Genomic DNA, 57,040 nt, shown 5'->3' on the forward strand with positions numbered 1-57,040 from the left:
GAGCAGTCCCCGACGCCACGGTCCCCCCGCCGGGCGACGGCGGCCGCGGGCCCGTCCGGGCCCCGGTCACCGCGCCCTGACGGCGCTGCTCGCCGCCGGCTGCGTGGGCGTGGCGGGCTGGCTGCACCCCCACTGGGCCCCCGCGCTGGGCCTGGGCGGGGACGACCTCCCGGCGGCCCGCGTCCTCCCCGCGGAGGCGCCCGCCCCCGCCGGGGCCGTTCCCCCCGACCCGGCCGCCCCCGTGCCCGGCGCCGCCGAGGTGGCCGCGGCGGTGGAGCCCGTGCTCGCCGGCACCGCCGGACGGCGCTCCGTCCTCGTGGCCGACGCCCTCACCGGGGAGCCGCTGCTCGAGCGGGACGCGGACGCGCCCCTGGTCCCGGCCTCCAACCAGAAGCTCGTCACGGCGCTGTCCCTGCTCACCCACGCCGACCCCGGCCGGCGCCTGCGCACCACGGTGGTCGAGGGGCCGGAGCCGGGCACGGTGGTGCTGGTGGCCGGCGGGGACACCCTGCTGAGCCCGGGCGGCTCCGACCCGGACGCCGTGCTGGGCCGGGCCGGGATCCGGACCCTGGCGCAGGAGACGGCCGAGGCGCTCGCCGAGCGCGGGGCGGCCGGGCCCACCGCCGTGCGGTGGGACGCGAGCCTGTTCGCCGGACCGGACGTCAACGAGGACTGGGCCTCGGGGGACGTCGCGGCGGGGCAGATCGGGCCGGTGGCGCCCATGGCGTTCTGGTCCCACCGCGTGCCCGCGGGGGAGGGCCCGTCGGCGGAGCGGCCCGTGGACGCGGCGCAGGACGTCGCCGAGGTCTTCGCGGCCGAGCTCGCGGCCCGGCTCCCCGGGGGCGGGGCGCCCTCCGTCCCCGCGGTCGCGCCCGGCCGGGCGCCCGAGGGTGCGGCCGAGCTGGCCGCCGTCGAGTCCGCGACCCTCGCCGAGCAGGCCGAGCTCATGCTGCAGGACTCCGACAACCACCTCGCCGAGGTCCTCTCGCGGCTCGCGGCCCGGGCCGCGGACCGGCCCGCGAGCATCGCCGGCGGCCGTGCCGCCGCGGCCGCGGCGCTCGAGGCGCACGGCGTCCCGGCGCCGGGCGCCGTGCTCTCCGACGCGTCCGGGATGTCCCTGCGCAACCGCATCCCCGCCCGCGCGCTCGAGCAGGTCGTGCGGGCCATGGTCACCGACCCCACGGGGGCGCTGACCCCCGGCGCCCGGGCGCTCCCGGTGGCCGGCGGCAGCGGGACCCTCGCCGGCCGGTTCGACGACGACGCCGAGCGCCCCGGGCGAGGCCTGGCGCGGGCGAAGACGGGCACGCTGAACTCCGTGGTCGCCCTCAGCGGGCACGTCAGCACGGACGGGGGGCGGCTGCTGACGTTCTCCGTGGTGCTCAACGAGGTCGCCGACCCCGCCGCCGCCCGGGACGCCGTGGACCGCGCGGTGGCGGCCCTGGCCCTCCTGTGACGGCCCGCGCCGGGCGCTCCCAGGCGCGTGTGGTTGCATGAGGCCATGAGCGCAGCACAACGACCGCCGGAGACGGACGCGCCCGGGATCGTCCGGTGGGACCTCGCGGCCTCAGCCGCCGCTCGGCTCACGCCGCCGGGGCCGAGGATGTCCGCCCGGGCCATGCAGGCGGCGGTGGCCTCCATGCGCCGCCACGCCGAGGCGTCCGTGGACCACGTCCACCGGATCACCGGGCTCGAGGCGGCGCGGGACCTGCGGGACTCCACCGTGCTGGTCGTGGACCGCGCCGGGTGGTCGAAGGCCAACGCCCAGGCCTTCGAGGTGCTCATGGAGCCGGCGGTCGAGGCCCTGCGCCGGCGCCGCCCGGAGCAGTTCGGCGCGGCCGCCACCGCCCTCGGCGGCACGGCCACCGCCATGGAGATGGCGGCGGTGCTCGGGTTCCTCTCCGCGAAGGTCCTGGGCCAGTACGACCCGTACGCCGGGCTGGTCTCCGCCGTGGCCGCGCAGCGGCACCCCGGCGGGCGGCTGATGCTCGTCGCGCCCAACATCCTCACGGTCGAGCGGGAGCTCAACGTCGAGCCGGAGGACTTCCGGCTGTGGGTCTGCCTGCACGAACAGACCCACCGCGTCCAGTTCGCCGCGGCCCCGTGGCTGCGCGAGCACATGATCGAGCAGATCAACGAGCTCGCCGACTCCCTCATGGGGCACGCCGAGACCCTCGGGGCGCGGCTCACGGAAGCGGTCCGCTCCCTGCCCGGGCGCGGCGCGGGGGCGGAGGAGCCCCGGGCCTCCCTCGGCGTGGTGGGCCTGCTCATGGGGCGGCGGGAGCGGGAGGTGCTCTCCCACCTCACCGCCGTGATGAGCCTGCTCGAGGGGCACGCGAACTTCGTGATGGACGGGGTGGACGCCTCCGTGGTGCCCTCCGTGAAGACGATCCGGCGGCGCTTCGAGCGGCGCTCCGAGCTCCAGGGCAGCCTCGACCGCTTCGTCCGGCGCCTGCTCGGGATGGACGCGAAGATGCGCCAGTACAGCGACGGCCAGCGGTTCGTCACGACCGTGGTGGGGACCGTGGGGCTGGAGTCGTTCAACCGGATCTGGGAGGCCCCGGAGCACCTTCCCACGGAGGCCGAGATCCACGCCCCGGAGCGCTGGATCGAGCGCGTGCTGGGCCCGGGCGCACCGCCGCGCCGGCTCCTCCCCGCCCCGGAGCCGCCGGGAATGTGGTAGACACCACGCACCCCCGTTTGACATGCAGATTCATACACATTAGGGGTGGGGCGCCCCGCCTCGGAGACCTCGGTCACGGCGCGACACGCGGTAGGCCGGATCACCTTTGTGTGACAAAATCTTTACGTGAGCACAGAGAATATCGAACAGCAGGTCAAGCTGTACGGCCAGCCCCTGTCGGAGCGCTTCGGCACGGTCGTCCAGGCCTACGGCATCACGCAGCGGCGACTGGCCGAGGTCCTCGGCCTCTCCGCCCCCATGCTGTCGCAGCTCAACAGCGGCCGCCGGATCAAGATCGGCAACCCAGCGGTCTACGAGCGCCTGGTGATGCTGGAGCAGCGCATCGGCACCCCGGACATCGAGGAGGTCCTCGCCGCGGTCGAGGCCTCGCAGCCCGTGCTGTCGACCACGCAGATCCAGGCCGGCATCCACAGCGAGACCAACGCCGTCGCGGCCCTCGCGCACGTGGTCCCGCGGCACGAGCTCGAGGCCGCCCTGGACCTGCTCGGCGAGACCGCCCCGACCCTCGCCAAGGTCGTGCGCCTGGCCGTGCGGGAGTCGCAGAACCAGCAGGCCGCGAGCGACCGCGAGGACGCCCGCCGGTGACCCAGTTCGCCCGCCGCGGCCGACTGTCCCCGGACGTCGCCGCGGGGCGGCGCCGTGTGCTCGACTCCGTCCGGCAGCACGTCCCCCGGACCTCCGCGGAGCCCCCGCTCGTGCTGGTGGCCTGCAGCGGCGGCCCCGACTCCCTCGCGCTGGCCGCCGCCGCGGCCCACTTCGCCCGGCGCGGCACGCTGCGCGTGGGCGCCGTGGTGGTCGACCACGGCCTCCAGGAGGACTCCGCGGCGGTCGCGGCCCGCGCCGCCCGCACGCTCGAGCAGACCGGGCTGGCGCCCGTCGTCGTCACGGCCGTGACCGTGCGCCGGGACGCGGGCGGCCCCGAGATGGCGGCCCGCACCGCCCGCTACGCGGGCATCGCGGAGGTCGTGGGGCGCACGGGCGCCGACGCCGTGCTGCTCGGGCACACCCTGGACGACCAGGCGGAGTCCGTCCTGCTGGGCCTCGCCCGCGGCTCCGGCACCCGCTCGCTGGCCGGGATGCCCCCCGTGCGCGAGCTCGACGGCGTCACCTACCTCCGCCCGTTCCTCGACCTCTCCCGCGCGCAGACCCTGGAGATCTGCGCCGCCGAGCAGCTCGAGCCCTGGCACGACCCCACGAACCGGGACACCACCCTGATGCGCTCCCGGGTCCGCCACCGCGTGCTCCCGCTGCTGGAGGACGAGCTCGGCCCCGGTCTGGCCCGTGCCCTGGCCCGGTCCGCCGCGATCCTCGGCCCCGACGCGGACTACCTCGACGGCGCCGCGGGGGAGCTGCTCGAGCGCGCCCGCGCCGCCGCCCCGGAGCTGCCCGGCTCCCTGGCCCTGGACCTCGCCACGGTGCGGGCCGCGCACCCCGCGCTGCGCCGCCGCGCCCTGTCGGCGGCCGTGGTCGCCGCCGGCGGGCAGACCCCGGCCTACGAGCGGCTCGGCGCGCTGGACGAGTTCGCCGCGGGACACGGGGCCGCGGGGCCCGTGCAGATGGCGGGTAAGGTGTCGGTGTGGCGCCGCCGCCCGACGGCGGGCACCCGTGGCCCGGGGCACCTGGAGCTCGTCCGCCCGCGGCCCGCGAGCGCCACCCGACCCGCATCCGCATCACCCGAGGAGCGCCGTGAAGGCTGAGGACGTCCAGGGGGATCTCACCGAGGTCCTGTACAGCAAGGAAGACATCGACACGAGGATCGCCGAGCTGGCGGCCGCCGTGGACGCCGACTACCGGGGCCGGGACGTCCTGCTCGTGGGCGTGCTCAAGGGTGCGGTGATGGTCATGGCCGACCTGTGCCGGGCGCTCCAGGGCCAGTACCCCATGGACTGGATGGCCGTGTCCTCCTACGGCTCCGGGACCAAGTCCTCGGGCGTGGTCCGCATCCTGAAGGACCTGGACACGGACCTCACGGGGCGGGACGTGCTCATCGTCGAGGACATCATCGACTCGGGCCTGACCCTGTCCTGGCTGCGCGCCAACCTCGAGTCCCGCGGCACGGCCTCGGTGGAGATCTGCGCCCTGCTGCGCAAGCCCGAGGCCGCGAAGACCTCCATCGACGTCAAGTACGTGGGCTGGGACATCCCCAACGAGTTCGTGGTGGGCTACGGGCTCGACTACGCCGAGAAGTACCGCAACCTCGACTGCATCGCGACCCTGGCGCCGCACGTCTACGAGTGAGCCGGCGCCCCGGGCGGGCGTGCGCCGCGGCGGTTCCCGGGCCGGGTGTCCGCTGACAGGGAACTCCCGGCCCGTCCGGGGCCCGACCCCGAGTCCGGGCTGTACATTGTAGGTCTGCGTCCCCTGGACCTCCGGCCCTGGGCGGGCACGGGCTCGAGGGGGCCCGGACAACCATCCACGGGAGGATCAGCGGCTTGGCCACGGCGAAAAAACCCAACAACTTCTTCAGAGGACCCTGGTTCTGGGTCCTGCTGGCCGCTCTGATCCTCTTCCCCCTGGTGGGCACGCTCACCACGGGCTCCTCCGGGCGCGTGGACACCAACGTCGGCCTGCAGCTGCTCCGCGAGGGCCAGGTCGCCGAGGCGAAGATCTACGACGGCCAGCAGAAGGTCGAGCTCCAGCTGGAGGAGGACCTCTCCCTCGACGGCCGCGACCTCGGGCGCAGCGTCGAGTTCTACTACGTCACCCCGCGCGGGGAAGAGGTCGTCGACGCGATGAACGCGGCGGACCTTCAGGGGTTCACGGACCAGCCCGTCGAGTCGAACTGGTTCACCAGCCTCCTCGGCTTCATGCTGCCGTTCCTGATCATCCTCGCCATCTTCTGGTTCGTGTTCTCCCGGATGCAGGGGGGCGGGTCCCAGGTCATGCGCTTCGGCCGCTCGCGGGCCAAGATGTTCGACAAGGACAACCCCACGGTGACCTTCGCCGACGTCGCCGGCGCGGACGAGGCCGTGCAGGAGCTCGACGAGATCAAGCAGTTCCTGGTGGAGCGGGAGCGCTTCACCGCCCTCGGCGCGAAGGTGCCCAAGGGCGTGCTGCTCTACGGCCCTCCCGGCACCGGCAAGACCCTGCTCGCGCGGGCGGTGGCCGGCGAGGCCGGCGTGCCCTTCTTCTCGATCTCCGGCTCCGACTTCGTCGAGATGTTCGTGGGCGTGGGCGCCTCCCGGGTCCGCGACCTGTTCCAGCAGGCCAAGGAGAACGCGCCGGCCATCATCTTCGTGGACGAGATCGACGCCGTGGGCCGCCAGCGCGGCGCGGGCATGGGCGGCGGCAACGACGAGCGCGAGCAGACCCTCAACCAGCTGCTCGTCGAGATGGACGGCTTCGACGCCACCACCAACGTCATCCTGATCGCCGCGACCAACCGCCCCGACGTCCTGGACCCGGCGCTGCTGCGCCCGGGCCGCTTCGACCGCCAGATCGGCGTGGAGGCCCCCGACATGAAGGGCCGCCTGCAGATCCTCCGGGTGCACTCGCAGGGCAAGCCGCTCGCGGACAACGTGGACCTCGCCGCCGTGGCCAAGCGCACCCCCGGCTTCACGGGCGCCGAGCTCGCCAACGTGATGAACGAGGCCGCGCTGCTGACGGCCCGCTCCCACGCCCAGCTCATCGACGACCGCGCCGTGGACGAGGCGATCGACCGGGTCATCGCCGGTCCGCAGAAGCGCAGCCGGATCATGAAGGAGCTCGAGCGCAAGGTCACCGCCTACCACGAGGGCGGGCACGCGCTCGTGGCCGCGGCCCTGCGCAACACGGACCCGGTCACGAAGATCACCATCCTGCCCCGCGGCCGGGCCCTGGGCTACACCATGGTCATGCCCATGGACGACAAGTACTCGACCACCCGCAACGAGCTGCTCGACCAGATGGCCTACGCCATGGGCGGGCGCGCGGCGGAGGAGATCGTGTTCCGGGACCCGTCCACCGGCGCGTCCAACGACATCCAGAAGGCCACCGACACGGCCCGCAAGATGGTCACCCAGTACGGCATGAGCGCCCGCGTGGGCTCGATCAAGCTGGGCGGGGACAGCTCCGAGCCGTTCCTCGGCCGGGACGCCGCCGGCTCGGGCCGGGAGTACTCCGAGCGCACCGCCGCGATCGTCGACGAGGAGGTGCGGGCCCTGCTGGACCAGGCCCACGACGAGGCGCACGCGATCCTCATGGACAACCGTCCCGTCCTCGACCGGCTCGCCCTCGAGCTGCTCGAGAAGGAGACGCTCAACGAGGCGCAGATCGCGGACCTCTTCCACGACATCCGCAAGCGGGACCTGCGGCCCGTGTGGCTGTCCAAGGACACCCGGCCGCTCTCCGAGGACCCGCCCGTGGTCACGCAGGCCGAGCGCGAGGAGGCCCGGCGGCTGCACGCCCAGGACCCCGCGACCCTGGCCCCGCAGGACCAGGCGGCCGCCGCGAAGCCGGAGCACCCCCTCGAGGTCCCGGAGCGCGGGCACTCGGTGCCCCCGGGGGAGGGGGCGGGCTCCTCGAGCACCACCGGACCCTCCGCGGAGCGCGCCCCGGGGGCCGGCACGGACTGAGCCGGGCCTAGGATGGAGCGACAGCCGGTCGCGTCCGCCGACTCCCGTCCCGTCCGGCAGACCCCGCCGCACCGGCAGATCCCGAAGGAGGGCGCGTTGCCCCACGAGGCCCGCACGAAGCAGACGAGCGCGCACGACCTGCGCGCGGAGGCGTTCGACCCGCCGTACCCCGACCCCGCCCCCGCGCTGGAGGCCGGCGCCGGGGCGGTCGACCAGCCGCGCGTCGCGGCGGCCGTGCGCGAGCTGCTGCTGGCGATCGGCGAGGACCCGGACCGGGACGGCCTGCAGGGCACCCCGGGGCGCGTGGCGCGGGCGTACGCGGAGATGTTCGCGGGCCTGCACCAGGACCCCGCCGAGATCCTCGGGACGACCTTCGACATCGGCCACTCCGAGATGGTCCTCGTCAAGGACATCCCCTTCTACTCGACCTGCGAGCACCACCTCGTCCCGTTCCACGGGCACGCCCACGTGGGCTACATCCCCGGCCACGACGGGATGGTCACCGGCCTGAGCAAGCTCGCCCGCCTCGTGGACCTCTTTGCCCGCCGGCCCCAGGTCCAGGAGCGGCTGACCACCCAGGTGGTGGAGGCGATCGTGGAGCACCTCCAGCCGGCCGGGGTGATCGTGGTGGTCGAGTGCGAGCACCTGTGCATGTCCATGCGCGGGGTGCGCAAGCCGGGCGCCAAGACCGTCACCTCGGCCGTGCGCGGACAGCTGCGCGAGCCCGCCACCCGCGCCGAGGCGATGAGCCTCATCCTGGGGCGCTGAGCACATGACGACCCCCCTCCGCACCGACCCCGCGCACCGGCCCTCCGGCTGGGGCTCCTTCGAGAACCTGCCCACCGGGCGCACGCTGGTCATGGGCATCCTCAACGTCACCCCCGACTCCTTCAGCGACGGCGGCGAGCACGCCGGGCACGAGGCCGCGATCGCGCACGGGCTGCGCATGCTCGCCGAGGGCGCCGACATCGTCGACGTCGGGGGCGAGTCCACCCGGCCCGGCTCCGAGCGGATCGACCCCGCCGAGGAGCGGCGCCGGATCCTGCCCGTGGTCGAGGCCCTCGCCGCCGCGGGCGCGGTGCTCAGCGTCGACACCCTCCACGCCGGGACCGCCGAGGCCGTCCTGGACGCCGGGGCGCACATCGTCAACGACGTCTCGGGGCTGCGCGCGAGCCAGGACATGATCGACCTGGTCGCCGAGCGGCAGGCCCCCTACGTCCTCATGCACGCCCGCGGCCTGCCCGACGTGCAGGACTCCCGGGCCGTCTACCACGACGTGGCCGGGGAGGTGCTCGGGGAGCTCGAGGCGCTGACGGAGCGCTGCCTGGCCGCCGGCCTGGCCCCCGAGAAGCTGGTCCTGGACCCCGGGCTGGGCTTCGACAAGCGCGGGGCGCAGAACTGGGAGCTGCTCCGGGCGCTGCCACGCTTCACGGCCACCGGCCACAAGGTGCTCGTCGCGGCGTCCCGCAAGCGCTTCCTCGGCACCCTGCTCGAGCAGGACGGCGCACCGCGCCCCGCGGCCGGGCGGGACGCGGCGACGGCCGCGATCAGCGCGCTGTCCGCCCACGCGGGCGCTTGGTGCGTGCGCGTCCACGCCGTGCGCCCGAGCGCCGACGCCGTGGCCGCCGCGCACGCCTGGCGCGGCGTGGAGCCGGCCCTGCTGCGCCCCGCCGCCGACGCCGGCGTGCTGCCGGCGTCCTCCGGAGCGGACCGGTGAACCGCGTGCCGCGCGAGGACGCGGACGCCGCCCGGATGCGCGCCGGGGACCGGGCCGGCCGCCAGCACGTCCCGGTGTCCACCACCAGGGCCCCCGACCGCCGGGACCGGATCAACCTCCTGGGCATCGGCGCGGTGGGCTACCACGGGGTCTTCGACCAGGAGAAGCGCAGCGGCCAGCCCTTCTTCGTGGACCTCGTCATGTACCTGGACCTGGCCGCGGCGGGGGCCTCGGACGACGTTGCCCTGACCGCCCACTACGGCGAGGTCGCCGAGGAGGTGCGGGACATCGTCATCGGCCCCAGCGTCAACCTGCTCGAGACCCTCGCCGACCAGGTCGCCCGGCGGCTGCTCGCCCGCTTCCCGCTCGACGCGGTGGAGGTCACCGTGCACAAGCCCAAGGCGCCCATCGAGGTGACGTTCTCCGACGTCTCCGTCACGATCTACCGGGAGCGCTGAGGTGGGCACCCGGGCCGTCCTCGCCCTCGGCGCCAACCTCGGCGACCGGGAGGCCACCCTCCGCGGCGCCGCCCTCGAGCTGGCCGCCCACCCGCGGATCACGCTGGTCCGCGCCTCGCCCATCGTGCGCTCCCGGCCGGTCGGCGGACCGGCCGGCCAGGGGGACTACCTGAACGCGGTCGTCGAGGTGGAGACCGAGCTGAGCCCCTTCGGGCTGCTGCGGGCGTGCCAGGAGGTGGAGGAGCGCCACCACCGGACCCGGACGCAGCGCTGGGGCCCGCGCACCCTCGACGTCGACATCGTGGTCTACGGGGACCTGCGCCTGGACGAGCCGGACCTCACCGTGCCCCACCTGCGCGCCGGCACCCGCGCGTTCGTGCTCGTGCCCTGGGCCCTCATGGACCCCGGCGCGACGCTCGAGGGGCGCAGCGTCGCCGAGCTGGCCCGCCGGGCGGAGGACCTCGGCGGACTGGGGCCGGACACGATCCCCCTGCTGCCCGAGGACCCCGCTCCCGGCGGGGACGGGGACTGAGGGGGAGCCGCCGTGCACGTGCTCACGGTCCCGGCGCTGCTGATGTGCGCCGCCGCCGCCGGCGCCGTCGGCTGGACCGCCAACCGGCTGTCCACGGGCGCGGGCGGGCCGCTGCTGATCCTGCCGTGGGCCTCGCTCGCGGCCCTCGCCGCCGTGGCCGCGGCCCTGCTGGTGCTGGGCGTGCGGGTCAAGCGGCACCAGGACGGAGCGCGCCCGGAGCGTTTCGACCCGCTCGTGGCCGCCCGCACCGCGGCCGGCGCGCAGGCGGTGGCCTGGGCGGGGGCGATGCTGACCGGCTGGCACGCCGCCGTGGCCGTCGAGCAGCTCGCGCTGGTCTCCGTGCGCTCCGAGCAGGGCCCGCTGTGGGCCAGCCTGGTGCACGCCGGGGCCGGGCTCGTGCTCGTGGTGGTGGGCTGGATCGTGGAGGGCTTCTGCAAGCTGCCGCCGGACGATCCCGACGCGGAGGAGGGCGCCGAGTACCGTAGGGGGCGGCAGAAGGAGCTTCCCGAGGGAGAAGGTGGTTATGCCCGAGAGATCCGCCCACGAGCCCGTCGGCGGCCCCGTGGCGGGGACGCCCGGTGACCGGGTGCCCCTGAGCAACCCCGCGATCGACCCCGAGGGCCTGGCCTGGACCCGGGTCTCGCCCAAGCACCTCTCCGTGGTGGTGCTCTCCACCCTCCTCAGCACCCTCTTCTGGCTCGCCGCCCTCGGCTGGCCGGCGGTGCTGGCGGCCACGGGCGTCTGGTCCGGCGCCCCCCTGGGCCTGCTGCTGCTGCCGCCCGCGGCCGTCCTGGCGGCCGGGCTGCTCTCCGTGCTCCTGGCCCCGCGGCGGGTCCGGGCGATCGGCTACGCCGAGCGCGGCGAGGACCTGCTCGTGCGGCGCGGCCTGCTCTACCAGCGGGTCACGGTGATCCCCTACGGCCGGATGCAGTACGTGGACGTGTCGGTCTCCCCGCTGCAGCGCAGCTTCGGCCTGGCCACCGTGAAGCTGCACACCGCCGCCGTGGGCAGCCACGCCGAGATCCCGGGGGTGGAGCACGCCGAGGCGTCCCGGCTGCGCGAGCGGCTCACCGCGCGCGGCGAGGCCCTCCTGGCGGGCCTGTGAGCGCTGCCCCCGCCCCCGCGCCGGCCCCGCAGTGGCACCGTGTCCACCCGCTGACCCCGGTGGTCAAGGGGTGGCTCGCGATGGTCGTGATCGCGGGCGCCTTCGTCAACATCCTCCTCGACGACTTCCTCAACGCCTTCCTCGGCCGCGGGGACGCCGTGCCGCCCCAGGACTTCGACCCGGCCCGGATGGGCGCCGTCTTCTGGTGGGTGCTGGCCGGGCTCGTGGCGGTCGTGCTCCTCGTGTTCGCCGCGGCCGTGCTGGTCTCCTGGTGGTTCACCCGCTACCAGGTGACCCCGGAGCACGTGCGGATCCGCTCCGGGGTGCTCTTCCGGCAGGAGCGCCAGGCGCGGCTGGACCGGGTGCAGGCCATCGACATCCACCGCCCGTTCCTGCCCCGGCTGCTGGGGCTGGCGGAGCTGAAGTTCGAGGTGGCCGACGCCGGGCAGTCCGCGGTGTCCCTGTCCTACCTCACCCACCCCCAGGCGCGCGTGCTGCGCGGGGAGCTGCTGGGCCGGCTCGGCCTGGCCGCCCCGGGCCAGGACCCCGCCGCCCCGGCACCCGGTGCGGCGCCCGGCCTGCCCGTGCGGCGACCGGCCCCCTGGGCGGTCACCGGGGACCAGGAGCGCCCGGTGCTCGGCGTGCCGGTGCCGCGGCTGATCGGCTCCGTGCTCGCCTCGGGCTCGTCGGTCGCCCTGGCCGTGCTGCTGGCCGCCGCACCGGCCGCCCTGCTGGTGGACGCCCGTGCCGCCCCGGCGATGCTCGCCGCCTGGCTGCCCGGGCTGATCAGCTTCGGTGCGGTCTCCTACCGCCGGGTCGAGCAGGGCTACCACTTCCGGCTGCTGCGCGTCCCCGAGGGCATGCGCGTGCGCTACGGCCTGTTCAGCGTCCGCTCCCAGACCGTCCCGGCGGGGCGGATCCAGGCGGTGGGCGTGGACCAGCCGCTGCTCTGGCGGCCCTTCGGCTGGTACCGGGTGCGGGTCAACGTGGCCGGCTACGGGCCCGCGGCGGGGGAGGGCGACGCCATGCGCTCGACCCTGCTGCCCGTCGGAACCCTGCCCCAGGTGCACCAGGTCCTGCACCTCGCGCTGCCCGGCGCCCGGGACGGTGACCTCGCCGCGCTGCTGCGGGAGGGCCTGCACGGCCTGGGCGCGCAGGGCCGGTTCACCACCTCTCCGCGCCGGGCCCGGTGGCTCGACCCCCTCGTGCACCGCCGGACGGGCTTCGCCGCGACCGAGGACGTCCTCGCGGTCCGGTCCGGGCGGCTGAGCCGGCGCACCGCCGTGCTGCCGCACGAGAAGACCCAGTCGGTGGCCGTGAGCCAGGGCCCGCTCGAGCGGGCCCTGGGGCTCGCCGACGTCCAGCTGCACTCCACGCCGGGGCCCGTGAGCGTCATGGTCCCGCATCTCGACGCCGGGGACGCCCGGGCGCTCGCCGCGGCCCAGGCGGTGCACGCGGCCGGGGCCCGTAGACTGGCCGACGGCCCGAGCCACCCCCACACCCCCCGCCAGGAGAGACCATGAGCCACCCGTCCGACCGCCCGGGACGCCTCGGGGTCGGGGTCGTCAGCGCCGGGAAGGTGGGCGCCGTCCTGGGCGCCGCGCTGCGCGCCGCCGGCCACGCCGTCGTCGGCGTCAACGCCGTCTCCGAGGCCAGCCGGGACCGGGCCGAGGCCCTCCTGCCCGGCGTGCCCGTCCTCGAGGTCCCGTCCGTGCTCGAGCGCGCCGAGCTCGTGCTGCTCGCCGTGCCCGACGACGAGCTGCCCGGGCTCGTGCAGGGCCTCGCCGACGCCGGGCTGTGGCAGGCCGGGCAGCTCGTGGTGCACACCGCGGGCCGCTGGGGCACCCGCGTCCTGGACCCGGCCCGCCGGCTCGGGGCGATCCCGCTCGCGATCCACCCGGCCATGACCTTCACGGGCATGAGCCTGGACCTTGCCCGGCTGAGCGACTGTTCGTTCGGGATCACGGCCCCGGGACCGGTGCTGCCCATCGCCCAGGCGCTGGTGGTCGAGATGGGCGCCGAGCCGGTGGTCGTCGCGGAGGCCGACCGCCCGCTCTACCACGCGGCCCTCGCCCACGGCGCCAACCACCTGATGACCGTCGCCGGACAGTCCATGCAGGTGCTCCGCGACATCGGCGTCGAGCGCCCCGACCGGATGGTGGGGCCCCTGCTGCGCGCGACCTTGGACAACGCCCTGGCCGCGGGGGAGTCCGCGCTCACAGGACCCGTGGCCCGCGGCGACGCCGGGACCGTGGCCGCCCACCGGGACGCCCTCGACGAGTACGCCCACGGCCACGGGAGCGACGACGTCCTGCTCGCCTACCTGGACCTCGCCCGCGTCACCGCCCGCCGCGCCCTGGACCGCGGCCTGCTCGACCGCCCGCGCTACGACGCCGTGCTCGCCGCCCTCGAGCTCACCCGGGACACCGACGGCACCGACGGCACCCGCGGCACCGACGGAGAGGACACCCTGTGAGCGACCCCACCGGCGCCCCCACCGGCGTCCCCCGCGTCTGCCGGGGCATCGAGGAGTTCCGGGCCGCGCTGGCCGACCGGCTCGGCGCGGCCCGGGACGGGGCGCCCGGTGAGCGGGCGTCCCTGGGCCTCGTGCCCACCATGGGCGCCCTGCACGAGGGGCACGGCCACCTGGTGCGCCTCGCCCGGCAGGAGAACACCGTGGTCGCGGTCTCGGTCTTCGTGAACCCGCTGCAGTTCGGCCCCGACGAGGACTTCGAGCGCTATCCGCGCACCCTCGAGGCCGACGTCGAGCTGCTCCGCCGGTTCGGCGCCGACCTCGTCTTCGCCCCGTCGACGGCGGAGATGTACCCGGACGGGGAGCCCCTCGTGCGCGTCACCTCCGGCCGGCTCGGCGCCGTGCTCGACGGCGCGAGCCGCCCCGGCCACTTCGACGGCGCCCTGACCGTGGTCAACAAGCTGCTCAACATCACCGCCCCGCCCGGGCCGGCCGCGTTCCGGGCGTACTTCGGGGAGAAGGACGCCCAGCAGCTGCTCCTCGTGCGCCGGATGGTCGCCGACTTCGACCTGCCCGTCACCGTCCGGCCCGTGCCCATCGTGCGCGACGACGACGGGCTGGCCCTGTCCTCCCGCAACCGCTACCTCGACGCCGCTCAGCGCCGCTCCGCGCTCGTGCTCCCGCGCACCCTGCGGGCGCTCGCCGCCGGGGAGCTGGAGCTCGAGGCCGCCCGGCGGCGGATCGACACCGAGGACGGGGTCCGGCTCGACTACCTCGTCGTCGTCGACCCCCGCACCCTGGCGCCGGTCGAGCCGGCGCCCGGCGCCCTCGCCCTCGTGGCCGCCCACGTGGGCGGCACCCGGCTGATCGACAACCTCGTGCTGTGAGGGCCCCGGCCGGGATTTGACCCTCCCCGTTATCCTGGACAACTGTGACCAACGCGCAGAACACCTCCCCGACCGCCCAGGCAGAGGCCGAGCAGGCCGAGCTCTCGGACCAGATGCAGTTCCGCCTCGCCAAGCGCGCCCGGCTCCTCGAGTCGGGCCGGGAGGCCTACCCCGTGGGCGTGGAGCGCACGCACACCCTCGCCGAGGTGCGGGAGGCCCACGGCCACCTCGAGCCCGGCGAGGAGACCGGGCAGTTCGTCGGCGTGGCCGGGCGCGTGGTCTTCGTGCGCAACACCGGCAAGCTGTGCTTCGCCACCCTCCAGGAGGGGGACGGCACCCGCCTGCAGGTGATGCTCTCCCTGGCGAAGGTGGGGGAGGAGTCCCTGGGCGAGTGGAAGTCCCTCGTGGACCTCGGCGACTTCGTCGCCGTGCACGGCGAGGTGATCGCCTCCCGCCGCGGCGAGCTCTCCGTGATGGCCGACGCCTGGACCATGGCGTCCAAGGCGCTCCGGCCCCTGCCCACGCTGCACAACGAGCTCAGCGAGGAGACCCGGGTGCGCCGGCGCTACCTCGACCTCATCGTCCGGCCCGAGGCCCGCGACGTCGTCGTGCAGCGGGCGCGGATCATCCAGACGGTGCGCAACGTCCTGGTGGAGCGCGGCTACGTGGAGATCGAGACGCCGATCCTGCAGCTCGTGCACGGCGGGGCCACGGCCCGGCCGTTCGAGACGCACCTCAACGCGTTCGACCAGGACATGACCCTGCGCATCGCCACGGAGCTCTACCTCAAGCGCGCCGTGGTCGGCGGGATCGAGCGGGTCTTCGAGATCGGGCGGGTCTTCCGCAACGAGGGCGTCGACTCCTCGCACAGCCCCGAGTTCACCACCCTGGAGGCCTACGAGGCCTACGCCGACCAGTTCACGATGGCCGAGCGGATCAAGGAGATCATCCTCGCGTGCGCCGACGCCCTGGGCGTCGACACCATCGAGACGGACAAGGGCACGATCGACCTGCGCGGGGAGTGGCGCTGGCTGTCCGTCTACCCCGCCCTCTCCGAGGCCGTGGGGCAGCGGATCACCCCGGAGACCCCCGTGGAGACCCTGCACCGGATCGCCGAGGAGCACGAGGTCCCCGTCGGCCCGATGTGGGACGCGGAGAAGTACGTGCTCGAGCTGTTCGGCGAGATCGTGGAGCCCACCCTGGTCCAGCCGACCTTCGTGTGCGACTACCCGCCCTCGGCGCAGCCGCTCGCCCGCCAGCACCGCTCCGAGCACGGCCTGATCGAGGCGTGGGACCTGATCATCGGGGGGATGGAGCGCGGCACGGCGTTCTCCGAGCTGATCGACCCCGTGGTCCAGCGCGAGCGGCTCACCGAGCAGTCCCACCGGGCCGCGGCCGGCGACGACGAGGCCATGCGGCTGGACGAGGACTTCCTGCGCGCCCTCGAGCACGGCGCCCCGCCCATGGGCGGCCTGGGCCTGGGCCTGGACCGGCTCATCATGCTCTTCACCGACCTGGGGATCCGGGAGACCATCCTGTTCCCCCTCATGAAGCCCGAGCAGGACTGAGCCCGGGCCGCGGCCGTGCCGCGGCCCCTCGCCGTCCCCAGCCTCCGCCCAGATCTCCCCGGGAGAATCGCACCCATGGAATACATCGCTGTCCTGCTGCCCTCGATCAGCATCGGCATCATCTTCTGGTTCATCCTCCGCTGGATCTTCCGCGGCGACCGCACGGAGCGCGCCGTCGAGTCCCGCTCGCAGGAGGACGCCGAGCGCTGGTACGAGGAGCTCAAGCAGCGCGACGGCGAGGACCTGCCGTTCGGCCACTCCCCGCGCCGCGGCCGCCGGACGGAGCGCTGAGCTCCCAGCCCCCGCCGCACCGTCTTTCGAATGAATTCGAATTGGCGCCCTGTTTGTCCGCCTTTTCGTGCTGTTGAATTCCGCCCGGTAATTGTAGGATAAACTCGACGACGCCGGGTGTTCGGGTCCGTCGGAGTTCTCCGGAATTCACGATCAGGATCATCCGGTATCACACGGGGGAATCAGCACCGCCTCAGGAAGCGCCGCTCTCGGCGCGGCCGGGCAGAGACGAGCGCCGAAAGGCGGAGGAGAGTTCCAGTTATGGCACAGACCGTGCAGATCATTCTCGAGGACGACCTCGACGGCGGGCCCGCGGAGGAGACCGTGCGCTTCGGCCTCGACGGCGCGCAGTACGAGATCGACCTCTCCGAGGAGAACGCCGCCAAGCTGCGCGACGCCGTGCGGCCCTTCATCGCCAAGGCCCGGCGCGCCCAGCAGGGCAAGCAGACGTCCAAGCAGGCCCGGCCCACCGGCAAGTCCAATCCGGACACCGCCGCCATCCGGCAGTGGGCCCGAGAGAACGGCCACCCGGTCTCCGACCGCGGCCGTATTCACCAGGACGTGCAGAAGGCGTACTACGACGCCCACAAATAAGAGCGCGCGTTCCGCGTCCGGCGGAATAGAGGAGGGGCCGGTCCGCCGGTCCCTCCTTTCCCTTTTCCTTCCGCCGGGCCCGTGCCCCTATCGGCCGCCGCGGGGCCCGGGCACGAAATGCCCCGGCATTCTTTTGATGACCTGCGCCTTTGCCGGTGCGGACGCGAACACCGGCATTTCCCCCGAGCTGTTCCGGGGACGGCCCGCGCCCCGGCCGTCCGGTCTTCTCGCCGGTGGCGAACAGCCCCCCCGATCACCCCCTCGGGTGCGTAGCATCGGGTGCAGACATCGACTGAGGAGTATCCATGTTCGAACGCTTCACCGACCGCGCCCGCCGGGTCGTGGTGCTGGCCCAGGAAGAGGCCAGGATGCTCAACCACAACTACATCGGCACCGAGCACCTGCTGCTCGGGCTGATCCACGAGGGCGAGGGAGTGGCCGCCAAGGCGCTCGACTCGATGGGCATCACCCTCACCGGCGCCCGCGAGCAGGTCCAGGACATCATCGGACCGGGCCAGCAGGCCCCGTCCGGGCACATCCCCTTCACCCCCCGGGCCAAGAAGGTCCTCGAGCTCTCGCTGCGCGAGGCCCTCCAGCTCGGCCACAACTACATCGGTACCGAGCACATCCTGCTGGGCATCATCCGCGCGGGCGAGGGCGTGGCGGCGCAGGTGCTGACCAAGCTCGGCGCGGAGCCCCAGAAGGTGCGCTCCACCGTGCTGGAGCTGATCTCCGGCTACCAGGGCGGGGGCACCCCCGAGAAGGAGGGCGCCGGCGTGCGCTCGGCCGGCCAGTCCGAGGGCACGCCCGCGGGCTCGGCCGTGCTGGACCAGTTCGGCCGCAACCTCACCGCGGCCGCCCGCGAGGGCAAGCTGGACCCCGTCATCGGGCGGTTCCGCGAGATGGAGCGGGTCATGCAGATCCTCTCCCGGCGCACCAAGAACAACCCGGTGCTGATCGGCGAGCCCGGCGTGGGCAAGACCGCGGTGGTCGAGGGCCTGGCCCAGGCCATCGTGCGCGGCGACGTCCCGGAGACGCTCAAGGACAAGCACCTCTACACCCTGGACCTCGGGTCCCTGGTGGCGGGCTCCCGCTACCGCGGCGACTTCGAGGAGCGGCTCAAGAAGGTGCTCAAGGAGATCCGCACCCGCGGGGACATCATCCTGTTCATCGACGAGATCCACACCCTCGTGGGCGCCGGCGCGGCCGAGGGCGCGATCGACGCCGCCTCGATCCTCAAGCCCATGCTGGCCCGGGGCGAGCTGCAGACGATCGGCGCCACGACCCTCGACGAGTACCGCAAGCACATCGAGAAGGACGCGGCTCTCGAGCGCCGCTTCCAGCCGATCCAGGTGGACGAGCCCTCCGAGGCGCACGCCGTGGAGATCCTCAAGGGCCTGCGCGACAAGTACGAGGCGCACCACCGCGTCTCGATCTCAGACGACGCCCTCGAGGCGGCGGTGCACCTGGCCGCCCGGTACGTCTCCGACCGGTTCCTGCCGGACAAGGCGATCGACCTGATCGACGAGGCCGGTGCGCGCCTGCGCATCAAGCGGATGACCGCCCCGCCGGAGATCAAGGAGCTCGACGACCGCATCGTCGAGGTCAAGCGGCTCAAGGAGGCCGCGATCGACGGTCAGGACTACGAGAAGGCCGCCTCGCTGCGCGACACGGAGCAGAAGCTCATCGCGGAGCGGGACGACAAGGACCGTGCCTGGCGCGAGGGCGGCGACGAGCTCGCCGAGGTGACCCCCGAGGTCATCTCCGACGTCCTCTCCGCCTCCACGGGAGTGCCCGTCTACAAGCTCACCGAGGAGGAGACGGGCCGTCTCCTGCACATGGAGGACGAGCTGCACAAGCGCATCATCGGCCAGGACGACGCCATCAAGGCGCTCTCCCGGTCGATGCGCCGCACCCGGGCGGGCCTGAAGGACCCCAAGCGCCCGGGCGGGTCGTTCATCTTCGCCGGGCCCACGGGCGTCGGCAAGACCGAGCTCGCGAAGGCGCTGGCGGAGTTCCTGTTCGGGGACGAGGACGCCCTCATCACCCTGGACATGTCCGAGTACCAGGAGAAGCACACCGTCTCCCGGCTCTTCGGCGCCCCTCCGGGCTACGTGGGCTACGAGGAGGGCGGCCAGCTCACCGAGAAGGTGCGCCGCAAGCCGTTCTCGGTGGTGCTCTTCGACGAGGTCGAGAAGGCGCACCAGGACCTGTTCAACTCGCTGCTGCAGATCCTCGAGGACGGTCGCCTGACCGACTCGCAGGGCCGGGTGGTGGACTTCAAGAACACCGTGATCATCATGACCACGAACCTGGGCACCAAGGACATCTCCCGTGCCGTCCCGGTCGGCTTCCAGACCGGCGTGGACCCCGCGTCCAACTACGAGCGCATGCAGGCGAAGGTGCAGGACGAGCTCAAGGAGCACTTCCGGCCCGAGTTCCTCAACCGCGTGGACGAGATCATCGTCTTCCCGCAGCTCACCGAGAACGAGATCGTGCAGATCGTGGACCTGTTCGTGGCCCGGCTGCAGGAGCGGCTGCGCGACCAGGGCATGTCGATCGAGCTCTCCGACGCCGCGAAGCGGTGGGTCAGCCGCAAGGGCTACGACCCGTCCATGGGCGCCCGCCCGCTGCGCCGCACCATGCAGCGGGAGATCGAGGACCAGCTGTCCGAGAAGATCCTCTTCGGGGAGATCAGCACCGGGGAGAAGATCTTCGTGGACACCGAGGGCGAGGGGGACGCGGAGAAGCTGACCTTCTCCTCCACCCCGATGTCCGACCTCACCGGCGACGGCATGGTCGACCCGATGGGCGGCCTCGAGGACGTCGACGTCGCCCGCGGCGACGGTGAGAACCGCTCCGAGGGCTGAGCCGGCCCGGTGCCCGCCGAGGGGCCCGTCGCGCAACCGCACGGCGGGCCCCTCGGCGTCCGCCCAAGTGGGGACGGTCACGCAGGCCGGCTCCGGCGGGCCGGCGGAGTTCGCAAGCGTACACTGGGGGTCGTGACCGACCTGCGCCTCCGACCCGCCCGCACCTCCGACGTCCCCGCCATCAAGGACCTCGTGGCCCCCCTGGCGCGCGCCGGGGTGCTGATCAACAAGGACACGGTCGCCTACTACGAGGGCATCCAGGAGTTCCTGGTGGTGGAGGCGGTCGGCGACGAGCAGGCCGGTCTCGTCGGCTGCGGCGCCCTGCACGTGATGTGGGAGGACCTGGGCGAGGTCCGCACCCTGGCCACCTCCGACGAGTGGCGGGGCCGCGGGGTGGGACGCACCCTGCTGGCCGGGCTGATCGAGCGGGCCCGCGCCGTGGGGGTCTCGCGCGTGTTCTGCCTGACCTTCGAGGTCGACTTCTTCAGCCGGCACGGCTTCGAGGTCATGCCCAACCAGAACCAGGTGCACCCCGACGTGTTCGCCGAGCTGCTGCGCTCGCACGACGAGGGCGTCGCCGAGTACCTGGACCTCGCCCGGGTGAAGCCCAATACCCTCGGCAACACCCGGATGCTGCTCCAGCTCAGCCCGGAAGACTGACCCCGGACGGTCCCGCGGCGGCCAGCCCGTCCCGCAGCAGCCCGTCCAGGGCGCGCCGGCGCTGCTCCTCCGGGGCGCCCAGCCCGTGCAGGGCGTCCAGGGCCCGCAGGGCCTCCGGCGCCAGACCCGCGCCCGTGGCGACGTCCACGGGGCCCGTGAGGGAGGGCGCCGGCACCGGCGCGGACCCGGCCCGCAGCACGGCCATGATCGCCCCGCGGACCTGGCGGTCCGTGCCGTGCCAGGCCTGGCCGCGGGGCGCCTCGACGGGCTCGGGCCGGCCCGCGGCGACCCACGCGCACGCGTCCCGCACCGGGCACTGCTCGCAGCGGGGGGAGCGGGCCGTGCAGACGAGGGCGCCGAGCTCCATCACGGCCTGGTTCCAGCGCACGGCCAGGGCGTCGTCGGCGGGCATCAGCTCCTCCGCGAGGCGCAGCTCCGCGGCGGTCAGCGACCGCGAGGGCAGGGCCCGCCCCGTGACCACCCGGGCGTGCACGCGGCGGATGTTCGTGTCCACCACGGTCTGCCGGTCGCCGAAGGCGAAGACCGCGATCGCGGCGGCCGTGTAGGCGCCCACCCCGGGCAGGGCCAGCAGCAGCTCGTGCGCGGCCGGCACCCGGCCCCCGTGGTGCTCGGTGATCTCGACGGCGGCCGCGTGCAGCCGCAGGGCCCGCCGCGGATAGCCGAGCCGGCCCCAGGCGCGCACGGCCTCCCCGGTGCTCTCCGCCGCGAGGTCCGCGGGCCGCGGCCAGCGCTGCATCCACGCCCGCCACACGGGCAGCACGCGCACCACGGGCGTCTGCTGGAGCATGAACTCGCTGACCATGACCCCCCACGGGGAGTAGGACGGGTCCCGCCACGGCAGGTCCCGGGCGGCGTCGTCGAACCAGTCGGTCACGGCCCGGTGCAGGCCCGGCGGAGCGGGCTCCGCGGCGGCGGTCGGGGCAGTGTGCGGGGAGCTCATCGCAGTCCACTGTAGCCTGGGAGCATGGCGCAGAAGGGTTCCGGGAGCACCCCCCACGGACGGTCGGGGAACGGTCACGACGACGACGGACGAGCTCCCCGCGACCCCGGATCCCGGCGCTTGAGCCCCGAGGTGTACCGGCGCCGCCGGCTCGTGGCGGCCCTCGCGGCGGGCGTGCTGCTGGTGCTCGTGGCGGTGGGACTGGTCTCCGCGGTCGCGGGCATGCTCGGCTCCGGGGAGACGGAGGACGTCCCGGCGCCGGAGGCCGCCACTGCCTCGGCCGCCGCGGCCTCGGAGGAGCCCTTCGCGGACTTCACCCCGCGGCCGGACGAGAGCGCGTCGGCGTCCGGGTCCGCGTCCGGGTCCGCGTCCGCGCCCGCCACGGAGGGGCCGGTCGAGGAGTGCGGCCCCGACCTCGCCGTGCGGGCGTCGACGGACCGGGAGAGCTACCCGGAGGACGTCGAGCCGGTCCTCGAGCTGACCCTGGAGAACACCGGGGAGGACCCCTGCCGCGTCAACGCGGGCACGTCCCAGATGATCTACGAGGTGACCTCGGGGGCGGACACCGTCTTCGACAGCAGGCACTGCCAGGCCGGCTCCGAGGACGCGGAGGTGACGGTCGAGCCCGGACAGGAGAAGGTTGCCCGGCTGACGTGGAACCGCCTGCGCACCGCCGAGGGCTGCGCGGAGGCGGGGGGCGAGGCCCAGGCCGGGTACTACCGTCTCGTGACGTCCCTCGGGGAGCGCACCGCGGAGCCCGTGCCGTTCGTCCTGGAGTGAGCGCGCCGCGCGCGGCTCACATGAAGCGTTCGAGCAGGCTGGTCTCGGCCATCCGGGAGAGGGACTCGCGCACCGTGCGGGCCCGCTGCTCGCCGATGCCCTCGACCGCCTTGAGGTCCTCCAGGTTGGCGGCCATCAGGGACTGCAGGCCGTCGAACTGGCGCACCAGCCGGTTGGCGACCGCCCGCGGCATCGACTTGATGCCCTCCAGCAGCCGGTAGCCGTGCGGGTGCAGGTCCGTCTCGAGGCTGCCCTGCGGCTCGACGAGACCCACCGACACCGCGATCCGCTGCAGGTCGATGAGCTCCGTGGGCGTGAGCTCGGCCAGCCGCCCCAGCCCCTCCTCGATGCCCTCCGCGGGGGTGCCGTCGGGCAGGTAGTCGCGCAGCACCACGTCCGGCCCCGGGCCGGTGCCCGCGGTGAGCTCCTCGAGCTGCAGCGCGATGAGCCGCCCGTCCACGCCGAGCTCGAGCACGTACCAGCCGATCTCGGAGGAGATCCGCCGGACCATCTCCATGCGCTGGAGGGTCAGGGCCACGTCCCGCACCGTCACGGACGCCTCGATCTCGAGCGAGGAGAGGTTGCCGAGCACCTGCTCCATCCGGTGGCTGTAGTGCTCGAGGGTCTGCAGGGCCTGGTTGGCGCGGGCCATGATCGACTGGGAGCCCTCGATGGCGTACCGGGTCTCGCCCACGTAGATCGTGATGACGCTCATGGACTGGCTCACGGAGATCACCGGCACCCCGGTCTCCTTGGCGGTGCGCTCCGCGGAGCGGTGCCGGGTGCCGGACTCCGTGGTGCCGATCGAGGCGTCGGGGACCAGCTGCACCCCGGCCTTCAGGATGCGGGTGGCGTCCCGGTCGCAGATGATGGCGCCGTCCATCTTGGCCAGCTCCCGCAGCCTGGGCGCGGTGAAGTCGGTGTCGATGTCGAAGCCGCCGGAGCAGATGGCCTCGACGGAGCGGTCGAAGCCGAGCACGAGCAGCCCGCCCGTGCGCCCGCGCAGGATCCGCTCGAGACCGGTGCGCAGTTCCGTGCCGGGTGCGATGCGGGCCAGCGTCTTGCGCAGTGCGTTCTCAGGGGTCTTCGCCACGGTCACATCATACGGCCGCGGCGGTCTGCCGGTTCCGGGCGGGCGCGGCGGCGGACCGGGGGAAGAGCAGCTCCATGGCGTCGCTGATCGTGGTCACCTCCCGGACAGTGAACCCCGCCGGGACGGGGCCCGGGCCGGTGGGGCTCGCGGGCACGACCGCGTGGGTGAAGCCCAGCCGGGCGACCTCCTGGATGCGACGCCCGATGCCGGGGACGGGCCGCACCTCGCCGGCCAGGCCCACCTCCCCGAAGCACACCAGGCGCTGCGGCAGGGGCCGGTCCTGCGCGGCCGAAGCCAGCGCCATGGCCACGGCGAGGTCGGTGGACGGCTCCGTGAGCTTCACCCCGCCGACCGTGGAGACGTAGCAGTCCAGCCCGGCCAGGTTCACGCCGGCCCGCCGCTGCAGCACGGCGAGCAGCATGGCAACCCGCTGGGAGTCCAGGCCGGCGGTGGCCCGCCGGGGCTGGGCGGTGGAGGAGCGGTCCAGCAGCGCCTGCACCTCGGCGAGCAGGGGCCTGCGGCCCTCCAGGGTCACCGTGAGGCATGTGCCGGAGACGGGCAGGGCCGTCCGGGAGACGAACAGGCCCGAGGGGTCCTCCACGCTCGTGATCCCGGTCTCGGTGAGGTCGAAGCAGCCGACCTCGTCCGTGGGGCCGTAGCGGTTCTTGACCGCCCGCAGCAGCCGGATCCGGGAGTGCTTCTCGCCCTCGAACTGGCACACGACGTCCACCAGGTGCTCGAGCAGCCGCGGCCCGGCGATGGAGCCGTCCTTGGTCACGTGCCCCACGAGCAGCGTGGTCATGTTCCGCTTCTTGGCCGCGGCGATCAGGGAGGCGGCGACCTCCCGGACCTGCGTCACCCCGCCCGCGGAGCCCTCGACCTCGGCGCTGGCCAGCGTCTGCACGGAGTCGACCACGAGCAGGCGGGGGGAGATCTTCTCGATGTGGCCCAGCGCCGTGGCCAGGTCCGTCTCGGCGGTGAGGTACAGGGTGGGCGCCACGGCGTCGATCCGGTCCGCGCGCAGCTTCACCTGCGCCGCGGACTCCTCGCCCGTGACGTAGAGGACGTCGCGGGTGCCCTCGCCCGCGCCCTCCGCGAAGCGTGCGGCGACGTCGAGCAGCAGCGTCGACTTCCCGACCCCGGGCTCGCCCGCCATCAGCACGACCGCGCCGGGGACCAGTCCGCCGCCGAGGACCCGGTCCAGCTCGGGCACCCCGGTGGGCGCGGAGGCCGCCACCGTGGCGTCCACCTGGGCGATGGGACGGGCGGGCTCGGCGATCGACCGGGCGGCCGTGGTGCGGGCCTTGTGCTCGCCGATCTCCTCGACCGTGCCCCACGCCTGGCACTCCCCGCAGCGGCCCACCCACTTGGCGGTGCTCCAGCCGCACTCGGTGCAGCGGTAGGCGGGGGAGTTGCGGCGGGTGCGGGTGCTCATGGCGTCCAGGCTAGCCGCCGCCTCGGACGGCCCAAGCGCCGCGGCCGGCTCAGCGCAGGTCGAGGAAGGCGCGCAGCTCCGCGAACGCCCCGGGCACCACGGAGTAGTGCGCCCACTTGCCGCGCTGCTCGCGGGTGAGCAGCCCGGCCTCGACCAGCTTCTTCATGTGGTGGCTGACCGTGGGCTGGCTGATGCCGAGGTCGTCCGTGAGGCTGCAGACGCACACGGTGTCGCAGCCCTGGGCGGCCACGTGGGAGAGCAGGCGCAGCCGGGTGGGGTCGGCCAGGGCCTTGAGCAGGCCCGCCACGCGCCGGGCGTCGTCGTGACCCATGGGCCCGCCCGAGAGCGAGCAGCACTCCGTGGCCGGCGCGCCGGGGGCGCACCGGTCGGCGGTCCCGGCGTCGGCCGTGCTGTCGAGGTCCGGAGCGGGAGTCATCCCCCCATCCTACATTGACGGGCGTCGATGTGACCCGTACTGTGCGGGATAGATGCCCGTCGATGTGAAGAGGTTCGCCCGCCCATGAGCACCACCACCGCCTCCGCTGCCTCCCACGGGGTGATGAAGGACCTGTCCTTCCTCGACCGCTGGCTGCCCGCCTGGATCATCGCGGCCATGGTCGCCGGCCTGCTGCTCGGTCGCTTCGTCCCGGGCTTGAACACCGCCCTGGAGGCCGTGCGGATCGGCGAGGTGTCGCTGCCCATCGCGATCGGGCTGCTGGTGATGATGTACCCGGTGCTGGCCAAGGTCCGCTACGACGAGACCCACCGCGTGGCCGGCGACAAGCGCCTGATGGGGGCGTCCCTGGTGCTGAACTGGATCGTCGGGCCGGCGCTGATGTTCGCCCTGGCCTGGATCTTCCTGCCCGACCTGCCCGAGTACCGCACGGGGCTGATCATCGTGGGCCTGGCCCGCTGCATCGCGATGGTGCTGATCTGGAACGACCTCGCCTGCGGGGACCGGGAGGCCGCCGCCGTGCTGGTGGCGGTCAACTCCGTGTTCCAGGTCATCGCCTTCGGCGCCCTGGGCTGGTTCTACCTCCAGGTCCTCCCGGCCTGGCTGGGCCTGCCCACCACCTCGGCCGAGTTCTCGGTGTGGTCGATCGTGCTGAGCGTCCTGGTGTTCCTCGGGATCCCGCTGGTCGCCGGGTTCCTCACCCGCACCCTGGGCGAGAAGGCCAGGGGCCGGGAGTGGTACGAGACCACGTTCCTGCCCAAGCTCGGTCCCTGGGCCCTGTACGGGCTGCTGTTCACCATCGTGCTGCTCTTCGCCCTGCAGGGTGACGCCATCACCTCCAACCCCTGGGACGTGGCCCGGATCGCCCTGCCCCTGGTCGTCTACTTCTTCCTCATGTTCGGGGTGGCCCTGCTGGCCTCCCGGGCGCTGGGACTGAACTACGCGAAGTCCACCACCGTGGCGTTCACCGCCGCCGGCAACAACTTCGAGCTCGCCATCGCCGTGGCCATCGGCACCTTCGGAGTCACCTCCGGACAGGCCCTGGCGGGCGTGGTCGGCCCCCTCATCGAGGTGCCCGTGCTCGTCGCGCTGGTCTACGTGTCCCTGTGGGTGGGCCGGAAGCTCTTCCCCGGCGATGCCACCGTCCCCACCCGCTGACCCCCATATCCAGGAGCAACCGTTGAGCGAGACGACCCAGCCCTCCGTCCTGTTCGTGTGCGCCAAGAACGGCGGCAAGTCCCAGATGGCCGCCGCCCTCATGGAACACCACGCCCGTGGGGCGGTAGAGGTCCACTCCGCCGGCACGAAGCCCGGCAGCAAGATCAACGCCCTGTCCGCCGAGGTGGTCGCCGAGGTCGGTGCGGACATGTCCTCCGGAACGCCGAAGCTCATCGACCCCGAGCTGCTGCGCCGGGTCGACCGGGTGGTCGTACTGGGCGATGAGGCGAGGGTCGAGCCGGTCGAGGGGATGACCGGAACGATCGAGACCTGGCACACCGACGAGCCCTCCGTCCGCGGCATCGAGGGCGCGGAGCGGATGCGCCTGGTCCGCGACGACATCGACACCCGGGTCCGGCGGCTGCTGGACGAGCTGACCGCGGAGCGCACGGACCGGCCCAGCGTCCTGTTCGTGTGCGTGCACAACGCCGGGCGCTCGCAGATGGCCGCCGCCTACCTCAGCCACCTCTCCCGGGGGCGCATCGAGGTGCGCTCGGCCGGCTCCGCGCCGGCGGACTCCGTGAACCCGGCCGCCGTGGCGGCGATGGCCGAGGAGGGCATCGACATGAGCGCCGAGACCCCCAAGGTCCTCACCGACGAGGCCGTGCAGGACTCCGACGTGGTCATCACCATGGGCTGCGGGGACGCGTGCCCGTTCTACCCGGGCAAGCGGTACGAGGACTGGGCGCTGGCGGACCCGGCGGGGAAGGGCGTGGAGTCCGTGCGCCCCATCCGGGACGAGATCAGGGCCCGGATCCAGCAGCTGATCGCGGAGCTCCTGCCCGGCGAGACCGCCGGCTGAGGGGCCTCGGGGCCGAGACCGTCCCGGCTCAGGCGCGGTCCCAGCCCTCGAGCCGGGGGAGCTGGTCCCGCGCCTCGTCGTGCGTCATCCCGGCCGCCTCCAGCAGGTCCACGACCATCGGGCGCATGTCCAGCACCAGGGTCTCACCCTCCATGGTGCGCACCCCCATCTGCCCGGGGTGCAGGCGCCCGGCCACGTTCGCCAGCTCGTTGCGTGCCTGGCGAAGGTAGCTCTCCCGGGAGCCGGGGGAGGCCACCGCGAGCGCGTTGCCCAGGGTGACGACGGCGTCCGCGAGGTCCTCGAGGGCGGCGCTCATGGCGGCCACGGCCTCGTCGGAGAGCGTCACGTGGTTGAGCACGGAGGCGAGGCGGCGGGTGAGCACCCGGGCGTTGCGCACGGCGAGGTCCAGGTAGCGGATGGAGTGGGCGATCCCCTCGACCTCCGCGCGGCGGCCGCGGTAGAGCGGCGAGGCCGTGGCGATCTCGAGGGCCGACTTCAGTCCGGACGTCACCGAGTCCACCAGCGGCTGGGTCTGCCGGGCACGCACGAGGGCGTGCCAGGCGGCGGTGGCGTCGTAGTCCTCCATGGCCCGGCTCGCCTCCCGGAGCACCCCGGAGAACTCGTCGACGAGCGCCCGCAGGCCTTGGCGCGGCTGGCTCCGCGGGTCCGTGGGCACGAAGTAGGCCATGGCCAGGGCGCACAGCCCGCCCACGACCGCGTCCGTGGACCGCGCGAAGACCCCGTCCTGGGACGGCGGCAGCAGGACCACGAGCACCGACTGCAGCCCCATCTGGGTGGTGAACAGCGTGCCGTTGTCCAGGAAGCGGGCGAGCAGGATCGAGGTCATCAGGACCACGCCGGCCTGCCAGACGCCCGTGCCCAGGACGTGGATCAGCGTGTCCCCCACGGCGATGCCGAGGGTGCAGCCGATCGAGACCTCGAGGACCCGCCGGTAGCGCAGCCCGTCCTTCGCGAAGCCCAGGGCCACGAGGGCCGCGGTGGCCGCGAAGATGGGCCCGGAGTGGCCCAGCAGCTGCTCCGCGATCACGTAGGCGCCGACGCTGGCGACCGTGATCTGGAAGCTCTGGAGCAGCCCCGTCCGGACCCGCGTCACACCGATCCGGGTGCGGCTGCGCACCGCGCGGGCCGCGGCTCGCGCACGGTTGCCTGGCTGCATGGGGCCATCCTAGGCGAGCAGCACGGGACCGCCGGTGCGGGGGGCCGGAGCCCCCGCACCGGGCCGGGATCGGGTGGGCGCGGTGTGAGATGTGCAACGACGGCACGGCTGCGGGGGGCGGTGTTCACCCTCCGTTCACCTTCACGGGCCAATCTGGCCACCTGCGCTCCCTAGCGTCTCTCGGTGAGAGGTCCGCGGCCCGCCCGCAGATCCACCTCTCGCACCGGCCCGGAACTCTGCCGGCGCCACATCGAACGACGGCCCCTCGACGGGGCACCACTGTGATCTGAAGGGGCTACTCAAGTGAAGGTTTCCCACCTCGGCCGTTCCGCAGCCGTTCTCGCCATCGGCTCGCTCGCGCTCACCGCGTGCGGTTCGGACAACGCCACGGGCGAAGGCTCCGGCTCCACCGAGACCTCGGCCGCCGGCGCCGGCGTCTCCGGCACGCTGACGGGTATCGGCGCGTCCTCGCAGCAGGCCGCCATGACCGCGTGGCAGAACGGTTTCCAGGAGGCCAACCCCGAGGCCACGGTGCAGTACTCCCCGGACGGCTCGGGTGCCGGCCGCGAGGCCTTCACCGCCGGCGGGGCGGACTTCGCGGGCTCCGACGCCTACCTCGACGACGAGGAGTACGAGGCGTCGAAGGAGGTCTGCGGCCCCGACGGCGGCTTCCACGTCCCGGCCTACATCTCCCCGATCGCGGTGGCCTTCAACCTGCCCGGCGTCGACACCGTGAACATGGACGGCGAGACCATCGCCCAGGTCTTCACCGGCGAGATCACCGAGTGGAACGACCCCGCGATCGCCGAGCAGAACCCCGACGCGGAGCTGCCGGAGACCCCGATCACCGTGGTGCACCGCAACGACGAGTCCGGCACCACCGAGAACTTCCAGGAGTACCTGGCCGCGGCCGCCCCCGGGGTGTGGACCGAGGAGGTCTCCGGCAACTGGCCGTCCCAGTGGGCCGCGGAGAACAACAAGGGCACCGCCGGAGTGGTCCAGTCCACCACCGCCACCGAGGGCGCCATCACCTACGCGGACGCCTCCGCCGTGGGCGACCTCGGCACCGTGGCCGTGGGCGTCGGCGAGGAGTATGTGAACTACTCCCCGGAGGCCGCCTCCGCCGCCGTCGAGAACTCCTCCCCGGTCGAGGGCCGCGCCGAGTACGACATGGCGATGGACCTGGAGCGCGACACCACCGAGTCCGGGACCTACCCGATCGTGCTCGTGTCCTACGAGATCTTCTGCCCGCAGTACGATTCCCAGGAGACCGCTGACCTCGCGAAGGCGTTCGGCGAGTACGTCATCAGCGAGGAGGGGCAGCAGGCGGCGTCCGAGGCCGCCGGTTCCGCTCCCATGTCCGAGAGCCTGCGCACCGCCGCGCAGGAGGCGATCGACCAGATCACGGTCGCCGGCTGATCCAGTTCTGCTGGTCCCGTTCGGTGCGGGCCCGGGCCCTTCCGCCCGTGCCCGCGCCGAACGGGACATTCGTGTGTGAGGCGCCTTCCCCGTGAGGCGCGTCACCGGACCCACGCGCCGGGGCACCACCCCGTCCCGGCGCCATCCGTGTCAGGCAATCGAAGGGGCACCCGACATGTCCACCACCGTCACCACCAGGAAGACCGCCGCCGGCGGCAAGGCGGGCGACTCGATCTTCTCCGGGCTCAGCCTCGGGGCCGGCGTGCTGATCCTCGCCGTCCTGGCGGCCGTGGCGCTGTTCCTGTTCCTGCAGGCGCTGCCCACCTTCCAGGCCCCGGCCGAGGAGATCTCCGGCGGGGCCGGCTTCTGGTCCTACATCTGGCCGATGGTCATCGGCACGGTGATCGCGGCCGTGATCGCCCTGGTGATCGCCACCCCGATCGGCGTGCTGGTGGCCCTGTACATCTCGCACTACGCGCCGGCACGGATCGCCAAGCCCGTGGGCTACGTCATCGACCTGCTGGCGGCGATCCCGTCGGTGATCTACGGAGCCTGGGGCACCACGGTCCTGGCCTCCTCGGTGGTGCCCTTCTACGACTGGCTCTCGACCAACCTCGGATTCGTCCCGATCTTCGGCGGCCCCGCGTCCCAGACCGGCAAGACCATGCTCACGGCCGGGATCGTGCTGGCCATCATGATCCTGCCGATCATCACGGCGATGTCCCGGGAGCTGTTCGTGCAGACCCCGAAGCTCCACGAGGAGGCGGCGCTGGCCCTCGGCGCCACCCGGTGGGAGATGATCCGGATGACGGTGCTGCCCTTCGCCCGCCCCGGCATCATCTCCGCGGTGATGCTCGCCCTGGGGCGCGCGCTGGGTGAGACCATGGCGGTGGCCCTGGTGCTCTCGAGCGGACCGCTCACCGCGTCCCTCGTTCAGTCCGGCAACCAGACCATCGCGGCGGAGATCGCCCTCAACTTCCCGGAGGCCTACGGCCTGCGGCTGTCCGAGCTCATCGCCGCCGGACTGATCCTCTTCGTGATCACCCTGGTCGTGAACATGATCGCCCGCGCCATCGTCGCCCGCTACAAGGAATTCTCGGGAGCCAACTGATGTCCTCCACCGCCTTCCGCAGTCCCACGCCCGTGCGCCCGTCCTCGCCCCGCCGGTCGATGCTCACCCGCAACCAGAAGCCGAAGTGGCTGGTGCCCGTGATCGGTGCCGGCGCCGTGGTGGTGGGCGCCGCCCTCGCGGCGCTCCTGGGCTTCTCCACGGCCCTCTGGGCCGTTCTCGCCGCCGCGGTCTTCCTGGTCGCCGCGCCGATCGTCGTCTCGATGATCGAGGGCGGGCGCAAGGGCGCGGACTCCCTGATGACCTACCTCGTCTACACGGCCTTCGTCCTCGCGGTGATCCCGCTGATCTCCGTGATCTGGACGGTGCTCGCCAACGGGCTCCCCGGGCTGACCTCCAACCTGCTGCTGACGTCCATGAACGGTGTCACCGGCGCTACGGACAACGCCGCGGCCGCCGGGGACGGCCCGGTGCTGGGCGGTGCGTACCACGCGATCGTGGGCACCGTGTCCATCACCTTCTGGGCCACCCTGCTGTCGGTCCCGATCGGCCTGCTGACGGCCATCTACCTCGTGGAGTACTCGCGGGGCGGCTGGCTGGGGCGGGGCATCACGTTCTTCGTGGACGTCATGACGGGCATCCCCTCCATCGTGGCCGGCCTGTTCGCCGCGGCCCTCTTCGGCCTCCTGTTCGGCCCGTCCACCCGCTTCGGCTTCGTCGCGGCGGTCGCGCTGACCGTGCTGATGATCCCCACGGTCGTGAAGAACACCGAGGAGATGCTGAAGATCGTCCCCAACGAGCTCCGCGAGGCCGCCTACGCCCTGGGCGTGCGCAAGTGGCGGACGATCCTCAAGGTGGTCATCCCCACGGCGATCTCCGGGATCGCCTCCGGCGTGACCCTGGCGATCGCCCGGGTCATCGGGGAGACCGCTCCGCTGCTCGTCACCGCCGGCTTCGCGACCGCCATCAACTGGAACTCGTTCTCCGGGTGGATGACCACGCTGCCCACGTTCATCTACTACCAGATCATGACGCCCACGTCCCCGACGAGCCCGGACCCCTCGCAGCAGCGGGCGTGGGCCGCGGCGCTGCTGCTGATCCTGATCGTGATGCTGCTCAACCTCGTCGCCCGACTGGTCGCGAGGGCGTTCGCTCCCAAGGTCGCCGGCCGCTGACGCGCCCCGCACCCCGATCCCGCACGCACCCCTGCGAGAAAGAAGCAAGGAACACACATGTCCAAGCGAATCGACGTCGACCACCTCAATGTCTACTACGGCGACTTCCTGGCCGTCGAGGACGTCGGCATGGGGATCGACGCCCGGTCGGTGACCGCGTTCATCGGCCCGTCCGGCTGCGGCAAGTCGACCTTCCTACGCACCCTCAACCGCATGCACGAGGTCATTCCCGGCGCCCGCGCCGAGGGCCAGGTGCTCCTCGACGGGGAGGACCTCTACGGCCCCGGCGTGGACCCCGTGGTGGTGCGCTCCATGATCGGGATGGTCTTCCAGCGCCCCAATCCGTTCCCCACCATGTCCATCCGCGACAACGTGCTCGCGGGCGTGAAGCTCAACAGCAAGCGGATCTCGCGCGGTGACGCCGACGCGCTCGTGGAGAGCTCCCTGCAGGGCGCCAACCTGTGGAACGAGGTCAAGGACCGCCTCGACAAGCCCGGCTCGAGCCTCTCCGGCGGCCAGCAGCAGCGCCTGTGCATCGCCCGGGCGATCGCGGTCAAGCCGGACGTGATCCTCATGGACGAGCCGGCCTCCGCCCTGGACCCGATCTCCACGCTCGCGATCGAGGACCTGATCAACGAGCTCAAGCAGGACTACACCGTGGTGATCGTGACCCACAACATGCAGCAGGCCGCGCGGATCTCGGACCGGACCGCGTTCTTCAACATCCAGGGCACCGGCAAGCCGGGCAAGCTCATCGAGTACGGCCCCACCTCCGAGATCTTCAGCAACCCCCGGGAGAAGCAGACGGAGGACTACGTCTCCGGCCGCTTCGGCTGAGCCGCCCCGGCACCGACGACGACGGGCGCCGGTCACCTCCGCGGAGGCGACCGGCGCCCGTCGTCGTCGGTGCGCCCGCCCCGGCAGGCAATGCTCCGGGGCCGGCGGCCCGGGGCCCGCGGCGGCGCCGCTGCGGCGTCTAGAGCAGCGGTGAGAGGGCGAGCAGGAGCGTCCCGGAGAGCACGCCGCAGGCCGGGACGGTGAGGACCCACACCAGCAGGACCCGCCGCACCACCCGGACGTTGACCGTGTGGAAGCGCTGCTGCCGTCCCGCGCCCAGGATCGCGGCGGCCGTGGTCTGGGACGTGGACATCGGCACGGGGATCAGCGTCCCGCCCAGGAACAGCAGGGACCCGGCCACGCCCTGGGCCACCGCGCCGCGGAACGGGTCGATCGTGATCATCCGGGAGGACAGGGTGTAGGCGATCCGCCAGGCCCCGAACAGGGTGCCCACGGCCAGTCCGGTCGCCACGAGCAGGAACAGCCAGGGGCCGGCCCCGCCCGCCAGCGGGTCCTGGAGGCCGGCGCACAGCAGCAGCGTGGCGAGGACCCAGACGGCTCGGCGGCCGTGGTGGATGCCGTGCCCGAAGGAGACGGCCGCCGCCCCGATGGCCAGGACGAGCCGGGAGCGGAACGTGGTGGCGTCCGGCTCCGAGTGCCGCAGCAGGTGCAGCAGGGGGACCACGAGCACCCAGGCCCCGGCGTAGGCGACCAGCGGCGCCAGCACCAGGGGCACGACGACCTGGTAGAAGGCCGTGGCCGTGAGCGGGTCCACCGCCGGGAGCCCCACGGCGCGGGCGCCCAGCAGGGCGCCGAGCAGCCCGCCGGCCAGTGCCGTGGTCGAGGAGCTGGGCATGCCCCACCGCCACGTGAGCAGGTTCCAGCCGATCGTGGTCACCAGGGCGCAGACGATCGTCGCGGAGCCCACCACGCTGTGCGGCACGGGGACGCCCGTGATGACCCAGTCCGCGAGCAGGTACGCGGCGGCCCACACGCCGGCGACGTTGACGAGGGCGGTGAACACCAGGCCCACCCGGGGCGTGAGCGCGCGGAAGCGCACCGGCAGGGCGAGGGCGTTGGGGGCGTCGTGGAAACCGTTGACGACGGTGTGGGTCACGGCCAGGGCGATCCCGAGGACGGTCAGGGCCGTCAGCACGGGCTCAGGACTCCGCCACGACGATGCGGCCCACCTCGGTCGAGACCCGCACCAGGGCCCGGGCGGCCCCGGCGAAGCGCCGGACGGCGCGCTCGCGCCGCATCGCGGGGATCGCCTTGTGGTTCTCGAGCAGGTGGCCCATGTGCAGCTGGTAGATGCGCTCGGACTGCTTGCCCAGCCGGAGCATCTCGTACCAGTAGTCGTCCAGGCCCTGGAGGCTGCCGAGGTCGCGCATCGCCCGGGTGGTCAGCTCGGACATCCGCTCGATCACCCCGAGCTGGTCCGTGGCGTAGGAGGGCGGCCGGCTGAGGGCGTAGGCGACGTGCGCCTCCGCGACCGCCAGCAGCTCCTCCGCGGCCTTGTTGAGCCAGTGGCCCAGGATGTAGACGTCCTGCCGGGGGATGGGGATCACGAACGTGGAGCGCACCGTGGTCATCACGGAGAAGTACAGGTCGGTGGAGCGGGCCTCGCACTCGCGGATCGCGTCGAGGGTCGCGGTGTCCGTCTCGGGGGAGCCCATCAGCTCGGACAGGAGCCGCACGGTCTCCGTCACCTGTCCCGACATGTCGGCCAGCAGGTCCAGGACCAGCTCGTCCTCCGGGAAGATGCGAAGCGCCATGTGTTGACCGTCCTGGGCGTCGTGACCTGCGCCGCGGAGCACGGCGGATCCCACTGTACATGGGGCCGCCGGGCGGCCCGGGGGCGGCCCGTGGTCCCGGAAGGAGGAGGGGGCGGTGCCGGACCGGGAGCGCCTCTCGGCGGAAGGCCGCTCGTGGCGGCTATGTGATGGAGCCCGGGGCTGCCGCGGCCCGGCACCTGGGTTCCATGGTAGTCGACGTGCTCGTGGGGCCAAGTCCTGCGGCTGTGGGCTCCCGCACGGCGGGACCTCCGCACGCCCGGACGGCGGGGCTCAGTCGAGGTGGCCGCGGCGCCACTGGTGCGCCGCGGCCTCGAGCTCCTCCGCGGTCCGCTCGAGCCGCTGGGTGAGGGCCACGGTGCTCGGCGCCCGGGCCGCGTCCGGGTCCACGACCGGCATCTGCCCGGTGTCCGCCAGCCGGATCCGGCCGAGGGCGATCACGCGGCAGAAGGCCGCGAACCGGTCCAGGGCGACGTCGAACTCCCCGTTGAACGCGCCGGAGAGGATCGCGTCCGCCATCGAGGTGATCTCGTCCGCCCCGGGGGGCTCCGCGACGCCGGCCACCACGTGCGAGACCTGCGCGGTGCCCCGTCCCGCCGTGAAGTAGCGGCCCATCCGCACCGGGTCCTTGCGCACCCCCGCCCGCAGGGCGTAGAGCCGCCAGAGGGCCCCGGGCAGGGACACCGCCGGGGCCTCGGCCCACATCTCGGCGATCCCCTCCAGGCCCTGCTCGTCGGTCAGCTCGATGAGCCGCCGGCTGATCTCGGGATCGTCGCTGGCGCGCCCGCGGGAGACCAGGGCGTGGGCGGCGAGGTGGGCCGCCTCGGACACGCGGGCCGGGTCGGGGCCGCCCTCGTGCGCTTCGAACTGCTCCGGGGAGAACTTCACCGGCTTGTGGTGGCGGGGCGCGTCGCTCATGCGTCCAGCGTACGGCCGTGGCCCGCGGCGGGCCACGGAGCGCTCACCAGTCGCTGGTCGAGGCGTGCACCGCCGCGTCCCGCCACTGCTGGTCGGTCTGCTCGAAGCCGTCCCGGGCCAGCGCCTTCCACAGCCGCAGCCCCAGGGCGGGCTCCTCCTGCTCGAGCTCCGCGAGCGCCTGCGGGAGCAGCACCCGCGCGGTGACGTCGGTGACGGCGCTCAGGGTCGCGTGCTGCTTGTTCCCGGTGCCGAGGGCCAGCTCCCCGAAGCTCATCCCCGGGCCGAGGACCTGCAGCTCGATCCGCTCGCCGGTGGGCGTGCGCAGGGACATCGACACGCTGCCGCTGACGATGAGGTGGATGCCGGCGAAGTTCTGCCCCGTGCGCAGGATGTTCTCCCCGGCCGCCCACGTCCGCTCGACGGTCCGGGCGCGGAGGTCCCGGGCGTCCTCGGGGTCCAGCCGGGAGAACAGCTCGGACTCCACGGGCTTCACCCGGGACGGGGTGCACTCCGGGCCGCCGTGCTCCTCGAGCAGCCGGTCCTCGACCCACTTGATGGCCGCGGCCCGGCTGGGGAACACCTCGAGCGGCGGTTCGCCCCCGAAGGAGCCGGCGAAGCCCGGGTCCGTGGCCACCGCCACCACGGTGCGGCCCGCCGCCTGCAGCTCGGCCCGGGTCTTGGCCAGGAGCGGCATCGCGTACTCCGCGATCACGTCCACCCGGCGCATGTCCACCACCACGTACGAGGCCTCGTAGGCGACGTCGCGGACGGTGCGGATCGCGGTCTCCGTGCCCGTGAACAGCAGGTCGCCCTGGAGCTCCACGACGACGGCGTCCTTGCCGTGGTCGGCCAGCACCGCCTCGGCCTCGGCGTTGCGGCGGACCAGGGAGGGGGACTGGTCGATCGGGTAGCTGGCGCGCACCGTGGAGCGGGCCACGCGGGCGGTGTGGGTGAAGTGCAGGTCGAGGTCCTGGGAGAGCCGCTCGCAGGCGAGCACCCCGCGCACGCTGTTGCCGTGCCGGTCCAGCGCAGGGGAGAAGGTCGCCACGGCCAGCTCCCCGGGCAGGACGGCGATGATGCCGCCGCCCACCCCTGACTTCGCGGGCAGGCCCACCCGGACCATCCACTCGCCGGCGTCGTCGTACATGCCGCAGGAGCTCATCACGGACAGCACCCGGGAGACCGTGTCGACGTCGAAGACCTCGTCCCCGGTCAGCGGGTTGGTGCCGCCGTTGGCGAGGGTCGCGCCCATCAGGGCGAGGTCGCGGCACGTGATCAGCACCGAGCACTGGGCGAAGTAGTCCTCGAGGGCCTGGGTCGGGTCCCCCTCGATGATCCCGGCGGAGGCCAGGAGGTAGCCGAGGGCGCGGTTGCGGTCCCCGGCGGCGTGCTCCTGGGCGAGGACCTCGGGACTGATCGCCAGGTCCCGGCCCGCGCACCGCGAGTAGGCCTCGCGGATCCGGTCCCGGCGCAGGTCGCGGTCGCTGTCGGGGACGAGCCACGTGGAGGCGATCGCACCGGCGTTGATCATCGGGTTGGCGGGGCGTCCCGTGCCGGGCTGGAGGGAGATCTCGTTGTAGGCGTCCCCGCTCGGCTCCACGTCCATCTTCGCGTGCACCGCCTCCGCCCCGAGGTCGGACACGGCGAGCGCGTAGGTGAACGCCTTGGAGATCGACTGGATGCTGAACTCGTCCCGGGTGCTGCCGGCCTCGTACACGTGGCCGTCCGCGGTGGCGATGACGACGCCGAAGCGCTCGGTGTCGGCCTGGGCCAGGGCGGGGATGGAGGAGCTGGGCTCGCCGCCGCGGACGTCCCGCAGCTGCTCCACCACCTGCTCGAGGTACTCGGTGACGGCCGACGGACCGAAGAGCTCCGTCTCTGTGCGTGCTTCTTCCTCGGTGCTCGGGTGCGGCACGGTCGGTCCTCCGGTCGAATCGGCATGGGTGGCACGGGACTGCCCACCACTCTAGGCGTCCGGCTCCCGGGGGGACCGTGCGGTAGAGTGGTGCCCGCTCCGGACCGGCCGCCCCGCGCTCGCCGGTGGAGCACGGGCCTCTAGCTCAGCTGGTAGAGCAGTGGACTTTTAATCCATGGGTCGTGGGTTCGAGCCCCACGGGGCCCACCCGCGACAGAACCCCATCGCTCCCGGTGCGCCCGGGGCCGGTGGGGTTCTCTGCTCCCCCGCGGCGGGCGACCCGGTGCGCGGGGGGCGCCCGGCGGCGCCGGTGGTGCTACTGGTCGAGCAGGGCGAGGGCCTCGCCGATGCGGTCGTGCAGGGCCCTGGCCTGCTCCACGGTCCACGCCTCGTGGCCGATGTGCAGGACGAGCCCGTCACGGTGGGCGTAGGAGCCGTCCGCGGTGGTGATGACCTCCCAGGTCTCCAGGAGCGCGACCGCCGACGGGCCGGCGAGGGACCGGGCGGGCAGCTCCCGCGAGTTGGTGACCGTCTCGGGGTCGGTCAGCTCCTGATGGGTGGCCCAGCGGGGGCGGGGAACGAGAGCGGTGTTCTCGTACATGGGGGAACCTTCCAGGGAGAGGGGGTATGCCCATGTTTATGCATGTGAGAGCCCGGGGGCACCCGTGGCCCGCGCGTGTCGCCGAGGGATCGAGGTGTGGACATCCGTCGGCATCCCCTGCACTTTTGTCCGGCCGGACGCCGGCGTCCTCCCGCCCGGGCCGTGCTACGGCCCGTCGAGCTGCTCGGAGGGAGTGGGGACCGACTCGGGGCCGGGCGGGTCCGGGGCCGGAGCCGCGGACCCGGTGCCCGGATCCGTGGGCAGGCCGTCGGGCGTCGGGGTCGGCGTGGCGGTGACCGGGGGAGGAGGACTGAAGGAGGTGGGGGAGGCACCGGGGGTGCTCGCCACCTCCTCCGGCCGGTCGTCGCACCCGGTCAGCGTCAGCGCGAGCAGGGCCACGGCCGGAACGGTGCGGCGCATCGGGGGAGCCTCTCTGTCGGGGACCTCTCCACGGTAGCCCGACGGCCCGCAGTGTCGGGGGAAGGGCGGCGGATGACGTTCCCGGACCGGAGCCCCGCAGGACGCACCCGTCCGGGATGTGCGAGGATCCGGGGACCAGGACGCCGACCGGCAGGAGCCGCCATGTCCGAGCGAAGCAGCGAGCGCACCGCGCTGATCCTGCTCTCCGCGACCGCGGTGCTGCTGCTCGCGGGCCAGCTGCTCACCTGGTCCTCGGAGGACGGGGTGTTCAGCGCCTTCGTGTTCGTGCTACTGCTGCTCTGGGCCGGGGTGATCGCCGTCCGGGTGGTCCGCTTCGTCCGGCGCGACCGGCGACCGGAGGACCTTGGACCCGACGACCCGGTCTAGGGGGCGGCCGCGCGCTGGTCCCAGCCGCCGGCGAGCCGCTTCCGCACCGCCGCGACCGTGTCCCGCGCCGAGCGGCCGACACCGACGAGGGTTGCCGATCCCGGACCCGTCCAGTCCCCGTACCCCACGAGGTACAGGCCGGGCACCCGGGTGGAGGCCGTTCCCTCGGTGCGGATCCGCCCGTCGTCCTCCCGCAGGTGCAGGGGCCGCAGGTGCCGGAGGGCCGGGCGGAACCCGGTGCACCACACGACGGCGTCCACGGGCTGCTCCCGGCCGTCCGTCATGACCACGCCGTGCGCGGTGAAGCGCGTGAACATCGGCCGGGGGTCGAGCACCCCGGCGTCGCGGGCGCGGCGCACGGAGGGAACGGCCACCACGTCGCCGAGGCTCGCCACCCCGCCGGGATCCGGCCGGCCCGCGGCGAGGGCCTGCGCGCGCAGCGTGGCCACGCGGAACAGCTCGCGCCCGTCGACCTCGTCGGGGAGGTAGCGGGGCGGGGCGTTGGTGCACCACGTCAGCTCGCACACCTCGGCGAGCTCGGCGGCGATCTGCGCCCCCGAGTTCGCCCCGCCGACCACGAGCACGCGGCGGCCGCGGTACCGCGCCGGCCCCTCGTAGTGGGCGCTGTGCACCTGCTCGCCGCGGTACTCCCGCTGCCCGGGGAGGGCAGGCCGGAACGGCTGCGACCACGTGCCGGTGGCGCTCACGACGGCGCGCGTCCGCAGCTCGCCGTCGTCCGTCACCAGGCGGAACCCCGCCCCGTCACGGTGCACGGCCCGCACCCGGACCGGTCGCCGGACGGGCAGCCCGTAGCGCTCCTCGTACCGGTACAGGTAGTCGACCACGTGCGCGGCGTCCGGGGCCGCCCCGGCCGTGTCCGGCATCGGGTGCCCGGGCAGGGACGAGTACGCGGCGGGGGAGAACAGCCGCAGCGACGGCCAGACGTGCCGCCACGCCCCGCCCGGCGCCTCCTGCTCGTCGAGGAGCGCGAAGGACAGGCCGGTGCGCCGGAGGTGGTAGCCCACGGCCAGTCCGGCCTGCCCGGCGCCCACCACGGCGACGTCGAGGACCTCGCCCACGTCCGTGCTCCCGTCCCGGCCGGTCAGCGGAGGGTGATCGAGTCGAGGGCGGCCTGCGCCTCGGCGGTCAGGTTCTCCGGCAGCGGGGCGCTCTTGACGGCCTCCGAGGAGGCCTGCTGGCCCTCCTCGCTGACCACGTAGTGTCCGAACTCCTTGGCCAGCTCGAGGACCTCCGGGTCCCCGTAGCTGCTGCAGTAGATGTGGTAGGAGACGAGGACCACCGGATAGGCCCCGGGCGCGTCCGGCTCGCGGTCCAGCTCGAGGGCGATGTCGTGCCGGCCGGTGCCCTCCACCCGGGAGGCCTCGCCGACCGCGGTGCCGGCCGCCTCGCCGGACACGGCCACGTACTCGGAGCCCACCTTCACCCGGGCCTTGCCGAGGGAGTCGTCCACGAGCGAGTCGTCCGCGTAGGTGACGGCGCCCTCGGTCTCGGCCGTGAGGCTCACCACCCCGGCGTTGCCCTGGGAGCGCTCCGTGGGCAGCCCCGCCGGCCAGCCGCCGTCCTCCTCGTCCGTCCACACCTCGGGGACCACCGAGTGCAGGTAGTCGGTGAAGTTCTCGGTCGTCCCCGAGTCGTCCGCGCGGGCGATGGGCGTGATCGGCAGGTCGGGCAGCTCCACGCCGGAGTTCTGGGCGGCGATGGCCGGGTCGTCCCACCGGGTGATCTCGTGGCGGAAGATGCCCGCGATGGTCGCGGCGTCGAGGTCGAGCTCCTGGATGCCGGGCAGGTTGAAGGCCACGCTGATCGGGGAGATGTAGACGGGGATGTTCAGGGCGCCACCGGGGCCGCAGAAGTCCCGGACCTCGGCCTGCTCCTCCTCGTCCAGGTAGGCGTCCGAGCCGGCGAAGTCGGTGCCGCCCCCCACGAGCGCGCTGCGCCCCGCCCCGGAACCCGCGGAGAGGTACTGCACCTGCGCGTCCGGGTGCATCGACTCGAAGCCGCTCCGCCACGTCAGCATGGCGGCGTTCTGCGCCGAGGAGCCCACCCCGGTGAGGATCCCGGACAGGTCCGAGCCGCCCTCTTCCGCGGCGCGGCGCTGCTCCTCGCCGAGGGGGTAGTCCGAGCCGCACCCGGTCAGCGCCGCCAGGGCCAGGACCAGGGCCGGGGCCGCGCCGGCCCGCAGCGCACGGCCGGTCCTGTTCCGTCGGCGCGGTCGCGAAGCGTTGAGCATGGGGAGGTCTCCTCGAGGGCGGTCAGGTGGGGCGTCAGGGAGGTGGCGCGTCCGCGGGTGCGCGGGTCCGGGCGCCCAGCCTACCGCCACCGCCGGGAGGGGCAGGTCTAGGGTGGGCGCATGGACAAGCTCTCCGGCTCGTGGCGCCGGGTGTTCGACAGGTTCTGGTTCGTGCCCGCCGTGTGCGTTCTCGCCGCCGTCGTCCTGGCCCAGTCCGTGGTGGCCGTCGACCGGTGGCTGCCCGAGGACCTGGACTCCCCGTGGATCGCGTGGGTCTACGCCGTCGGCATCGACGGGTCCCGGTCGATGCTCTCCGCGATCGGCGGATCGATGCTGGGCGTGGCCGCCACCGCCTTCTCCATCACCATCTCGGTGATCGCCACGGCCAGCTCCACGTACGGGCCCCGGCTGGTGCGCAACTTCATGGCGGACCGCGGCAACCAGGTGGTGCTGGGCGTGCTCGTGTCCACCTTCATCTACGCGCTGCTGGTCCTGCGCACGATCCGCTCGGCCTCCGACGACCTCGCCCAGCCGTTCGTCCCGCACCTGGCGGTCAACCTCGGCGTGCTGCTGGCGGTCGCGGACGTCGCCCTGATCGTCTACTTCATCCACCACATCGCGGACTCCGTGCAGGTGGACACCCTCGTCCACGGCGCGCGCCGGCGCCTGCTGGACGTGATCGAGCGGTGGCACCCGGAGGAGACGCCGGAGGAGCTGGTCCGGACCGCGGGGCGCCGCAGCGGCGGGGGAGAGGTCCGTGCGGGCAGCGTGGGCTACGTCGTCGGCGTCGACTACGAGCGGCTCCGGGACCACGCCGCGGCCGGTGACGTCGTCCTCGAGCTCGTGCCGCGGGTGGGCGACCACGTCCTGGCGGAGGAGCCGCTGGTCCGGGTGTGGCCCGCGCACCGGGCCGGGGAGCTGGCGGACCGGCTGCGGCGCTGCGTGCGGGTGGGCGACTCGCGCTCGGCGCTCCAGGACGTCCGCTTCGCGGAGCAGCAGGTCGTGGAGCTCGCCGTGCGCGCCCTCTCCCCGAGCACCAACGACCCCTACACCGCGGTCAACGCCGTCGAGGAGGTCGCGTCCGGGATCGTCGCCGCCGTGGCCCGCCCGCTGCCGGGGAACACGGTGGTGGTCGACGGCGTGCACCGGCTGCGCTACGGGACGGTGGGGGTCGAGGAGATCGTGGACATGCCGTTCGACCAGATCGGCCCGCACGCCACCGGGCACGTCAGCGTCCTGCTGGCCCTCGTGGACCTCGCCGCCCGGATCGAGGCGGCCAGCGTCCACCCGTCCGTGCGGCGGCAGGCGCGCGAGCACGTCGACGTCCTGCTCACCCGCTTCCGCGAGGGCGCACCCCACCCCCGGGACCTCGCCCGGGTGGAGCAGCACGTCAGGCTGCGCTCGGCCGACTGAGCGGATCCGCTACCGGCGCCGGAGCCGAGGGACCCGGCGCAGCAGCAGGCCCACGGCCACGGCGGTCCCGGCCAGCAGGGCGGCGCCGATCCCGGCGGACAGGTGCACACCGGCCTCGAAGGCCGCCACGGACGAGGCCAGCAGCTCCCCGGACGCGTCCGGGCCGAGGGCCGCGGCGACGTCGACCGCCCCGCCGAGGGTCTCGGACGCGGTGGCGGCCTGCCCGGGGTCCAGGCCCGGCGGCACCGCCACCCGGGCGGCGTAGGTCGCGGTCACGGCCGTGCCCAGGACGGCCACGCCCAGCCCGGCCCCCAGCTCGTAGGCGGTCTCCGAGATCGCGGAGGCGGCGCCGGCCTGCTCGGGGGCCACCTCGGTGAGGATCAGGTCCCCCGCGATCGTCTGGGCCGCGCCGGAGCCCAGCCCGATGACCACGAGGGCCACCACGAGCACGGCCCCGCCGGAGAGGTCCCCGAGCAGGACGAGCAGGAAGCCCGAGGCCATGACCAGCAGCCCGCCGCCGAGCACGAGCGCGGGGGGCACGACGCCGACCACGTGCACCACCAGCAGCCCCGAGACGATCGTGACCACGGCCCCCGGCAGCAGTGCGAGGCCCGCCTCCAGGGGCGGCAGGCCCTCCACCAGCTGCAGGTACTGGGAGACGAAGAACAGGAAGCCGATGAAGGTGGTCGAGGCCACCAGGTTGTTGAGCAGCCCGCCGGTGAACGGGGCGTGGCGGAACAGCCGCAGGTCCAGCATCGGCACCGGGCTGCGCAGCTGGCGGCGCACGAACAGCGTCCCGGCGGTCACGGCCAGCACCGCGGCGGCCAGCACGCCGGCGGACGGGCCGTGGCCGCCGAGGTCCTTGATGCCGTGGACCAGCGCCACCATGGCGGTCATGATCAGCGCGGCGCTGGGCACGTCCACCGGGCCCGGGGCCGGGTTGCGGGACTCCGGCACCAGCACCGGCGCCAGGACCAGGAGCGGCAGCAGCACCGGGACCGCGAGGAGGAACACGGAGCCCCACCAGAAGTGCTGGAGCAGGAACCCGCCCACGACCGGCCCCAGGATCCCGCCCGCCGAGAAGCCCGTGGCCCACACCGCGATGGCCGCCCGCCGCTGCGTCGGGTCGTGGAAGATGTTGCGCAGCAGGGACAGGGTCGCGGGCATCAGCATCGAGCCGAAGAGTCCCAGCAGCGCCCGCGCGGCGACGAGGGCCTCCCCGGTCGGGGCGAACGCGGCGAGTGCGGACACCGCCGCGAAGCCCGTGCTGCCCACCAGCAGCAGCCGGCGGCGGCCCACCCGGTCCCCGAGGGCGCCCATGGGCACGAGCAGCCCGGCGAGCACCAGCGGATAGGCGTCCACCATCCACAGCAGCTGCGTGCCGGTGGGGCGCAGCTCGCGGGAGATCTCCGGCAGCGCGAAGTTCAGCACCGTGTTGTCCACCGAGATCAGCAGCACCGGAAGCATGAGGACCACGAGGGCGGCCCACTCGCGGGCGCCGGCGCGGACCGGGACGTCGGGTGCCGGGGACAGCATGGCGGGACGGGCTCCTTCCGGGCGGGGGTGCGGCCCCCATCCTTCCAGAGCCGGCACCGGGCCCGCCCCCGGGACGGGGGAGGGGCGCCGCACTAGACTGCACGGGATGGCCCGCCGGACGGTTCCGTCCGGCCCGCAGCGACAACCATGGAGGTCCCCGATGGCCGAGCCGGTCCCCACCAGTGCGACGTCCGACGCCGCCCCCGGCGTCTCCGAGCAGTACGAGGCGGCACGGGACCGCGTCCTGGCGCTGCGCGAGGACTACGACCGGGCCCGCGAGGAGTTCCGCTGGCCCCGGATGGAGCACTTCAACTACGCCCTGGACTGGTTCGACCACGTCGCCCGGGACCCGGAGCGCGGGGCCCGGGACGCGCTGTGGATCGTCGAGGAGGACGGCACGGAGCTCCGGCGGACCTTCCGGGAGCTCGCTGGGTCCTCGGCGCGCACCGCGAACTGGCTGCGGGGCCTGGGGGTGCGGCGCGGCGACCGCGTGCTGCTCATGCTCGGCAACCAGCTCGAGCTGTGGGAGACCCAGCTCGCCGGCATGAAGCTGGGCGCGCCCCTGATCCCGACCGCCGTGATGATGCCGCCGGCCGACCTGCTGGACCGGGTGCAGCGCGGCAAGGTCTCGTGGGTCGTCACGGACGCCGCCAACGCCCCCAAGTTCGCGGGCGTCGACGGCGACTACGAGCTCGTCGTCGTCGGTGCCGCCGCGGAGGTGGAGGCGGCGCGCGCACAGCTGCCCGGCCGTCCCGTGCACCCGTACGAGCAGGCCGCGGACGCGGACGCCGTCTTCGTCCCGGAGGGCGTCACGCGCTCCCGCGACCCCCTGCTGCTGTACTTCACCTCCGGCACCACGTCCCAGGCCAAGCTCGTGGAGCACACCCACGCCTCCTACTCCTTCGGGCACCTGTCCACGGTCTACTGGATGGGCCTGCGCCCCGGGGACGTCCACCTGAACATCGCCTCGCCGGGGTGGGGCAAGCACTCGTGGTCCAACTTCTTCGCCCCGTGGATCGCGGAGGCCACCGTTTTCATCCACAACCAGTCCCGCTTCGACGCGGCGGGTCTCCTGGAGCAGATGGGCCGGGCCGGGGTGACGAGCTTCTGCGCGCCGCCCACGGTGTGGCGGATGCTCATCCAGGCGGACCTGCACCGCGTGCAGGACCCGCCGACGTCCGCCGTCTCCGCCGGCGAGCCGCTCAACCCCGAGGTGATCCGCCGGGTGCAGGACGCCTGGGGCGTGACCATCCGGGACGGCTACGGGCAGACGGAGACCACGCTGCAGATCGCCAACACCCCCGGGCAGCCGGTGGTGCCGGGGGCCATGGGCCGGCCCCTGCCGGGCTTCGTCGTCGACCTCTTCGACCCGCAGACGGGCGCACCCGCCGAGGAGGGGGAGATCTGCCTGAAGGTCGACGACGACCCGCCCGGGATCATGGCCGGCTACATCGACGAGCCCGAGCGCACGGCCGAGGTCGTCAAGGACGGCTGGTACCACACGCGCGACATCGCCCGCCGCGACGAGCACGGCGTCTACACGTACGTGGGCCGCACCGACGACGTGTTCAAGGCCTCCGACTACCGGATCTCCCCGTTCGAGCTGGAGTCCGTGCTCATCGAGCACCCCGCGGTGGCCGAGGCCGCCGTGGTCCCGGCGCCGGACCCGGTCCGGCACGCGGTGCCGAAGGCCTACCTGGTGCTCGCCGCCGGCGCGGAGCCCACCCGGGAGCTCGCCGGGGAGATCCTGCGCTTCGCCCGGGAGAACCTCGCCCCCTACAAGCGGGTGCGCCGGGTGGAGTTCACGGACCTGCCCAAGACGATCTCCGGCAAGATCCGCCGGGTGGTGCTGCGCGAGCGGGAGGAGGCCGCGGACCGCTCCGGCCCCGCGACGCCCGGGGCCGACGGGTACGGCGTCGAGTACACGGAGGCCGACTTCCCGGGGCTGCGCGGCTGAGCGCCCGCAATGTGACGCCGCGCACGGCGCCCGGCGTGCGCCCAACGGGGGACGCCGAGGGCCCCGGATGTCCCCACTTCGTGCCACGCCCGCCGCCCCCCGAATACCCACCGGTAGCGAAAAGCCGCCACAGAACCCTCTGTTGACTAGTGCAAATAGATGAATCTGCTTGAGTGTCCCCCGGATCGAATGTGACTTCACGGTCCGTGACAGGTCACAGAAACCCTGCCACCATGGTGCCAATTGGTTCACCCGATGGGGCGGAACCAACCGATCCGCCGGGGGGCGGATCGACTGCGGTTCATCGGGGGATGGGCCGCGTGCACGCAGGCATCGGGGGGTGCCGGTGCAACCGGTTCATCGGGGGGTGAACCGAATGGGAGCACCGCTGGGGGGCGGTACTCCCGCCAGGCGAGTCTCTGCTCGCCACCGGCCGCCAGGCCGGTCGATGCGCCCGCTGCGGGGGCCATCCGTTCGACGGATGGGCAGCGGGCGCATCGCTCTGTCCGGGCCCCGTCGCCACTGCACGCCCCGCCCTCCGGTCGGGCGGCGTCGGGGGGCCCTGGAAGACTGGGGCCATGACGACTTCCCCGGCCCACGACATCGCCGCCCACGACACCGCGCCGGACCCGGCCCTGCACGAGGACGCGCTCCACCTGCTGCGCGCGCTCACCGGCCGGCCGGACGCCGCCTTCCACCCCGGGCAGTTCGAGGCGGTCGAGGCCCTCGTGGGGCGCGGCCGGCGGGCCCTGGTGGTGCAGCGGACCGGCTGGGGCAAGTCCGCGGTCTACTTCCTCTCCGCCCTGCTCCTGCGGGCCCGGGGCCGCGGGCCCACCCTGATCGTCTCCCCGCTGCTGGCCCTCATGCGGGACCAGGTCTCCGCCGCCGCCCGCGCGGGGGTCCGGGCGGCGGCCATCAACTCCGCCAACGCCACCGAGTGGGGGCAGATCGCCGCGCAGCTGGAGGCCGACGAGCTCGACGTCCTGCTGGTCTCCCCGGAGCGGCTCAACAACCCCGTGTTCCGCGAGCAGCAGCTGCCGCAGCTGGTCGCCCGGCTCGGGCTGCTCGTGGTGGACGAGGCGCACTGCATCTCCGACTGGGGCCACGACTTCCGCCCCGACTACCGGCGCATCCGCGACCTCATCGCCCGGCTCCCGGAGCAGGTCCCCGTCCTGGCCACGACCGCCACCGCGAACGAGCGCGTGGTCGCCGACGTCGAGGAGCAGCTGGGCGTGCGGCCCGGCGGCAGCAGCACGGGGGAGGTCTTCACCCTCCGCGGCCCGCTCTCCCGGGCGTCCCTGCGCCTCGGCGTGCTGGACCTGCCCTCGGCCACGGCCCGCCTCGCCTGGCTGCTCGAGCACGTCGGGTCCCTCCCGGGCAGCGGGATCATCTACGCGCTGACCGTGGGGGCCGCCGAGGACACGGCCCAGGCGCTCGCCGACGCCGGGATCCCCGTGCGCGCCTACACCGGGCGCACCGACCAGGGCGAGCGCGAGGAGCTCGAGGCCGCCCTCAAGGAGAACAGGGTCAAGGCCCTCGTGGCCACCTCCGCGCTCGGCATGGGCTTCGACAAGCCGGACCTCGGCTTCGTGGTGCACCTGGGGGCGCCGTCCTCGCCCGTGGCCTACTACCAGCAGGTGGGCCGTGCGGGCCGCGCCACGGACAACGCGGACGTCCTGCTGCTGCCGGGCACCGAGGACCGCCGGATCTGGGAGTACTTCGCCACCTCGTCGATGCCCACCGAGCAGAAGGCCGCCGCCGTCCTGGACGAGCTGGGGGCCGCGGGCGGCGCCCTGTCCGTGGCCGTCCTGGAGTCCCGCGTGGACGTCCGGCGCAGCCCGCTCGAGCTGCTCCTGAAGGTGCTCGCCGTCGAGGGCGCGGTGGAGCGCGTGCAAGGTGGCTGGCAGAGCACGGGCGTGCCGTGGCGCTACGACGCCGAGCGCTACGGCCGGATCGCCGCGGCACGGGTGGCCGAGCAGAACGCCATGCTCGAGTACGAGCGCACCACCGGGTGCCGCATGGAGTTCCTCGCCCGGCAGCTCGACGACGCCACGGCCGAGCCCTGCGGGCGCTGCGACAGCTGCGCCGGCCCCTGGTACCCCACGACCGTCGACGAGTCCGCCACCGACTCCGCGGGCGCCGCCCTGACCCGCGTGGGCGTCGTGGTGGAGCCGCGCGCCCAGTGGCCCACCGGGATGCCGCGCCTCGGGGTCGAGGTCAAGGGCCGGATCCCCGAGGAGGAGCGCTGCGCCGAGGGCCGGGCACTCGCCCGGCTCACGGACCTCGGCTGGGGCAACCGGCTGCGCGAGGTGTTCCGCACCGACGAGGAGGGCGCGCCGGTCGACGGACCGGTGGACCCCGCCCTCGGCCGGGCGTGCGTCCAGGTGCTCGCCGAGTGGCGCTGGTCGGACCGGCCCGCGGCCGTCGTCTCGATCCCGTCCCGCTCGCGCCCCCGGCTCGTGCGCTCCCTGGCGGAGGGCATGGCCGAGGTCGGGCACCTGCCCTATCTCGGGGAGCTCGACGTCCCCGAGGGCTTCCCGTCCGGCGGGCACGGCGGCAACAGCGCGTACCGCCTCGCGGCCCTGTGGGAGAAGTTCCGGGTGCCGCCCGAGCTCGCGGAGGGGCTGGACCGGCTGGGCGGGCGCCCGGTGCTGCTGGTCGACGATCTCGTGGACAGCCGCTGGACGCTCGCCGTGGCCGCCCGCGCGCTGCGCCGGGCCGGGTCCGGACCCGTGCTGCCGTTCGTCCTGGCCTCCCAGGGCTGAGGCGCGGACCGCGCCGGGCGGCCGGGCCCGGCGCGGTCTTGTACGCTGGCCTGCGTGTCCCCTGCCCCCGCGCCGCTCGTCGACGTCATCATCCCGGTGCACACCACCGCCCGGCCCGTGGACCGGGCCGTCGGCTCCGTGCTGGCCGGGGGGCTCCCGGTCGGCGACCACGGCGGGGTGCACATCACGGTGGTGTGCCACAACGTCGAGGCGGCACTGATCCGCGACCGCCTCGCGGCGGAGCACCGTCCGCTCGTCGAGCTGCTGGAGTGCTTCGACGGCACCGGCAACCCGGCCGGGCCCCGCAACCTGGCCCTCGAGCGCTCCCGCGCCCGGTACGTGTCCTTCGTGGACAGTGACGACACCCTCGCCCCCGGGGCCCTCGCGGCCTGGACGGCGACCGCCGAACGCCACGGCTCGGCGGCGGTGCTCCCGCGGCTGGTCAAGGACTCCGGCCGGCCGGTGCGCACCCCCGTGCCGCGGCCCTTCCGCCGCGCGGACCTCGAGCCGGTCAAGGACCGGCTCGCCTACCGGACCCACGTCTTCGGGCTGCTCCGCCGGGAGCTCCTGGTGGACCGCGGGGTCCGCTTCAACGGCCGGTACGCCACCGGGGAGGACCAGGAGCTGGTGGCCCGGGCCTGGTTCGGCGACGGGCGGGTCGACCTCGCGCCCCGCGGCGCCGGCTACCTCCTGCGGGAGGGGGCCGCCGACCGGATCAGTGCCGCGCCCCGGCCCCTGACGGACGACCTCGCCGCGGCGACCGACCTGCTCGGCGGCTCCTGGTACGCCGGGCTGTCCGTGGAGCAGCGGACGGCGATCGCCGCCAAGATCCTCCGAGTCCAGGTCTTCGGCGCGGTCCGCGGCCGGACCGCCGCCGGACGGTGGTCCCCGGAGGACGCCCACCAGGTGGGGAGCCTGCTCGAGCTGGTCAGGTCGCGCGCCCCCCGGGCGCTCGCCGTGCTGTCCTGCGCGGACCGGGAGGTCCTGGACCTCGTCGTCCGGCGGGGGGCAACGGCGGAGGCCATCCTCCGGGTGGACAACGCCCGTCGCCGCTTCGGCTGGCCCAGCACCCTGCTCACCCGGGACCCGCGCAGGGTCCTGCACCGCGAGGCCCCCCTGCGGTTCATGGCCGCGTCCCTGCTGGTGTGACCGGGAGACGCCACCGTCCAGTGTGACAATGGTGCCGAGCCAGTCGTCCGACCCCCCGCCCGACGAGAGAACTCCATGAGCCGCCTCCTCCCCGCCGACCCTTCCCCCGGGGTCGCGAACAGCACCGCGCCCCCGGCGGGCGCCTCCGCCCCCGCCCACCGCTTCCGCCCCGAGGTCCAGGGGCTGCGCACCGTGGCCGTCCTCCTGGTCGCCGTCTACCACGTGTGGATCGGCGGGGTCTCGGGCGGGGTGGACGTCTTCCTGTTCATCTCGGCGTTCCTCATGACGCTCTCCTTCGTCCGGCGGCTCGAGGCCGGGAAGGGGCCGCAGCTGGGCCGCTACTGGGCCAGGACGTTCTCGCGGCTGCTGCCCCCCGTCGTCGTCACGGTCCTGGGCACCCTCGTCGTGGTGCGATTGCTGTTCCCGTCCGACCGCTGGTACGCCGCGATCGAGGAGGCGGCGGCCACGGTGCTGTACTCCCAGAACTGGGTGCTCGCCCTCAACGCGGTCGACTACTACGCCGCGGACACCTCCGGGGCCAGCCCGTTCCAGCACTTCTGGTCCCTGTCCGTGCAGGGCCAGGTGTTCCTGCTGTGGCCACTGCTCCTCGCGCTGTGCGGGCTGATCGCCGAGCGCACCCGGTGGACCGTCACCACGGTGGCCACCGGCGTGTTCAGCGCCGTCTTCCTCGCCTCCTTCGCCTTCTCGGTGGTCTCCACGAGCAGCGAGCAGGCCTTCGCCTACTTCGACACCCGCGCCCGGCTGTGGGAGTTCGCCCTCGGCTCCCTGCTGGCCCTGGCCGTGCTGCGCGGCGTCACCCTGCCGGGCGCGCTGCGCCTCCTCCTGGGCTGGACCGGGCTCGTGGCCATCGCCGTGTGCGGACTCGTCCTCGACGTCCAGGGCTCCTTCCCGGGCTGGGCGGCGCTGTGGCCGCTGACCGGGGCGGCCCTGGTGATCCTGGCCGGGCACACCGGCGACCCCCGCGGGGCCGACGCCCTGCTCAGCCGCCGGCCCCTGCTGGTCCTGGGCGAGGCGTCCTACGCCGTCTACCTGGTGCACTGGCCGGTGCTCGTCACCTACCTGGTGGTCACGGACCGCGCCAAGGCCACGCTGGGGCACGGGCTGCTCATCCTCCTGGGGAGCATCGTGCTGGGCGTGCTGGTGCACCGGCTCGTCGAGCGGCCCCTCCGGCCCCGCACCGGACCCCGCGCGAGCCTGCACCAGCTCGGCCTCGTGGTGCTGTGCGTGGCCCTCGTGCTGGTCCCCGCCTCCGGGGCGCGGCTGGTCCTCGACCGGCACGCCCAGGAGGCCGCGGAGCAGGCCGCGCTCGAGAACCCGGGGGCCGCGGTGCTGACCGGGGACCTCGCCTGGGAGCAGGACCCGCAGGTGCCCACGATCCCGAACCCGCTGGTCCGCGAGGGGCAGTGGTCCGAGCTGCCGGAGTCCTGCGACGCCGCGACGGAGGAGTGGTTCGACGGCTACAAGGTGGCCTGCTCGACCCTGCCGGTCGACCGGGACGCCGAGGTCGACGCCATGGTGATCGGCAACTCCCACGCCGAGCAGTGGCTGCCGGCGTTCCAGCGCGTCGCCGAGGACCGCGGCTGGAACCTGGTCTCCGTCATCCGCGGCGCCTGCCGGTTCCAGCCCGTGGAGACCACCGACAACACCGAGTGCCAGGAGCTGATCGGGCTCACCGACCGGTACATCGAGGACCACGGGATCGACGTCGTGCTCACCACGTCCACCGTGACCGCCGACGAGGGGCCCGGCGAGCAGATCGCCCCCGGGTTCGCCCAGGTCCTGGCGGACCTCGGCGAGCGGGGCATCACGGTGGTCGGGATCCGGGACAACCCGCGGTTCCCCTTCAACATGGTCACCTGCATCGACCAGGACGGCCCGGACGCCGAGCGGTGCAACCCGCCGCGGGCGCAGAAGCTGGCCCCGCAGAACCCGGCCGACGCGCTGACGGGGCGGCACGGGAACTTCGTCAGCCTCGACATGAGCGACTGGATCTGCCCCGACGGCACGTGCCCGTCCCGGATCGGCAACCGCTGGGTCTACATGGACGACAACCACATGCCCCGCGACTACGTGGTCACGATGGTCCCGGCCTTCGCGGAGCAGTTCGACCGGCAGTTCGGGCAGCGGGCCCGGCCCGCCGGGTGAGCGGGGGCCGGGTGGGCGGGGGGCGTGCTCAGCGGCGGAGCCGGGCGCCCGCGGCGCGCAGGGCCGGCCGCAGGTCCCGGGCGCTGAGCCCGGCCCAGACCGCGAGGAACACGGCGGTCGCCCCGAGCGCCGGCAGCACCCGGAAGTCGGGGCCGAGCACCTGCAGCGCGACCAGGATCATCGCGTAGCCGGCCACGATCCGCAGCAGGACCGTGCCCCACCGCATCCGGTCGAGCCGCCAGACCACCAGCAGCGGCAGCACCGCGCTCAGCAGCGAGCCCACGAGGTATCCCACCGCGGAGGCGGTGATGCCGAGCTCCGGGCCCAGCAGGAGCATCGTCACCACGCCCACGACCAGACCCAGGCCGTTGGCGGCGGCGAGCACCTTGACCCCCCAGGGCTCGGTGCCGTTGAGCCGGGCGTTCGCGGCGTTGAAGCTGGTCGCCGAGACGGCCAGGAACAGCAGGACCAGCAGCGGCTCGGCCTCCGCGAACTCGGGGTCCCCGAAGTAGACCACCCGGAGCACCGGCTCCGCCCACAGGGCGCCCACGCCGAAGACCGGCAGGAACACCGTGACCATCGTCCGCAGGATCGTGTCCACCTGCCGGGTCAGGCCCGCGGTGTCCCCGGCGGCGTACATCCGGGCCACGCTGGGGGACAGCGCGGTGAGCATCGCCCCGGACAGCATGCTGGCGGGGGTGGCCAGGGACACCGCGGCGGCGTAGAGGCCGACCTCCGCCTTCGTGGCGAAGCTGTCGCCGATCACCAGGGACAGCTGCATCAGACCGCTCGCCGCCAGCAGGTGGGCCGATCCCCACGCGGTGAAGACCAGGATCTCCCGGCGCACCGCCGGGTCGAGGCGCGCCCCGGTGCGGCGGGGCCAGGAGGGCAGCGCGTAGACCGTGTAGCCGAGGATCAGGGGCAGCAGCAGGACCCAGTGCCAGCCGGCGAGCAGGACCAGCAGCAGCAGGGTGAGGGTGAGGAACGAGCTGATGGTGTCCCACGCCGTCGTGGTCACGAACTGGTTGTTGCCCGTGCGGACGCCGCGCACGAAGTTGTAGGCCGACAGGGAGAGCACGAGCAGGCCCGCCGAGAGCGCGAAGCCCCAGGAGAGCTCGAGCGCGAACGCGGCGTAGAGCACCGCCGAGACGGACAGCAGCGCCATCCCCGCGGACGCGCTGCTCGCGGTGAAGGAGGCCGTCGCCGCCTGCCCCTCGGGGTCCTGGCGGCCCCGGGCCATCGCGATGAACTTGGCGGCCCCCGTGCCCGAGGCCTGGGGCCACAGCAGGACGAGGAAGAGGGCCAGCGAGATCGTCAGGTTGACCTCGGCGAGCGCCTCCTGGCCCAGCAGGTTGCCCACCAGGACGCTGTAGCCGAAGCGGGACAGCCCCTGGACGAACACGGCCACCACGGTCAGCGCGAACGCCGACCCCAGGGGGTTGTCGGTGTTCGCGTGGTTGGGCGGCGGGAAGAGGATCGAGCGCAGCCGGGACATCAGGCGGCCGACCCGGGGGCTGGGCTGGTCATCGCGCCCGAGTCTACTCGCGCCCCGGCGCGGTCCCCGGACCGCCCCGGCCGTGGCCCCGCCGATAGGGTGGCACCATGATCGCCGCCCCCACCCCGTCCAGCACCGTCTCCGGCACCGCGTCCGGCCCCCCGTCCGGCACCGCGCCCGACGCCGCCCCCGGTCGCACCGGCGCGGTAGGGGGCTGAGCGCCGTGCGCGTGCTCGTCGTCAGCACCTGGTACCCGTCGGGGGAGCGCCCCGGGGAGACGCCGTTCGTCCCCCGGCACGTGCGCGCCGCCGCCCGCCACCACGACGTCCGGGTGCTGCACCTGCGGCTGCTGCGCACCGGGCCGGCCGTCCCGGAGGAGTGGGACGGGGTGCCGGTGCTCCGGCTACCCTTCCACCCCCTGCGCCCGCTCACGCTGCTGCGGGCGTACGCCGCGCTCCGCCGCCACCTGACCGGGGCGGACGTCCTGCACACCATGCCCTTCTCGGCGGCGCTCGTCTGCCTGCCGCTCGCAGGACGCCGCCCGTGGGTGCACACGGAGCACTGGAACGGCGTGCTCACCCCCGAGCAGAACGGGCCCGTGTGGCGGCTCCTCGCCGGGAGCCGCCGGATCCTGCGCGTCCCGGACCGCGTCACCGGCGTGAGCACCATGATGTGCGACGTGCTGCGCCGCTTCGCGCCGGCCGAGCGGGTGGAGCGGATCGGCAACGTGGTCGACCACGCCGCGCACGTCACGGACCCGCCGCGGGGGCACACCCTGGAGCTCGTCGCGGTCGGCGCCCTGCGCGAGATCAAGGACCCTCTCCTGGCCGTGGACACCGTGGCGTGGCTGCGCGCCGCCGGCCACGACGTCCGCCTCACCTGGTGCGGCTCCGGCGGCCTCGAGCAGGAGGTCCGGGAGCGGGCGCGCCGGCTCGGGGTGGGGGAGCGCGTGCAGCTCCTCGGCAGCGTGGGGGCGGACGAGGTGCAGCGGCGCCTGGCCGCCGCCGACGTGTTCCTGCTGCCCAGCCGGTCCGAGACGTTCTGCGTGGCGGCGGCCGAGGCCCTCGCCGCGGGCCGGCCGGTGGTCATGGGCGCCCTCGGCGGGCAGGGTGACTTCGTGCACCCGGGCAACGGGCGCCTCGTGGCCGAGCGCACCCCTGAGGCCTTCGGCGGCGCCGTGCTCGACGTCGTGGCGGATCCCGGCCTGCTGGGCCCGGAGGCCATGGCGGCGGAGATCCGCTCCGTCTACGGGTCCGAGCGGATCGGGGCGGACCTCGACCGGCTCTACCGCTCGGTGCTCGCCGGGCGGCACGGACGCCGTCGGCTTTGACCCCGTGCCCGGTCCTCCCTTAAGCTGGCCCGTGTTGTCCACCCGCGTGGTGGGCCACGGATGGAGACGTGCCAGAGCGGCCGAATGGACTTCACTGCTAATGAAGGGTCGGGGTTAAACTCGACCGGGGGTTCAAATCCCCCCGTCTCCGCGCTCGTGACGTCCCAGGACGTCGGAAACACCCCGGACCCGCGGTCCGGGGTGTTTCGCGTTCCGAGCCCGCGCCCGGGCCCGTCATCTGCGGCCGCCCCGTGACCGGGGGCCGGCGGCTTCCTAGACTGGGGCTCAGCGCGCCGCCGGCGCCCGAGCCCAGGAGGCCACCATGCCGGAGCAGGACCGTCCGCAGACCACGCCCGCCGCACCCGGTGCGCCCCGCCCCGCCCCCGCCTGGCGCGCCGGGCTCACGGACCGCTCCGTCCTCGAGGAGGCCGTCGACGCCGTGACGGTGCGCCGGGTCTTCGGGGAGGCGTACGAGGCGTACGGCACCACGGTCGTGCCCGTGGCCCGCGTCAGGGGCTGGGGCGGCGGTGGCGGGGGCTCGGGCGAGGAGAAGGACAGCTCGGGCAGCGGATCGGGCGTGGGCTACGGCGTGCACGCCGAGCCGGCCGGGGTGTACGTGGTCCGGGGGGACAGCGTCACGTGGCGCCCCGCCGTGGACGCGGGGCGGATCGCCCTCACCCTGGGCCTGGCGCTGTGCGGCGCGGCCGCGCTCGTGGGCTGGGCCGCCGTCACCCGCCGTTCCTGACAGGATGGGGCCATGTCCTTCCTGCTCCGTGTCCTCGTCAACGCGCTCGCCATCTGGGTGGCCGCCTGGATCCTGCCCGGGATGGGCATCGCGGCGGACCCGTCCGTCGTCTCGGCCGTCGGGGGCGAGACCACGGCGTCGGTCCTGGCCTACCTGTTCGTCGGCCTGGTCTTCGGCGCCGTGAACGCGGTCGTGCGGCCCGTGCTGACGATCCTGTCCCTGCCGATCACCTGCCTCACGCTGGGCCTGTTCGCCATCGTGGTCAACGCGGCGATGCTGTGGCTGACGTCCTGGCTGAGCTCCTTCACGCCCCTGCGGCTCGAGATCGACTCCTTCCTCTGGACGGCGGTGCTCGCCACCCTGATCATCGGGGTGGTGTCCCTCCTGATGGGCTGGACCGTCCCGGACCGCGAGCGCCGCTGACCCGCGCCGGGGCTCAGCCCCGGTGCAGCGCCGTCCAGAGGAACTCGTGGGACAGCGCGTGCAGGCGGGCGGCCTGCTTGTTGTCGCCCGCGCCCGCGTGCCCGCCCTCGGTGGCCTCGTAGAACCACACGTTCTCGTAGCCCATGCCGAGCATCCGCGCGGCGGCCTTGCGCGCCTGGACGGGGCCCACGCGGTCGTCGCTCGTGGCGGTCCAGAACAGGACGTCCGGGTAGTCCCGCCCCTCCTCCAGCAGGTGGTACGGCGAGAACGTGCGGACGGACTCCCACTGCTCCGGGTCGTCCGGGTCGCCGTACTCCGCGATCCAGGAGTAGCCCGCGGACAGCTTCGTGTAGCGGCGCATGTCCAGCAGCGGCACCCCGCAGGAGATCGCCCCGAACAATTCGGGGTGCCCGGTGAGCATGTTGCCCACGAGCAGCCCGCCGTTGGAGCCGCCCGAGCACGCGAGCGTTCCCCGGGTGCACACCCCGCGGTTCTGCAGGTCCGCGGCGACGGCCGCGAAGTCCTCGTACGCCCGGTGCCGGTTCCCCTGCAGGGCGGCCCGGTGCCACGCGGGGCCGTACTCGCCGCCGCCGCGGATGTTGGCGAGGACGTAGACCCCGGACCGCCCGGCGTCGTCGGTGCGGGTCAGCCAGGACCGCCCGAGGGCCCCGGAGTAGGCGGGGGTCCGGGAGACCTCGAAGCCGCCGTAGCCGGAGAGCAGCGTCGGGTTCCGCCCGTCGAGGACCGGGTCGGCGGGGCCCACCTGGAAGTAGGGCACCCGGGTGCCGTCCGCCGAGACCGCGAAGTGCTGCTCGACCGAGAGCCCGGTCGTGTCGAAGAACGCGGGGGCGGTCCTCGCCACCCGCGGCGGGGCCGTCACCCCGCCGCGGGCCGGGAGGGTGCCGCGGGACACGGTGGTCGGGGTGAGGAAGCCGGTCGCCACGAGC

52 protein-coding genes, 2 tRNA genes and 1 pseudogene (1 of these 55 cut by a window edge) are annotated in these 57,040 nt (G+C 73.9%); 39 read left to right on the plus strand and 16 right to left on the minus strand.

Translation table 11 applies throughout. The features are described from left to right. The 20 genes from dacB to CK505_RS09155 form a co-directional block, all read left to right on the plus strand. Positions 1-1,453: D-alanyl-D-alanine carboxypeptidase/D-alanyl-D-alanine-endopeptidase (gene dacB, locus CK505_RS09060; RefSeq protein ID WP_141246796.1), on the plus strand; the 1,453-nt coding region annotated here is incomplete at its 5' end. A gap of 45 nt (positions 1,454-1,498) precedes the next feature. Further along, positions 1,499-2,680 (plus strand): zinc-dependent metalloprotease, encoded by a 1,182-nt coding sequence (locus tag CK505_RS09065; RefSeq protein ID WP_095650867.1) that lies wholly within the window; start codon positions 1,499-1,501, stop codon positions 2,678-2,680. Between the two features lie 126 nt (positions 2,681-2,806). Further along, positions 2,807-3,286, plus strand: coding sequence for a hypothetical protein (locus CK505_RS09070; protein WP_017832040.1), 480 nt, complete (start codon positions 2,807-2,809; stop codon positions 3,284-3,286). Continuing rightward, positions 3,283-4,398, plus strand: coding sequence for a tRNA lysidine(34) synthetase TilS (gene tilS, locus CK505_RS09075; RefSeq protein WP_095650868.1), 1,116 nt, complete (start codon positions 3,283-3,285; stop codon positions 4,396-4,398). The genes CK505_RS09070 and tilS overlap by 4 nt, the downstream gene beginning before the upstream one ends. Beyond that, positions 4,388-4,939, plus strand: a complete 552-nt coding sequence (gene hpt, locus CK505_RS09080) for a hypoxanthine phosphoribosyltransferase (protein ID WP_017832038.1) — start codon at positions 4,388-4,390, stop codon at positions 4,937-4,939. The genes tilS and hpt overlap by 11 nt, the downstream gene beginning before the upstream one ends. A gap of 194 nt (positions 4,940-5,133) precedes the next feature. Further along, on the plus strand, positions 5,134-7,254 hold the full coding sequence (gene ftsH / locus CK505_RS09085; protein WP_035926025.1) for an ATP-dependent zinc metalloprotease FtsH: 2,121 nt from the start codon (positions 5,134-5,136) through the stop codon (positions 7,252-7,254). A 12-nt stretch (positions 7,255-7,266) separates the two neighbouring features. Beyond that, on the plus strand, positions 7,267-8,022 hold the full coding sequence (gene folE / locus CK505_RS09090; protein ID WP_095650869.1) for a GTP cyclohydrolase I FolE: 756 nt from the start codon (positions 7,267-7,269) through the stop codon (positions 8,020-8,022). Positions 8,023-8,026: 4 nt separating this feature from the next. Then, entirely contained in the window at positions 8,027-8,971 is a 945-nt protein-coding gene (gene folP, locus CK505_RS09095) for a dihydropteroate synthase (RefSeq protein ID WP_095650870.1), read from the plus strand. Beyond that, on the plus strand, positions 8,968-9,429 hold the full coding sequence (gene folB, locus CK505_RS09100; RefSeq protein WP_017832034.1) for a dihydroneopterin aldolase: 462 nt from the start codon (positions 8,968-8,970) through the stop codon (positions 9,427-9,429). Before folP ends, folB begins: the two co-directional genes overlap by 4 nt. Before the next feature lies 1 nt (position 9,430). Beyond that, positions 9,431-9,961 (plus strand): 2-amino-4-hydroxy-6-hydroxymethyldihydropteridine diphosphokinase, encoded by a 531-nt coding sequence (gene folK, locus CK505_RS09105; RefSeq protein ID WP_017832033.1) that lies wholly within the window; start codon positions 9,431-9,433, stop codon positions 9,959-9,961. Between the two features lie 12 nt (positions 9,962-9,973). Then, on the plus strand, positions 9,974-10,543 hold the full coding sequence (locus tag CK505_RS09110; protein ID WP_017832032.1) for a DUF3180 domain-containing protein: 570 nt from the start codon (positions 9,974-9,976) through the stop codon (positions 10,541-10,543). Between the two features lie 10 nt (positions 10,544-10,553). Then, positions 10,554-11,066 carry a PH domain-containing protein gene (locus CK505_RS09115; protein WP_031282261.1) on the plus strand — a complete coding sequence of 171 codons (513 nt, stop codon included), beginning with the start codon at positions 10,554-10,556 and terminating at the stop codon, positions 11,064-11,066. Continuing rightward, positions 11,063-12,589 carry a PH domain-containing protein gene (locus CK505_RS09120; protein ID WP_141246797.1) on the plus strand — a complete coding sequence of 509 codons (1,527 nt, stop codon included), beginning with the start codon at positions 11,063-11,065 and terminating at the stop codon, positions 12,587-12,589. Before CK505_RS09115 ends, CK505_RS09120 begins: the two co-directional genes overlap by 4 nt. Further along, positions 12,586-13,542 (plus strand): Rossmann-like and DUF2520 domain-containing protein, encoded by a 957-nt coding sequence (locus CK505_RS09125; RefSeq protein WP_095650871.1) that lies wholly within the window; start codon positions 12,586-12,588, stop codon positions 13,540-13,542. Before CK505_RS09120 ends, CK505_RS09125 begins: the two co-directional genes overlap by 4 nt. Then, the gene (gene panC / locus CK505_RS09130) at positions 13,539-14,426 is read left to right on the plus strand and encodes a pantoate--beta-alanine ligase (protein WP_095650872.1); all 888 of its coding nucleotides are present in this window, start codon (positions 13,539-13,541) and stop codon (positions 14,424-14,426) included. The genes CK505_RS09125 and panC overlap by 4 nt, the downstream gene beginning before the upstream one ends. 44 nt (positions 14,427-14,470) lie before the next feature. Then, positions 14,471-15,994 carry a lysine--tRNA ligase gene (gene lysS, locus CK505_RS09135; RefSeq protein WP_095650873.1) on the plus strand — a complete coding sequence of 508 codons (1,524 nt, stop codon included), beginning with the start codon at positions 14,471-14,473 and terminating at the stop codon, positions 15,992-15,994. A gap of 75 nt (positions 15,995-16,069) precedes the next feature. Further along, positions 16,070-16,285, plus strand: coding sequence for a hypothetical protein (locus tag CK505_RS09140; RefSeq protein WP_017832026.1), 216 nt, complete (start codon positions 16,070-16,072; stop codon positions 16,283-16,285). Positions 16,286-16,546: 261 nt separating this feature from the next. After that, positions 16,547-16,879 (plus strand): Lsr2 family protein, encoded by a 333-nt coding sequence (locus CK505_RS09145; RefSeq protein WP_017832025.1) that lies wholly within the window; start codon positions 16,547-16,549, stop codon positions 16,877-16,879. A gap of 305 nt (positions 16,880-17,184) precedes the next feature. Continuing rightward, positions 17,185-19,749: an ATP-dependent Clp protease ATP-binding subunit gene (locus CK505_RS09150; protein WP_035926045.1), complete on the plus strand. Its 2,565-nt coding sequence runs from the start codon at positions 17,185-17,187 to the stop codon at positions 19,747-19,749. 132 nt (positions 19,750-19,881) lie between these two features. Then, entirely contained in the window at positions 19,882-20,409 is a 528-nt protein-coding gene (locus CK505_RS09155; protein ID WP_017832023.1) for an amino-acid N-acetyltransferase, read from the plus strand. Here CK505_RS09155 and CK505_RS09160 read toward each other — a convergent pair. After that, entirely contained in the window at positions 20,393-21,370 is a 978-nt protein-coding gene (locus CK505_RS09160; RefSeq protein WP_095650874.1) for an A/G-specific adenine glycosylase, read from the minus strand. The two genes, CK505_RS09155 and CK505_RS09160, sit on opposite strands and share 17 nt — an antisense overlap. Before the next feature lie 120 nt (positions 21,371-21,490). Between CK505_RS09160 and CK505_RS09165 the strand changes: the two genes are divergently transcribed. Further along, positions 21,491-22,150, plus strand: a complete 660-nt coding sequence (locus tag CK505_RS09165) for a hypothetical protein (RefSeq protein ID WP_244915726.1) — start codon at positions 21,491-21,493, stop codon at positions 22,148-22,150. A gap of 16 nt (positions 22,151-22,166) precedes the next feature. On the opposite strand, the gene disA is transcribed toward CK505_RS09165, so the two are convergent. The 3 genes from disA to CK505_RS09180 are packed head-to-tail and all read right to left on the minus strand — an operon-like array spanning position 22,167 to position 25,114. Further along, the gene (disA, locus tag CK505_RS09170) at positions 22,167-23,243 is read right to left on the minus strand and encodes a DNA integrity scanning diadenylate cyclase DisA (protein ID WP_031282255.1); all 1,077 of its coding nucleotides are present in this window, start codon (positions 23,241-23,243) and stop codon (positions 22,167-22,169) included. A gap of 7 nt (positions 23,244-23,250) precedes the next feature. Beyond that, positions 23,251-24,678 (minus strand): DNA repair protein RadA, encoded by a 1,428-nt coding sequence (radA, locus tag CK505_RS09175; RefSeq protein ID WP_095650876.1) that lies wholly within the window; start codon positions 24,676-24,678, stop codon positions 23,251-23,253. Positions 24,679-24,727: 49 nt separating this feature from the next. Next, on the minus strand, positions 24,728-25,114 hold the full coding sequence (locus CK505_RS09180) for a helix-turn-helix transcriptional regulator (RefSeq protein ID WP_017832018.1): 387 nt from the start codon (positions 25,112-25,114) through the stop codon (positions 24,728-24,730). Positions 25,115-25,198: 84 nt separating this feature from the next. Between CK505_RS09180 and arsB the strand changes: the two genes are divergently transcribed. The 3 genes and pseudogenes from arsB (at position 25,199) to CK505_RS18865 (ending at position 27,152) form a co-directional block, all read left to right on the plus strand. Then, positions 25,199-26,290 (plus strand): ACR3 family arsenite efflux transporter, encoded by a 1,092-nt coding sequence (arsB, locus tag CK505_RS09185; protein ID WP_095650877.1) that lies wholly within the window; start codon positions 25,199-25,201, stop codon positions 26,288-26,290. Beyond that, positions 26,268-26,705 (plus strand): annotated as a pseudogene (locus tag CK505_RS18860) (low molecular weight phosphatase family protein); the annotation flags it as partial. The gene arsB and the pseudogene CK505_RS18860, both read left to right, overlap by 23 nt. A gap of 18 nt (positions 26,706-26,723) precedes the next feature. Then, the gene (locus tag CK505_RS18865; RefSeq protein ID WP_051063706.1) at positions 26,724-27,152 is read left to right on the plus strand and encodes an arsenate reductase ArsC; all 429 of its coding nucleotides are present in this window, start codon (positions 26,724-26,726) and stop codon (positions 27,150-27,152) included. A 28-nt stretch (positions 27,153-27,180) separates the two neighbouring features. Here CK505_RS18865 and CK505_RS09195 read toward each other — a convergent pair whose 3' ends face one another. Then, entirely contained in the window at positions 27,181-28,329 is a 1,149-nt protein-coding gene (locus CK505_RS09195) for an aromatic acid exporter family protein (protein ID WP_017832015.1), read from the minus strand. A 303-nt stretch (positions 28,330-28,632) separates the two neighbouring features. On the opposite strand from CK505_RS09195, the gene pstS (CK505_RS09200) reads away from it, so the two are divergent. The 4 genes from pstS (CK505_RS09200) to pstB all read left to right on the plus strand — a co-directional run bounded on the left by pstS (CK505_RS09200) (position 28,633) and on the right by pstB (position 32,829). Continuing rightward, positions 28,633-29,748 (plus strand): phosphate ABC transporter substrate-binding protein PstS, encoded by a 1,116-nt coding sequence (gene pstS / locus CK505_RS09200; protein ID WP_035926066.1) that lies wholly within the window; start codon positions 28,633-28,635, stop codon positions 29,746-29,748. A 175-nt stretch (positions 29,749-29,923) separates the two neighbouring features. After that, the gene (gene pstC / locus CK505_RS09205) at positions 29,924-30,859 is read left to right on the plus strand and encodes a phosphate ABC transporter permease subunit PstC (protein WP_017832013.1); all 936 of its coding nucleotides are present in this window, start codon (positions 29,924-29,926) and stop codon (positions 30,857-30,859) included. Further along, positions 30,859-31,992, plus strand: coding sequence for a phosphate ABC transporter permease PstA (gene pstA, locus CK505_RS09210; RefSeq protein WP_017832012.1), 1,134 nt, complete (start codon positions 30,859-30,861; stop codon positions 31,990-31,992). The genes pstC and pstA overlap by 1 nt, the downstream gene beginning before the upstream one ends. A 57-nt stretch (positions 31,993-32,049) precedes the next feature. Then, positions 32,050-32,829, plus strand: coding sequence for a phosphate ABC transporter ATP-binding protein PstB (gene pstB / locus CK505_RS09215; RefSeq protein WP_095650878.1), 780 nt, complete (start codon positions 32,050-32,052; stop codon positions 32,827-32,829). A gap of 139 nt (positions 32,830-32,968) precedes the next feature. Here pstB and CK505_RS09220 read toward each other — a convergent pair whose 3' ends face one another. From CK505_RS09220 to glsA, 4 genes are all read right to left on the minus strand, one after another. Continuing rightward, positions 32,969-33,985 (minus strand): inorganic phosphate transporter, encoded by a 1,017-nt coding sequence (locus CK505_RS09220; protein ID WP_095650879.1) that lies wholly within the window; start codon positions 33,983-33,985, stop codon positions 32,969-32,971. A gap of 4 nt (positions 33,986-33,989) precedes the next feature. After that, positions 33,990-34,604, minus strand: a complete 615-nt coding sequence (locus CK505_RS09225; RefSeq protein WP_095650880.1) for a DUF47 domain-containing protein — start codon at positions 34,602-34,604, stop codon at positions 33,990-33,992. Positions 34,605-34,895: 291 nt separating this feature from the next. Beyond that, on the minus strand, positions 34,896-35,540 hold the full coding sequence (locus tag CK505_RS09230) for a hypothetical protein (RefSeq protein ID WP_017832008.1): 645 nt from the start codon (positions 35,538-35,540) through the stop codon (positions 34,896-34,898). 43 nt (positions 35,541-35,583) lie between these two features. Further along, positions 35,584-37,455: a glutaminase A gene (glsA, locus tag CK505_RS09235; protein WP_017832007.1), complete on the minus strand. Its 1,872-nt coding sequence runs from the start codon at positions 37,453-37,455 to the stop codon at positions 35,584-35,586. Between the two features lie 134 nt (positions 37,456-37,589). Here glsA and CK505_RS09240 point away from each other — a divergent pair. Then, positions 37,590-37,662, plus strand: a tRNA-Lys gene (locus CK505_RS09240). Positions 37,663-37,771: 109 nt separating this feature from the next. On the opposite strand, the gene CK505_RS09245 is transcribed toward CK505_RS09240, so the two are convergent. Then, complete coding sequence (locus CK505_RS09245) at positions 37,772-38,056, minus strand: hypothetical protein (RefSeq protein WP_017832006.1); 285 nt, start codon at positions 38,054-38,056, stop codon at positions 37,772-37,774. 165 nt (positions 38,057-38,221) lie between these two features. Further along, complete coding sequence (locus CK505_RS09250) at positions 38,222-38,476, minus strand: hypothetical protein (RefSeq protein ID WP_017832005.1); 255 nt, start codon at positions 38,474-38,476, stop codon at positions 38,222-38,224. Between the two features lie 162 nt (positions 38,477-38,638). On the opposite strand from CK505_RS09250, the gene CK505_RS09255 reads away from it, so the two are divergent. Further along, a complete protein-coding gene (locus CK505_RS09255; protein WP_017832004.1) occupies positions 38,639-38,863 on the plus strand; it encodes a hypothetical protein in 225 nt (74 codons plus the stop codon). On the opposite strand, the gene CK505_RS09260 is transcribed toward CK505_RS09255, so the two are convergent. Both CK505_RS09260 and pstS (CK505_RS09265) read right to left on the minus strand, forming a co-directional pair. Further along, complete coding sequence (locus CK505_RS09260; protein ID WP_095650881.1) at positions 38,860-39,942, minus strand: ArsO family NAD(P)H-dependent flavin-containing monooxygenase; 1,083 nt, start codon at positions 39,940-39,942, stop codon at positions 38,860-38,862. The two genes, CK505_RS09255 and CK505_RS09260, sit on opposite strands and share 4 nt — an antisense overlap. Before the next feature lie 23 nt (positions 39,943-39,965). Then, a complete protein-coding gene (pstS, locus tag CK505_RS09265; RefSeq protein WP_052132873.1) occupies positions 39,966-41,114 on the minus strand; it encodes a phosphate ABC transporter substrate-binding protein PstS in 1,149 nt (382 codons plus the stop codon). Between the two features lie 120 nt (positions 41,115-41,234). On the opposite strand from pstS (CK505_RS09265), the gene CK505_RS09270 reads away from it, so the two are divergent. Continuing rightward, a complete protein-coding gene (locus CK505_RS09270; RefSeq protein WP_095650882.1) occupies positions 41,235-42,527 on the plus strand; it encodes a DUF2254 domain-containing protein in 1,293 nt (430 codons plus the stop codon). A 9-nt stretch (positions 42,528-42,536) separates the two neighbouring features. Here CK505_RS09270 and CK505_RS09275 read toward each other — a convergent pair whose 3' ends face one another. Beyond that, positions 42,537-44,063 carry an MFS transporter gene (locus CK505_RS09275; RefSeq protein WP_095650883.1) on the minus strand — a complete coding sequence of 509 codons (1,527 nt, stop codon included), beginning with the start codon at positions 44,061-44,063 and terminating at the stop codon, positions 42,537-42,539. A gap of 160 nt (positions 44,064-44,223) precedes the next feature. On the opposite strand from CK505_RS09275, the gene CK505_RS09280 reads away from it, so the two are divergent. The 4 genes from CK505_RS09280 to CK505_RS09295 all read left to right on the plus strand — a co-directional run bounded on the left by CK505_RS09280 (position 44,224) and on the right by CK505_RS09295 (position 52,100). Then, positions 44,224-46,020: an AMP-binding protein gene (locus CK505_RS09280; RefSeq protein ID WP_095650884.1), complete on the plus strand. Its 1,797-nt coding sequence runs from the start codon at positions 44,224-44,226 to the stop codon at positions 46,018-46,020. A gap of 578 nt (positions 46,021-46,598) precedes the next feature. Then, on the plus strand, positions 46,599-48,785 hold the full coding sequence (locus CK505_RS09285; protein ID WP_095650885.1) for an ATP-dependent DNA helicase RecQ: 2,187 nt from the start codon (positions 46,599-46,601) through the stop codon (positions 48,783-48,785). Positions 48,786-48,839: 54 nt separating this feature from the next. Continuing rightward, positions 48,840-49,934 carry a glycosyltransferase family 2 protein gene (locus CK505_RS09290; RefSeq protein WP_176475314.1) on the plus strand — a complete coding sequence of 365 codons (1,095 nt, stop codon included), beginning with the start codon at positions 48,840-48,842 and terminating at the stop codon, positions 49,932-49,934. A gap of 75 nt (positions 49,935-50,009) precedes the next feature. Next, the gene (locus CK505_RS09295; protein WP_095650887.1) at positions 50,010-52,100 is read left to right on the plus strand and encodes an acyltransferase family protein; all 2,091 of its coding nucleotides are present in this window, start codon (positions 50,010-50,012) and stop codon (positions 52,098-52,100) included. Between the two features lie 28 nt (positions 52,101-52,128). Here CK505_RS09295 and CK505_RS09300 read toward each other — a convergent pair whose 3' ends face one another. Further along, positions 52,129-53,595 (minus strand): lipopolysaccharide biosynthesis protein, encoded by a 1,467-nt coding sequence (locus CK505_RS09300; RefSeq protein WP_017831995.1) that lies wholly within the window; start codon positions 53,593-53,595, stop codon positions 52,129-52,131. 223 nt (positions 53,596-53,818) lie between these two features. Here CK505_RS09300 and CK505_RS09310 point away from each other — a divergent pair, with 223 nt between their 5' ends. The 4 genes from CK505_RS09310 to CK505_RS09325 all read left to right on the plus strand — a co-directional run bounded on the left by CK505_RS09310 (position 53,819) and on the right by CK505_RS09325 (position 56,093). After that, positions 53,819-54,925: a glycosyltransferase gene (locus tag CK505_RS09310; RefSeq protein WP_035926102.1), complete on the plus strand. Its 1,107-nt coding sequence runs from the start codon at positions 53,819-53,821 to the stop codon at positions 54,923-54,925. Between the two features lie 62 nt (positions 54,926-54,987). Continuing rightward, positions 54,988-55,076 (plus strand) — tRNA-Ser (locus tag CK505_RS09315). A gap of 171 nt (positions 55,077-55,247) precedes the next feature. Beyond that, positions 55,248-55,670: a spore germination protein GerW family protein gene (locus tag CK505_RS09320; protein WP_017831992.1), complete on the plus strand. Its 423-nt coding sequence runs from the start codon at positions 55,248-55,250 to the stop codon at positions 55,668-55,670. A 12-nt stretch (positions 55,671-55,682) separates the two neighbouring features. Beyond that, on the plus strand, positions 55,683-56,093 hold the full coding sequence (locus tag CK505_RS09325; RefSeq protein WP_095650888.1) for a phage holin family protein: 411 nt from the start codon (positions 55,683-55,685) through the stop codon (positions 56,091-56,093). A gap of 13 nt (positions 56,094-56,106) precedes the next feature. Here CK505_RS09325 and CK505_RS09330 read toward each other — a convergent pair whose 3' ends face one another. Next, positions 56,107-57,040, minus strand: partial view of a prolyl oligopeptidase family protein gene (locus CK505_RS09330; protein ID WP_095650912.1) — the 3' end only. The gene runs 1,184 nt beyond the window's last position; 934 of the gene's 2,118 nt are visible here — the last part of the coding sequence; the start codon falls outside the window, past its right edge — the gene reads right to left on this strand; the stop codon is at positions 56,107-56,109.

This window comes from Kocuria sp. WN036 (assembly GCF_002287015.1).
Taxonomy (GTDB): domain Bacteria; phylum Actinomycetota; class Actinomycetes; order Actinomycetales; family Micrococcaceae; genus Kocuria; species Kocuria rosea.

Bases quoted from the DNA above. Each gene is read 5' to 3' on its own strand.
- CK505_RS09065 (WP_095650867.1), top strand. From the start codon at position 1,499: ATGAGCGCAGCACAACGACCGCCGGAGACGGACGCGCCCGGGATCGTC.
- folE (WP_095650869.1), top strand. From the start codon at position 7,267: ATGGAGCGACAGCCGGTCGCGTCCGCCGACTCCCGTCCCGTCCGGCAG.
- folP (WP_095650870.1), top strand. From the start codon at position 8,027: ATGACGACCCCCCTCCGCACCGACCCCGCGCACCGGCCCTCCGGCTGG.
- CK505_RS09125 (WP_095650871.1), top strand. From the start codon at position 12,586: ATGAGCCACCCGTCCGACCGCCCGGGACGCCTCGGGGTCGGGGTCGTC.
- CK505_RS09140 (WP_017832026.1), top strand. From the start codon at position 16,070: ATGGAATACATCGCTGTCCTGCTGCCCTCGATCAGCATCGGCATCATC.
- CK505_RS09145 (WP_017832025.1), top strand. From the start codon at position 16,547: ATGGCACAGACCGTGCAGATCATTCTCGAGGACGACCTCGACGGCGGG.
- CK505_RS09150 (WP_035926045.1), top strand. From the start codon at position 17,185: ATGTTCGAACGCTTCACCGACCGCGCCCGCCGGGTCGTGGTGCTGGCC.
- CK505_RS09160 (WP_095650874.1), bottom strand. From the start codon at position 21,370: ATGAGCTCCCCGCACACTGCCCCGACCGCCGCCGCGGAGCCCGCTCCG.
- radA (WP_095650876.1), bottom strand. From the start codon at position 24,678: ATGAGCACCCGCACCCGCCGCAACTCCCCCGCCTACCGCTGCACCGAG.
- CK505_RS09180 (WP_017832018.1), bottom strand. From the start codon at position 25,114: ATGACTCCCGCTCCGGACCTCGACAGCACGGCCGACGCCGGGACCGCC.
- arsB (WP_095650877.1), top strand. From the start codon at position 25,199: ATGAGCACCACCACCGCCTCCGCTGCCTCCCACGGGGTGATGAAGGAC.
- CK505_RS09195 (WP_017832015.1), bottom strand. From the start codon at position 28,329: ATGCAGCCAGGCAACCGTGCGCGAGCCGCGGCCCGCGCGGTGCGCAGC.
- pstC (WP_017832013.1), top strand. From the start codon at position 29,924: ATGTCCACCACCGTCACCACCAGGAAGACCGCCGCCGGCGGCAAGGCG.
- pstA (WP_017832012.1), top strand. From the start codon at position 30,859: ATGTCCTCCACCGCCTTCCGCAGTCCCACGCCCGTGCGCCCGTCCTCG.
- pstB (WP_095650878.1), top strand. From the start codon at position 32,050: ATGTCCAAGCGAATCGACGTCGACCACCTCAATGTCTACTACGGCGAC.
- CK505_RS09225 (WP_095650880.1), bottom strand. From the start codon at position 34,604: ATGGCGCTTCGCATCTTCCCGGAGGACGAGCTGGTCCTGGACCTGCTG.
- CK505_RS09230 (WP_017832008.1), bottom strand. From the start codon at position 35,540: ATGAGCGACGCGCCCCGCCACCACAAGCCGGTGAAGTTCTCCCCGGAG.
- CK505_RS09245 (WP_017832006.1), bottom strand. From the start codon at position 38,056: ATGTACGAGAACACCGCTCTCGTTCCCCGCCCCCGCTGGGCCACCCAT.
- CK505_RS09250 (WP_017832005.1), bottom strand. From the start codon at position 38,476: ATGCGCCGCACCGTTCCGGCCGTGGCCCTGCTCGCGCTGACGCTGACC.
- CK505_RS09255 (WP_017832004.1), top strand. From the start codon at position 38,639: ATGTCCGAGCGAAGCAGCGAGCGCACCGCGCTGATCCTGCTCTCCGCG.
- pstS (WP_052132873.1), bottom strand. From the start codon at position 41,114: ATGCTCAACGCTTCGCGACCGCGCCGACGGAACAGGACCGGCCGTGCG.
- CK505_RS09270 (WP_095650882.1), top strand. From the start codon at position 41,235: ATGGACAAGCTCTCCGGCTCGTGGCGCCGGGTGTTCGACAGGTTCTGG.
- CK505_RS09275 (WP_095650883.1), bottom strand. From the start codon at position 44,063: ATGCTGTCCCCGGCACCCGACGTCCCGGTCCGCGCCGGCGCCCGCGAG.
- CK505_RS09280 (WP_095650884.1), top strand. From the start codon at position 44,224: ATGGCCGAGCCGGTCCCCACCAGTGCGACGTCCGACGCCGCCCCCGGC.
- CK505_RS09285 (WP_095650885.1), top strand. From the start codon at position 46,599: ATGACGACTTCCCCGGCCCACGACATCGCCGCCCACGACACCGCGCCG.
- CK505_RS09295 (WP_095650887.1), top strand. From the start codon at position 50,010: ATGAGCCGCCTCCTCCCCGCCGACCCTTCCCCCGGGGTCGCGAACAGC.
- CK505_RS09300 (WP_017831995.1), bottom strand. From the start codon at position 53,595: ATGTCCCGGCTGCGCTCGATCCTCTTCCCGCCGCCCAACCACGCGAAC.
- CK505_RS09320 (WP_017831992.1), top strand. From the start codon at position 55,248: ATGCCGGAGCAGGACCGTCCGCAGACCACGCCCGCCGCACCCGGTGCG.
- CK505_RS09325 (WP_095650888.1), top strand. From the start codon at position 55,683: ATGTCCTTCCTGCTCCGTGTCCTCGTCAACGCGCTCGCCATCTGGGTG.